The organism is Agrococcus sp. GCM10030265 (assembly GCF_042666675.1).
In the GTDB taxonomy this organism is placed as follows: domain Bacteria; phylum Actinomycetota; class Actinomycetes; order Actinomycetales; family Microbacteriaceae; genus Agrococcus.
In genome coordinates, this window is sequence record NZ_JBHTCZ010000002.1 from 342,811 (window position 1) to 400,481 (window position 57,671).

Consider the following 57,671-nt stretch of genomic DNA (forward strand, 5'->3'; position numbering starts at 1 on the left):
GGCCGCGCCTACGGCGCCACCGGCCGCACCCTCGGCGAGGCAGTCTTCGCCACCGGCATGACCGGCTACCAGGAGACGATCACCGACCCGTCGTACGCCGGCCAGATCGTGGTGCAGACGGCACCGCAGATCGGCAACACCGGCGTCAACGACGAGGACCCGGAGTCGCGTCGCATCTGGGTCGCCGGCTACGCCGTGCGCCAGGCGAGCCGCGTCGTGTCGAGCTGGCGCGCCACCGAGTCGCTCGAGGCGCGCTTCGAGCGCGACGGCGTCGTGGGCATCCAGGGCATCGACACGCGAGCGCTCACGCGACGCCTGCGGGATGCGGGCAGCATGCGCGCAGGCATCTTCTCGGGCGACGCCGTGGCCACCGAGGCCGACATGCTCGACCAGGTGCGGCAGAGCCCGCGCATGGAGGGCCAGCGCCTCGCCGACGTCGTCTCGACGCCCGAGGCGTACGCGCTGCCCGCGACGGGCGAGCGGATCGGCCATCTCGCCGTCCTCGACCTCGGCATCAAGTCCTCGACGCTGCGCTACCTGCAGGAGCAGGGCTTCGACCTCACGGTGCTGCCGCACTCGGCGACCGCCGAGGAGGTGCTCGCGCTCGAGCCCGATGCCGCGTTCTACTCGAACGGCCCCGGCGACCCCGCCGCCTCCGACCAGTACGTCGAGCTGCTGCAGGCGCTGCTCCGCGCGGGCCTGCCGTTCTTCGGCATCTGCTTCGGCAACCAGCTGCTCGGCCGTGCCCTCGGGTTCGGCACGTACAAGCTGCCGTTCGGCCACCGAGGCATCAACCAGCCCGTGCTCGACGTCGCGACCGGCAGGGTCGAGATCACGAGCCAGAACCACGGCTTCGCGGTCGACGCGCCCATCGGCGAGGTCGTCGAGAGCCCTGCGGGCTTCGGCCGCGTCGAGGTGAGCCACTACTCGCTCAACGACCACGTCGTCGAGGGCCTGCGCGCCCTCGACCTGCCCGCCTTCAGCGTGCAGTACCACCCCGAGGCCGCAGCCGGCCCCCACGACTCCATGTACCTCTTCGATCGGTTCGCGGCATTCGTGCGCGAGCGGAAGGACGCCTGATGCCCAAGCGCGACGACATCTCGTCCGTCCTCGTGATCGGCTCCGGGCCGATCGTCATCGGCCAGGCGGCCGAGTTCGACTACTCCGGCACCCAGGCGTGCCGCGTGCTGCGCGAGGACGGCATCCGCGTCATCCTCGTGAACTCCAACCCGGCGACGATCATGACCGATCCGGACTTCGCCGATGCGACGTACATCGAGCCCATCACGCCGGAGGTGCTCGAGACGATCATCGTGAAGGAGCGCCCCGACGCCATCCTGCCGACGCTCGGCGGCCAGACGGCGCTGAACGCGGCCATCGCGCTGCACGACCAGGGCATCCTCGAGCGGCACGGCGTCGAGCTCATCGGCGCGAAGGTCGATGCGATCCACCGTGCCGAGGATCGCCAGCTGTTCAAGCAGCTCGTGCTCGACGCGGGCGCCGACGTCGCCTCGTCGGCGATCGCGAAGACGGTCGACGAGGCGCTCGCGTTCGCCGACGAGTACGGCTACCCCGTGGTCGTGCGCCCGTCGTTCACGATGGGCGGCCTCGGCTCGGGCTTCGCGCACGACGAGGTCGAGCTGCGCCGCTTCGTCGCCGACGGCCTCCACTCGTCGACGATCGGCGAGGTGCTGCTCGAGGAGTCGATCCTCGGGTGGAAGGAGTACGAGCTCGAGCTCATGCGCGACCAGGCCGACAACACGGTCGTGATCTGCTCGATCGAGAACGTCGACCCCGTGGGCGTGCACACGGGCGACTCGATCACCGTCGCACCCGCCCTGACGCTCACCGACCGCGAGTACCAGGTGCTGCGCGACATCGGGATCCGCATCATCCGCGACGTCGGCGTCGACACGGGCGGCTGCAACGTGCAGTTCGCGGTCGACCCTGCGACGGGCCGCGTCATCGTCATCGAGATGAACCCGCGCGTCTCGCGCTCGAGCGCGCTCGCCTCGAAGGCGACGGGATTCCCGATCGCGAAGATCGCTGCGAAGCTGGCGATCGGCTACCGCCTCGACGAGATCCCGAACGACATCACCCGGGTGACGCCCGCCTCGTTCGAGCCGACGCTCGACTACGTCGTCGTGAAGGTGCCGCGCTTCACGTTCGAGAAGTTCCCCGCCGCCGACCCCACGCTCACGACGACCATGAAGTCCGTCGGCGAGGCGATGGCGATGGGACGCACGTACACGCAGGCGCTGCAGAAGGCGCTGCGCTCGATGGAGCGCCGCGGCTCGTCGTTCCACTGGTCGGGCGAGGCGGGCGACAAGGCCGCGCTGCTCGAGGCGTCGCGCACGCCCACCGACGGTCGCCTCGTGACGCTCCAGCAGGCCATCCGCGCCGGCGCGACCGTCGAGGAGGCGTTCGAGGCCACCGCGATCGACCCGTGGTTCATCGACCAGCTCGTGCTCATCGAGGAGGTCGCCGCCGAGATCCGCGAGGCGGACGCCCTCGGCGAGGAGATCCTGCGGCACGCGAAGGAGCACGGCTTCTCGGATGCGCAGATCGCCGAGCTGCGCGGGCTCGACGAGACGAGCGTGCGCGAGGCGCGCTGGGCGCTCGGCCTGCGGCCCGTCTTCAAGACCGTCGACACGTGCGCGGGCGAGTTCCCCGCCGAGACGCCGTACCACTACTCGTCGTACGACCAGGAGACCGAGGTCGCGCCCTCCGACCGCCGCAAGGTCGTCATCCTCGGCTCGGGCCCGAACCGCATCGGCCAGGGCATCGAGTTCGACTACTCGTGCGTGCACGCGTCGTTCGCGCTGCGCGACGCCGGGTTCGAGACGATCATGGTCAACTGCAACCCCGAGACGGTCTCGACCGACTACGACACGAGCGACCGGCTGTACTTCGAGCCGCTGACGCTCGAGGACGTGCTCGAGGTCATCCACGCCGAGTCGCAGTCGGGCGAGCTCGTCGGCGTCATCGTGCAGCTCGGCGGCCAGACGCCGCTCGGTCTCGCGCGCGGTCTCGAGGCGGCGGGCATCCCGATCCTCGGCACGCAGCCCGACGCGATCGACCGCGCCGAGGAGCGCGGGCTGTTCCAGGAGATCCTCGACGCCGCGGGCCTCGTCGCGCCGCGCAACGGCACGGCCACGACGGAGGAGGCGGCGCTCGAGGTCGCCGAGCGCATCGGGTACCCGGTGCTCGTGCGCCCCTCGTTCGTGCTCGGCGGCCGGGGCATGGAGATCGTCTACGACCGCGAGAGCCTGCACGGCTACTTCGAGCGCATGGCTGACACCGCCATCATCGGGCCGGGCAGGCCGCTGCTCGTCGACCACTTCCTCGACGACGCCGTGGAGATCGACGTCGACGCGATCTACGACGGCACCGACCTCTACGTCGGCGGCATCCTCGAGCACATCGAGGAGGCCGGCATCCACTCGGGCGACTCGTCGTGCACGCTGCCGCCCATCGGGCTCGGGCGCTCGCAGATCGACGAGGTGCGCGACGCGACCCTCGCGATCGCCCGCGGCCTCGACGTGCGCGGACCACTCAACGTGCAGTTCGCGATCTCGGCAGGCAGACTCCACGTCATCGAGGCGAATCCGCGCGCGAGCCGCACGGTGCCGTTCGTCGCGAAGGCGCTCGGCTCGCCCATCGCGAAGGCGAACGCCCTCGTCATGGCAGGCCGCACGATCGCGGAGCTGCTCGCCGAGGGCTTCCTGCCCGCGCAGGACGGCTCGCGCCTGCCGCTCGACGCGCCGATCGCCGTGAAGGAGGCCGTGCTGCCCTTCCGCCGCTTCCGCACCCGCGAGGGCGAGCTGGTCGACAGCCTCCTCGGCCCCGAGATGCGCTCGACCGGCGAGGTCATGGGCATCGACCGCGACTTCCCGCGCGCGTTCGCGAAGAGCCAGGTCGCGGCGTACGGCGGGCTGCCGACGTCGGGCACGGTCTTCGTGTCCGTGTCGGATCGCGACAAGCGCCAGGCCGTGCTGCCCATCCATCGCCTGCGCCAGCTGGGCTTCCGGGTGCTCGCGACCGAGGGCACGGCCGAGATCCTCGTGCGCAACGGCATCGAGGTCGAGACGATCGCGAAGCACAACGAGGTCGGCGTCGAGGCGTCGATCGTCGGCGCGATCCACCGCGGCGAGATCGACATCGTCATCAACACGCCCACGGGCCCCGCTGCCCGCCTCGACGGCTACGAGATCCGGGCCGCGACCGTCGGCGCCGACAAGGCGCTGTTCACGACGGTGTCGCAGCTCGGTGCCGCCGTCGCCGCGATCGAGGCCGCGCGGGCGCCCTTCGAGGTCACGAGCCTGCAGGAGTACCACGCGAGGAGGACGGCGTGAGCTTCGGCGCGTCGCTCGCGGCCGCGGTCGCGGCGCGCGGACCCGTGTGCGTGGGCATCGACCCGCATCCGCATCTCCTGGAGGCGTGGGGGCTGCCCGCGTCGGCGGCGGGCGTCGAGGCGTTCGGCCTCGAGTTCGTCGCGGCGTCGGCGGGCCGCGTCGGCGTCGTGAAGCCGCAGGTGGCGTTCTTCGAGCGCCACGGATCCGCGGGTCTCGTCGCGCTCGAGCGCGTCGTCGACGCGGCGCGCGACGCAGGGCTCCTCGTCGTGGCCGATGCGAAGCGCGGCGACCTCGGGTCGACGATGCAGGCGTACGCGGAGGCGTGGCTCACGCCGGGATCGCCGCTCGAGGTCGACGCCGTGACGGCGTCGCCGTACCTGGGCCTCGGTGCGCTCGAGCCGGCGCTCGCGCTCGCACAGCAGCACGGCAAGGGCGTGTTCGTGCTGTGCGCGACGTCGAATCCCGAGGGCGCGGGACTGCAGTCGCGCGTCGACGCGGCGGGGGAGTCGGTCGCCGCGTCGATCGCCCGCGGGGTCGATGCCTGGAACGCCGAGCACGCGCGCGGTGGTTCGGGCTCGATCGGCCTCGTCGTCGGCGCGACGGTCGCCGCCGCCGACCTGGGGGTCACGCTCACGCCCGCGACGCCGATCCTCGCGCCCGGCTTCGGCCACCAGGGCGCGTCGCTCGCCGACCTGCGCTCGCTCTACCCGGAGGGGTCCGTCGTGCTCGCGAACGTCTCGCGCAGCGTGAGCGGCAGCCGCGACGGCGTCGCCGCCGCGATCGCGGCCGCCGTGGAGGAGGCGCGATGACGCTCGACCCCGCGGCGGGGGCCGAGGCGGCGCTGCGCGCCCGTCGAGCCCGCGCAGAGGTCAAGCGGGCGGTGCATGCTCGCGAGCGCACGGCGCTGCAGGTCGCCGAGCACGCGTGGGAGCATCCCGACTCCGTCGAGGCGGGGATCCGCGTGCCCGAGCTGCTCGACGCCATCCCCGGCATCGGCAAGCACCGTGCGGAGCGTGCGCTCGAACGGCTCGAGATCTCGCCGCGCAAGCGCGTCGGCGGGCTCGGCTCGCGGCAGCGCGAGCGGCTGCGGGCGTGGCTCGACGTCGACCCGGCGCCCGCACGTCTCATCGTGCTCGCCGGCCCCACGGCGGTCGGCAAGGGCACGGTGGCGCAGCACGTGCGCGACCACTACCCGTGGATCCGGCACTCGGTGTCGTGGACGACGCGCGCGGCGCGCCCGGGCGAGATCGACGGCGTGCACTACACGTTCGTCTCCGACGCCGAGTTCGACGAGGGCCTCGCCGAGGACGCGTTCCTCGAGTGGGCGAGGGTGCACAACTCGCATCGCTACGGCACGCCGCGCGCGCAGGTGCAGTCGGTGCTCGACACCGGCGACTCCGTGCTGCTCGAGATCGACCTGCAGGGCGCTCGCCAGATCCGGGAGCGCATGCCCGAGGCGCTGCTCGTCTTCCTCGCGCCGCCGTCGTGGGAGGAGCTCGTGCGCAGGCTCGTGGGCCGCGGCACGGAGGACGAGGAGGAGCGCACGCGCCGCCTCGCGACCGCCGAGGTCGAGCTCGCGAGCCAGGACGAGTTCGACGCCGTCGTCATCAACCGCGACGTGGCCGAGGCCGCTGCCGAGGTCGTCGCCCTCATCGGGCGCTAGACTGTTCCACTGCGCCGCCTCCTCGTGAGGCTCGAGCGCGTCCACGCATGTCCTAGAGGAGGACCCATGGCCGACAAGGGCATCATCAACCCGCCGATCGACGACCTGCTGGCGAAGGTCGACTCGAAGTACCAGCTCGTGATCTTCGCGTCGAAGCGCGCGCGTCAGATCAACGACTACTACACGGACCTCCACGAGGGCAGCATGTTCGACAACGTGGGGCCGCTCGTCGACTCGACGCTCGAGGACAAGCCGCTGTCGGTCGCGCTGCACGAGATCCACGAGGACAAGCTCCTCCTGAAGCCCGCGCAGCCCTCGGCGTAGTGCGCGTCGTCGTCGGCGTCGCCGGCGGGATCGCGGCCTACAAGGCCGCGCACGCCATCCGGCGGCTCGTGAAGGACGGGCACGACGTCCACGTCGTGCCCACCGCCTCCGCCGTGCGATTCGTCGGCATCCCGACCTTCGAGGCCCTCAGCCGCAACCCGGTGACGACCGATCTGTTCGACGACGTCGCCGAGGTGCGCCACGTGGCGCTCGGGCAGTCCGCCGACCTCATGATCGTGCTGCCCGCGACGGCGTCGACGCTCGCGCGCATCGCGCACGGCATCTCCGACGACCTGCTCGGCACCACGATCCTCGCCTCGGAGGCCCCGCTCGTCGTCGCACCCGCGATGCACACCGAGATGTGGCGCAACGCGGCGACGCAGGCGAACGTGCGGACGCTGCGCGACCGCGGCGTCACGATCGTCGGCCCCGCCGACGGCCAGCTCACCGGCACCGACTCGGGCCCCGGTCGCATGGTCGAGCCCGACGACGTCGTCGAGGCCGCGTACGCCGTCGTCGCACCTGCGCGCGACCTCGAGGGGATGCGCATCGCGATCTCCGCGGGCGGCACCCGCGAGCCCATCGACCCGGTGCGCTTCCTCGGCAACCGCTCGTCGGGCGCCCACGGCGTCGCCCTCGCGGCACGCGCCGCCGCGCGCGGCGCCGACGTCACCCTCGTCGCGGCCAACCTCCAGGTGCCCGCGCCAGGCGGCGTGCGCCTTGTCGAGGTGTCGACGACGGCCGAGCTGCGCGACGCGATGCTGCTCGCGAGCCGCGACGCGCACGCGACGATCATGGCCGCCGCAGTCGCCGACTACCGCGTCGCCGACGTGAGCGACGCCAAGTTGAAGAAGGACGCCTGGGGCTCGTCGCCGACCCTGCGTCTCACCGAGAACCCCGACGTCCTCGCCGAGCTCTCCGCTCGCGCGCCCCGCGGCGTCGTCGTGGGCTTCGCCGCCGAGACCGAGCCCGATGCCGACGCCCGCCGCGCGATCGCGGCCGCGAAGCTCGCGAGGAAGGGCTGCGACCTCCTCGTGCTGAACCAGGTCGGCGTGGACCTGGGGTTCGGCGACGTCGACACCGTCGTCGAGATCCTCGACGCCTCGGGCGTCGTCGCGACGGCGGCCGGCGCGAAGCCGTCGGTGGCCGATGCCATCCTCGACTCCGTCCGATCCACCTTGCAGGAGCACGCATGACCTCCCGGCTGTTCACGTCCGAGTCCGTCACCGAGGGCCACCCCGACAAGATCTGCGACCAGATCTCCGACCGCATCCTCGACGCGATGCTCGCGCAGGACGCGCAGTCGCGCGTCGCGGTCGAGACGCTCGTGACGACGGGCCTCGTGCACGTCGCGGGCGAGGTGCGCACCGAGGGCTACGTCGAGATCCCGAAGCTCGTGCGAGACACGATCGTCGCGATCGGCTACGACTCGTCGGCGGTGTCGTTCGACGGCAACTCGTGCGGCGTGACGGTGTCGATCGGCGAGCAGTCGATCGAGATCGCGACGGGCGTCGACACGGGCCTCGAGGCGCGCGGAGGCGAGACGGATGCGCTGTCGCAGCTCGGTGCGGGCGACCAGGGCATCATGTTCGGCTACGCCACCGACGAGACGCCGACGCTCATGCCTGCGACGGCCTGGGCCGCGCACCGGCTCGCCGAGCGCCTCACGGCCGTGCGTCGCGACGGCACGATCCCGTACCTGCGGCCCGACGGCAAGACGCAGGTGACGATCGAGTACGTCGACCACGAGCCCGTGCGCGTCGACGCCGTCGTCGTGTCGACGCAGCACGCGGAGGACGTCGACCAGGAGGTGCTGCGCGCCGACGTCGAGCGGCACGTCATCGCCCCCGTGCTCGCGCAGCTGGGCCTGCCGCACGACGACGTCACGACGTTCGTGAACCCCTCGGGGTCGTTCGTCGTCGGCGGTCCGAAGGGCGACGCGGGCCTCACGGGTCGCAAGATCATCGTCGACACCTACGGCGGCGCGGCGCGGCACGGCGGTGGCGCCTTCAGCGGCAAGGACCCGTCGAAGGTCGACCGCTCGGCGGCGTACGCGCTGCGCTGGGTGGCGAAGCACGTCGTCGCCGCGGGCCTCGCGCGGCGCGTCGAGGTGCAGGTCGCCTACGCCATCGGCCGCGCGACGCCCGTCGGCGTGTACGTCGACTCGTTCGGCACGGGGACGGTCGACGACGCGACGCTCACCGAGGCGATCCTCGCGACGTTCGACCTGCGCCCCGAGGCCATCATCCGCGACCTCGACCTGCGTCGGCCGATCTACGCGCAGACGGCCGCGTACGGCCACTTCGGCCGCGAGCTGCCCGACTTCACATGGGAGCAGACGCCCCGCGTCGACGCGCTGCGCGAGGCCGCCGGCGTGGCATGAGGGTCGCCCGCGTCGTCGTCGAGTCGCGACTGCCGCAGCTCGACCGACGCTTCGACTTCCTGAGCGACGACGCCCAGCCGGGCGTTCGCGTCCGCGTGCCCTTCGGGGGCCGCATGCTGCCCGGCTACGTCGTCGACGTGGTCGACGAGAGCGAGTTCGGCGGCGAGCTGCACCGCGTGGAGCGCGTGCTGTCGCAGGTGCCGGTGCTGCAGCCCGAGGTGTGGGAGCTCGTGCGCGCCGTGGCCGACCGCGCCGTCGGCACGGCGGCGGACGTCCTGCGCGTCGCGATCCCCGGCAGGCAGGCGAGGCCGGAGACGGCGTGGCTGAAGGCCGAGCGCGTGCAGCCGACGCCACCGGACGCGGGCGAGAGCGTCCTGCCGCGGCTCGTCGCCGAGCGGGGTCGCGTCGCGCTGCGCTGCGCCCCCGGCGTCGAGGCGGTGGCGACCGCCGCGGGCGAGACGTGGGTCGGGCGCTGGGCCGTCGAGCTCGCGGGCCTCGCTCGCGACGCGCTCGCACGCGGGGAGCAGGCCATCCTCGTCGTGCCGGACCACCGCGAGCAGCGCCAGCTGGTCGCGGCGCTCGAGGCTGCCGTCGGCGACCGCGTCGTCGAGCTCGACGCCCGGCAGTCGAACCCCGAGCGCTACCGCGCGTTCCTGCGCGCGATCGACGGTGGCCCGCTGGCGATCGTCGGGCCGCGCAGCGCCGTCTACGCGCCCGCCTCGAACCTGGGGCTGCTCGCGGTGTGGGAGGACGGCGACCCGCTGCACGACGAGCCGCTCGCTCCGTACGCGACGACGCGCGACGTCGCGCTCGTGCGGCAGCAGCAGTCGGGCTGCGCGCTCGTGCTCGCCGGCCATGCGCGTTCGACCGAGGCGCAGCGGCTCGTCGAGCTCGGGTTCCTCGAGGCGGTGGTGCGCGGGCGTCCGCAGCGCACGCTGCCCGCCGCGCTCGCCGCCGGCGCGGCCGCCGACGGGCAGCCGCAGCGCATCCCGGCGATGGCGTTCCAGGTCGCGAAGGAGGCGATCGCGCACGGTCCCGTGCTCGTGCAGGTCGCGCGGCCGGGTCACGCCCCGGCGCTCGCGTGCGCGCGATGCGGCGAGCGCGCCCGCTGCCGACGCTGCTCGGGACCGCTGCGGCGCGCGCGGGCGGGCGCATCGCCGTCGTGCGCATGGTGCGGCGCCGTGCACGCCGCCTGGACGTGCGCGACGTGCGGGGGTCACGGCATCGCCGAGATCGGGCGGGGCTCGCTGCGTACGGCGGACGAGCTCGGCCGCGCGTTCCCCGGCGTCCCCGTCGTCGTCGCCGACGGCCAGCACGAGCGCCTCGAGGTCGACGAGCGGCCACGGCTCGTCGTCGCGACGCGCGGTGCCGAGCCTGTCGCGGCGGGCGGATACCGGGCCGTGCTGCTGCTCGACGGCGAGCGCCTGCTCGCTCGCGAGAGCCTGCGCGTCGCCGAGGACGCCGTGCGGGCCTGGTCGGGTGCGCGCGCGCTCGCACGCGACGATGCGACGATCGTCGTCACGGGCGCGGTCGGGCGCGTCGCGACGGCGATGACGGCCCGCGATCCCGCGGGCTTCGCGGCGGCGGAGCTCGCCGACCGGCGCGCGCTGCGCTTCCCGCCCGCCGTGCGGGTCGCCTCGATCGTCGGCGGCCCCGACGAGGTGGAGCGCGTCGTCGCCGCCGTGCGGGGGATCGGTGCGACCGACGCGCTCGGACCCGTCGACGTGGGCGAGGGCGCGGTACGGTCGATCGTCCGCTTCGACTACGGAGCGGGCGTCGACGTCGCGCAGGCGCTGCGCGCCGAGGTCGTGCGCGCGGCGACGCAGTCGCGGTCGCGCGTCGCGAAGGGCGCGCCCGTGCGCGTGCACGTCGACGATCACGAGCCGTTCGAGGGGATCTGATGCGCATCGTCTTCGCTGGCAGCCCGGAGGCCGCCGTGCCGAGCCTCGAGGCGCTCGCGCGTCGCCACGAGGTCGCGCTCGTCGTCACGCGCGCCGCCTCGCCGCAGGGGCGCAGGCGCGTGGTGACGCCGACGCCCGTCGCCGCTGCCGCCGAGCGCCTCGGCCTGCCGGTGCTCGAGGCGAACCGCCTCGACGCGGCGGCGACCGAGCGCATCGCGGAGGTCGGCGCCTCCCTCGCCGTGGTCGTGGCGTACGGCGGCCTCGTGCGCGAGCCGCTGCTGTCGATGCCCGAGCACGGGTGGATCAACCTGCACTTCTCGGTGCTGCCCGCCTACCGCGGCGCCGCGCCCGTGCAGCGGGCGCTCGTCGACGGCGTCCACGAGACGGGCGTGAGCGTCTTCCGCCTCGTCCCCGAGCTCGACGCCGGACCCCTCCTCGCGGTCGTCCCGTCGCCCGTGCCGCCGCTCGCGACGGCGGGCGACCTGCTCGCGCAGCTCGCGGCATCCGGCGCGGAGGTGCTCGTCGACGCGGTCGATGCGATCGAGGCCGGCACCGCGACGCTCACGGAGCAGGTGGGCGAGCCGTCGTTCGCGCCGAAGCTCGAGCTCGCCGACGGCAGGCTGCGGCTCGACGAGCCCGCGCCGCGCATCCTCGACCGGTTCCGAGGCGTCACGCCCGAGCCGGGTGCCCACGTGCTGCTGGGCGGCGAGCGCGTGAAGGTGCTGGGCCTCGCGCGCAGCGGCGCCGAGCCGCTGCCCGCGGGCACCGCGAGGCTCGTCGGCAGGGATGCCCTGCTCGGCACGGGCACGTCGGCGCTGGCGCTCGGCGAGGTGCAGCCCGCGGGGAGGAAGCCCATGGCGGCCGCCGACTGGCTGCGCGGTCGTGGGGGAGAGGTCGTGCTCGATGCCTGATCGCAGGCCGGCGCGTGGCGCCCGTCCACCGCAGCGACGCGCAGCATCCGAGCGCCCGTCGGCGCGCCGCGTCGCGCAGGAGGTCGTGCGCGACGTGGCCGTCGACGACGCGTACGCCAACCTGCTGCTGCCCGCGCGCATCCGAGACGCGGGGCTCGACCCGCAGGACGCCGCGTTCGCGACGGAGGTCGCCTATGGCACGCTGCGGTGGCAGGGCCAGCTCGACGTCGTCATCGAGGAGGCGGCGGGCCGGGCGATCGACGACGTCGACCCGACGACGCTGTCGGTGCTGCGCATCGCGACGTACCAGCTCGCGAGGATGCGCGTGCCCGCGCACGCCGCCGTCCACGCGTCGATCGAGCTGCTCGGCGAGCATCGCGGGCGACGCGGCTTCGCCAACGCCGTGCTGCGCCGGATCGCGTCGACGCCCGTCGACGAGCAGGTCGCGGCCATCGCGTCCGGCATGGGCGACGACGACGCGCTCGGCCTGCGCACGGCGCACCCCACCTGGGTCGTGCGGGCGCTGCGGCGCGCGCTCGACGCCGAGGGAGCCGCCGACGAGCTCGAGACGCTGCTCGCCGCCGACAACGACGCACCGCGCGTGCAGCTCGTCGCGCTGCCTGGGCTCGCGGAGCCCGACGAGCTCGGCGCCGAGGCGACGGCGTCGCCCGTCGGCCGGCTCGCTCCCGCGGGCGATCCCATGCGGGTGCCCGCGGTGCGCGAGGGCCGTGCACGCGTGCAGGATGCGGGCAGCCAGCTCGCGGCGCTCGCCCTGACGCGCGCAGCGCCGGTCGCCGCAGGCGAGCGGTGGCTCGACCTCTGCGCGGGCCCGGGCGGCAAGGCCGCGCTCCTCGCCGCGGAGGCACGGGCGGGCGGTGCGCGCCTCGAGGCCAACGAGCTCGTGCCTGCGCGCGCAGGTCTCGTGCGGCAGGCGCTCGCCGCGGTCGACCCCGACGTGCGCGTCGCGGTGGGCGACGGCCGACGCTACGCCGACGTCGACGGCGTGTACGACCGCGTCCTGCTGGACGCGCCCTGCACGGGCCTCGGCGCGCTGCGGCGCCGACCAGAGGCGCGGTGGCGCAAGCAGCCCGCCGACGTGCCCGAGCTGGCGCGTCTGCAGGCCGAGCTGCTGCGCGCGGCGATGCGTGCCGTACGGCCCGGCGGTCTCGTGGCCTACGTCACGTGCTCGCCGCACCTCGCCGAGACCCGTGCGATCGTGCAGGGCGCCGTCGCCGAGGGCGCCGAGCGCGTCGACACGCGTGCGGTGCTCGCGCGCGTCGCCCCGGACGCCGTGCTGGGCGGCTCGGGCGAGGCCGTGCAGCTGTGGCCGCACCGCACGGGCACCGACGCGATGTTCATGCAGCTGCTGCGCCGGCCGCTGCGCGCAGACGCCGCCGCCGAGCCTCGGTAGCCTCGACTCCGTGCGCATCCACCCGAGCATCCTGTCGGCCGACTTCGCGAACCTCGAGCGCGAGCTGCATGCGATCGCGACGGCCGACGCCGTGCACGTCGACGTCATGGATGGCCACTTCGTGCCGAACCTGACGCTCGGGCTGCCGGTCGTCGAGCGCCTGGGCCAGGTGTCGCCCGTGCCGCTCGACGTGCACCTCATGATCGACGACGTCGACCGCTGGGCGCCGCGGTACGCGCTGCCGGGCGTGGCGAGCGTCACGTTCCACGCCGAGGCGAGCGACGACCCGGTCGCGCTCGCGCGCGTGCTGCGGGATGCGGGCGTCGGTGCGGCGGTGGCGATCAAGCCCGGCACCGACGCGGGCCCGATCGCCGAGCGCATCGACGCCTTCGACATGGTGCTCGTCATGACGGTGGAGCCGGGGTTCGGCGGCCAGTCGTTCATGCCGGAGGTGCTGCCGAAGCTCGGCGTGCTGCGCCGGGCCGCAGCCGACGCGGGCGTCGAGGTGCGCCTCCAGGTCGACGGCGGCATCGCGCTCGACACGATCGGCGAGGCCGCGGCCGCCGGAGCCGACACGTTCGTCGCGGGCAGCGCGGTCTACGGCGATGGCGAGCCGGCCGAGCGCATCCGCTCGCTGCGCGACGCGCTCGCGCAGGCGACTACCCTGGGATCGTGAAGACCTTCGACACCCTGTTCGCCGATCTCGAGCAGGCGGTGACCGAGCGCCGCGAGGGCAACACCCTCTCTCGCGTCGAGGGCGGCGTGCACGCCATCGGCAAGAAGATCGTCGAGGAGGCCGCCGAGGTGTGGATGGCCGCCGAGCACGAGGGCGACGAGGCGACCGCGCTCGAGATCTCGCAGCTGCTGTACCACCTGCAGGTGCTCATGCTCGCGAAGGGCCTGAGCCTGCAGGACGTCTACCGACATCTGTAGGCCCCGCGCTCGCATCCTTCGCCCGCAGACCCTCGAGGTCGCAGCACACACCGAGAGAACCCCATGCTGAAGATCGCCGTGCCCAACAAGGGCGCGCTGTCCGAGACCGCCACCGAGATGCTCGCCGAGGCCGGCTACCACGGCCGCCGCGACGGCAAGGAGCTCATCGTCTCCGACCCGTCGAACGACGTCGAGTTCTTCTACCTCCGCCCCCGCGACATCGCGACGTACGTCGGCTCGGGCGTCATCGACGCCGGCATCACGGGCCGCGACCTGCTGCTCGACTCGGGCTCGCCCGCCGTCGAGGTGCACGGGCTCGGCTTCGGTCGCTCCACCTTCCGCTTCGCGGGGCCCGTGGGCGCCTTCTCGTCGGTCGAGCAGCTCGCGGGCGTGCGGATCGCGTCGAGCTACACGGGTCTCGTGCGCTCGTGGCTCGACGCGCGCGGCCTCGACGCGACGCTCGTGCACCTCGACGGCGCCGTCGAGTCGGCCGTGCGCCTCGGCGTCGCGGATGCGATCGCCGACGTCGTCGAGACGGGTGCGACGCTGCGCAAGCAGGGTCTCGAGACGTTCGGCGAGCCCATCCTCTCGTCGGAGGCGGTGCTCATCTCGTCAGGCACCGCGAACGACGGCCTGCACACGCTGCGCCGACGCCTCGAGGGCGTCCTCGTCGCCCGCCGCTACGTCATGGTCGACTACGACGTGCGCCGCGACGACCTCGACGCCGCCGTGCGCGTGTGCCCCGGCAAGGAGTCGGCGACGATCTCGCCGCTGCGCGACGACGACTGGGTCGCCGTGCGGGTCATGACCGAGACGCACGACGTCAACCGCATCATGGACGCCCTCGAGGCGGCCGGCGCGAAGGCGATCATCGTCACGCGCATCCACGCGGCGAGGGTCTGATGCTCACGACGCGCGTCATCCCCTGCCTCGACGTGGCCGGTGGCCGCGTCGTGAAGGGCGTGCGGTTCCAGGACCTCGCCGACCAGGGCGACCCCGTCGAGCTCGCGGCGCGCTACGCGAGCCAGGGCGCCGACGAGCTGACGTTCCTCGACGTCACGGCGACGGTCGAGGGCGCCGACACGATCCTCGAGGTCGTCGAGCGCTGCGCCGAGCAGGTGTTCATCCCGCTCACGGTCGGGGGCGGGGTGCGCACGGTCGCCGACGTCTCGCGGCTGCTGGCGCACGGCGCCGACAAGGTGGGCGTCAACTCCGCGGCGATCGCGCGGCCGGAGGTCGTCGACGAGATCTCGGGCGCGTTCGGCGCGCAGGTGCTCGTCGTGTCGCTCGACGTGCTGCGCTCGGCCGAGACGCCGAGCGGCTTCGAGGTGACGACCCACGGTGGCCGTCGCCGCACGGGCATCGACGCCATCGCGTGGGCGGCCGAGGTCGACCGGCGCGGTGCGGGCGAGCTGCTCGTGAACTCGATCGACGCCGACGGCACGAAGGAGGGCTTCGACCTCGGCCTCATCGCGGCGGTGCGCGAGGCGACGAGCGTGCCCGTGGTCGCGAGCGGGGGAGCGGGCGGCCCCGAGCACTTCGCACCCGCGGTGGGGGCCGGTGCCGACGCCGTGCTCGCCGCGAGCATCTTCCACTCGCAGCAGTCGACGATCGACGACGTGAAGCGCGCGATGCGCGCCGCGGGGGTGACGGTGCGATGATCCCGCAGCTGAAGACCGACGAGCACGGACTCGTGCCCGCGATCATCCAGGACGACGCCACGGGCGACGTGCTCATGCTCGGCTACATGGACGAGGAGGCGCTGCGGCGCACCTCGACGGAGGGCCGCGTGACGTTCTGGTCGCGGTCGCGGCAGGAGTACTGGCGCAAGGGCGACACCTCGGGCAACGTGCAGGTGCCGGTGTCGATCGCGATCGACTGCGACGCCGACACCCTGCTCGTGCGCGTGCAGCAGACGGGCCCCGCATGCCACACGGGCAGCCGCACGTGCTTCTTCACGCCCATCGAGGTGACGTCGTGACGACGACGACGCGCGAGCAGTTCGACGCGCTGCTGCCGACCCATCGCGTCGTGCCCGTCGTGCGCGAGCTCCTCGCCGACACGGAGACGCCCGTGGGCGTCTACCGCAAGCTCGCGGTCGACCGCCCAGGCTCGTTCCTGCTCGAGTCGGCCGAGCAGGGCGTGTGGAACCGGTTCTCGTTCGTGGGCGTCTCGTCGTTCGGCCAGCTGACGGCCGACGAGGGCGCGGTCACGTGGCGCAGCCACGGCCTGAGCCTCGAGCGCCTGCTGGGCGACGACGTCGAGCGCTCGCCGCTCGAGACGGTCGCGCACGTGCTCGAGCGCTGGCGCACGCCACGCGTCCCCGGCCTGCCGCGGCTCACGGGCGGCCTCGTCGGCCACGTCGGCTGGGAGGCCGTGCGCGAGCTCGAGCACCTGCCGAACGCGCCTCGGCGCGAGGTCGACGTGCCCGCGATCGGCCTGTCGTTCGTCTCCGAGCTCGTCGTGCTCGACCACCGCACCGGCACGGCGCTGCTCATCGCGACGGCGCTCGCCGACGGCGTCGACGACGCCGACGACCTCTGGGCGCAGGCGCAGGGCAGGCTCGACGACCTGCAGGCGCTGCTCGCCGAGGATGCGCCCGCCTGGCTCGCCGAGCCGCTCGCCGACGTCGAGCCCTCGCCCACGGCATCCGTGACGCCGGACGGCTTCGCCGCCATGGTCGAGCGCGCGAAGGAGCACATCGTCGACGGCGACGTCTTCCAGGTCGTGCTCTCGAGCCGCTTCGACGTGCCGCTCGATGCCCATCCGCTCGACGTGTACCGCGTGCTGCGGCTGCTGAACCCGTCGCCGTACCTGTACCTGCTGACGCTCGAGGACGCCTCCGGGAAGCCGTACCAGGTGGTCGGCTCGAGCCCGGAGGCGCTCGTGACGGTGCACGAGGGCACGGCGACGATGCATCCCATCGCGGGCTCGCGGCCGCGCGGCTCCGACGCGGCCGCCGACAACGCCCTCGCCGACGAGCTGCTCGCCGACCCGAAGGAGCGCTCTGAGCACGTCATGCTCGTCGATCTCGCGCGCAACGACCTCGCCAAGGTCTGCGCCGCGGGCTCGGTGGCCGTGACGGAGTTCATGGTCGTCGAGCGCTTCAGCCACATCATGCACATCGTCTCGACCGTCGAGGGGCGGATGCGCGACGATGCCTCCGCCGTCGACGCCTTCCGGGCGACGTTCCCAGCCGGCACGCTCTCGGGCGCGCCGAAGCCGCGCGCGCTCGAGATCATCGATGCGCTCGAGCCCGCCCAGCGCGGCGTGTACGGCGGCGTCGTCGGGTACTTCGACTTCGCCGGCGACGCCGACCTCGCGATCGCCATCCGCACCGTGACGATCGTCGACGGCGTCGCGCACGTGCAGGCGGGCGCGGGGCTCGTCGCCGACAGCGTCCCTGCGACCGAGCACGCCGAGGTGCGCAGCAAGGCGGCCGCGCCGCTGCGGGCCACCGTGCGCGCGGATGCGATGCGCAGGATCCAGCGGTGAGGGCGCGCGCGCGCGTCGTGGCGGTGCTCGTGCTGCTCGCGAGCGGCGCGGCGATCCTCGCGGGCTCCGTCGTGACGTGGGCGACGGTGTCGCCGGAGGGCGCGCCCGTCGTCGAGCTCGACGGCACGACGGTCGCTCCGGCGCTCGCGCCCGTCGCGCTGGCGCTCGGCGCCCTGGGGCTCGCGCTGACGCTCGCGTCGCCGATCGTCGCGCGCATCCTCGCGATCGTCGGCCTCGCGATCGTCGGGGTGGGCGGCACGCACCTCGCCCAGCGGGTGTCGACGCTCGACGCGACCATCGCCGACGCGGCGAGCGCCGCGACCGGCGTGACGACGCTCGACGCGCCCGCGACGACCACTGCGGCCCCCGTGCTCGCCGTCGTGGGCCTCGTGCTCGCGACCGCGGCGTGCATCTGGGCGTTCGCGACCGCCGGGTCGTGGAGGCGCAGGCAGGCTGCGCAGCGCTTCGAGCGTGCCGAGTCCGGGCTCGCGTGGGACGCGCTCGACGACGGCGACGACCCGACGGCGCGAGCCGACGCACCCGGCCCGGCTGCCGACGAGCCCGGCGACGACGCGTCGTCGAGCCACGGCGCAGCCGACCGGTAGACTCGACGTACCCATGGATCCGAGGAGCATCGTGACCGAGCAGACCGCCATCGAAGAGCACGTCGAGCCTGGCGAGGGCCACTCGCCGGCCGCCTGGACGGCTGTGATCATCATGCTCGTCGCGATCGCTGCCGGCACGCTGTTCTTCTGGTTCGACATGCCCGTGCTCGTCTGGATCTCGGCGGCGTTCGTGCCGATCGGCGCGCTCGTGGGCTGGGGCCTGTCGAAGGCCGGCTACGGCGTGCAGGGACCGAAGTACACCCCCAAGGAGCACTGATGCTCGACGCCCTCACCGCTGGGGCGCTCGAGGATGCCGAGGCTCGGCGCGGCGACCTGCCGTACGACGAGCTCGAGGCGATCGCGCGCGCATCCCGCCAGCCCATCGACGTCGTCGCGCTGCTGTCGCAGCCGATCGACGGCATCCACGTCATCGCCGAGGTGAAGCGCGCGAGCCCGTCGAAGGGCCGCATCGCCGACATCCCCGAGCCCGCCTCGCTCGCCACCGCCTACGCGGCCGGCGGTGCCTCCGTCATCTCGGTGCTCACCGAGGGCCGTCGGTTCCTCGGCACGCTCGACGATCTGCGCGCCGTGCGCGCCGCCGTCGACGTGGCCGTGCTGCGCAAGGACTTCCTCGCGAGCCGCTACCAGCTGCTCGAGGCGCGCGCCGCCGGCGCCGACCTCGTGCTGCTCATCGTCGCCGCGCTCGACGACGAGACGCTCGCCGACCTCCACGCCTACGCGCTGGAGCTCGGCCTGTCGGTGCTCGTCGAGGTGCACGACGCCGACGAGGTGCGCAGAGCCCTCGCGGTCGGCGCGCGCATCGTGGGCGTCAACACCCGCGACCTGCAGACCTTCGCGATGCACCCCGAGCGCTTCGCGGAGCTCCGACCCCTCATCCCGGATGGCGTCGTCGCCGTCGCCGAGTCCGGCGTGCGGTCGGTCGACGACGTCGCCGCGTTCCGCGCGGCCGGCGCGCACGCGGTGCTCGTCGGCGAGGCGCTCGTGCGCGACGGCGCTCCCGCCGAGCGCGTCGCGGCGTTCCGGAGCGCATCGTGAGCCTGCGCGACGTCCGCGGCCCCGACTTCGGGCCGTTCGGCGGCATCCACATGCCCGAGCCGCTCATGGCCGCGATCGACGAGCTCGCCGCCGCCTACGAGGAGGCCAGAGAGGATCCCGCGTTCGGCGAGGAGCTCGCCCGCCTCGGCCGCGAGTACACGGGTCGACCCTCGTTGCTCACGGAGGCGCCTCGGCTGTCGGCCTCGGTGGGAGGCGCGCGCATCCTGCTGAAGCGCGAGGACCTCAACCACACGGGCAGCCACAAGATCAACAACGTGCTGGGGCAGGCGCTGCTCGCGAAGCGCCTCGGCAAGACGCGCCTCGTCGCCGAGACGGGCGCGGGGCAGCACGGCGTCGCGACCGCGACGGCCGCCGCGCTGTTCGGCATGGAGTGCACGATCTACATGGGCGAGGTCGACACCGAGCGTCAGGCGCTCAACGTCGCCCGCATGCGCCTGCTCGGGGCGACGGTCGTGCCCGTCACGACGGGTGCGCGCACCCTGAAGGACGCCATCAACGAGGGCATGCGCGACTGGGTGCGCACGGTCGACTCGAGCCACTACCTCATGGGCACGGTCGCAGGACCCCACCCCTACCCGGTCATGGTGCGCGACTTCCACGCGCAGATCGGCGAGGAGGCGCGGGCCCAGATGCTCGCGCAGGTCGGCAGGCTCCCGGATGCGGTGCTCGCGTGCGTCGGCGGAGGCTCGAACGCCATGGGCATCTTCCACGCCTTCCTCGACGACGCCGACGTGCGCCTCATCGGGCTCGAGGCCGCTGGCGACGGTGCCGACACCGAGCGTCACGCGGTGACGATCGGCCGCGGCAGCCCGGGCGTGCTGCACGGCTCGCTCTCGTACATGCTGCAGGACGCCGACGGCCAGACGCTCGACTCGCACTCGATCTCGGCCGGCCTCGACTACCCGGGCGTCGGCCCGGAGCACGCGTGGCTGCACGACATCGGTCGCGCCGAGTACCAGCCGGTCACCGACGCCGAGGCGATGCACGCGTTCCGCGAGCTCACGCGGCTCGAGGGCATCATGCCCGCGATCGAGTCGGCGCACGCCATCGCCGGCGCGCTGCGCCTCGCCCCCCAGCTCGGCCCCGACGCCGTGCTGCTCGTCTCGCTCTCCGGGCGCGGCGACAAGGACGTCGCGACCGCTGCGCAGTGGTTCGACGTGCTCGACGAGGGGGCGACGCAGGCATGAGCGCGGTGCAGTCGGCGATCGACGCCTCCGGCGGTCGCGCCGTCATCGGCTACCTGCCCGCGGGCTGGCCGGATCAGGCCTCGTGCGTCGAGGCGTGCGTGACGCTCGCCGACGCCGGCTTCACGGCCATCGAGCTCGGCCTGCCGTACTCGGATCCGAGCCTCGACGGCCCGGCGATCCAGGCGGCGACGCAGGCGACCCTCGATCGCGGCTTTCGCATCGAGGAGGCGTTCGAGACGATCGCCGAGGTCACGAGCCGCACGGGCATCCCCGTCGTCATCATGACGTACTGGAACCCCGTGCTGCGCTGGGGCGTCGACCGCTTCGCCGCACGCCTCGCGGAGTCCGGGGGAGCAGGGCTCATCACGCCCGACCTCGTGCCGCAGAACGGGCGGGACTGGATCGCGGCGGCCGAGCATCATGACCTCGACCGCATCTTCCTCGCGGCCCCGTCGTCGTCGGATGCGCGCATCGACGCCGTGCTGCGCGCATCGCGCGGCTTCGTGTACACCGTCTCCACCATGGGCACGACGGGTGCGCGCGGCTCGATGGACGACGCGGCGCGCACGCTGGCCGCGCGCATCGAGCAGCGGCGCTCGGCGCTCGACCTCGATCTGCCGCGCTGCGTGGGCCTCGGCATCTCGACCGGCGCCCAGGTCGCCGACGTGCTGACCTACGCGGAGGGCGCGATCTCGGGATCCGCCCTCGTCAACGCGCTGCGCGACGGCGGCCTCGAGGGGCTGCGCACGGTCGCGGCCGACCTCGCGTCCGGCACTACACTCGTCCAGTCCCACTGACCACGGAGGATCCGTGCTCCAGAGCATCCCCAGCCCCTCGCCCGACCTGCAGGGCGTGCCCATCGGGCAGTGGCTGACCACGATCCTGCCGTTCCTGGGGAACGACGTCACGATCGGCGGCTTCACCTTCAACGTCGCCGACTTCTCGATCCGCACCTACGCGATCTGCATCCTCGTCGGCATCCTGCTCGCGTCGTGGCTCACGGCCCGTCGCCTGCGCCAGCGCCACGTCGACGGCAGCATGGTCATCGACATCGCGGTGCCCGCCGTGATCCTCGGCATCATCGGCGCTCGGCTGTTCCACGTGCTGACGTACCCGGACGAGTACCTCGGCGATCGCTTCGACCTCTGGAACGTGCTCGCGATCCAGAACGGCGGTGTCGCGATCTTCGGCGCGATCATCGGCGGCGCGATCGGCATCTGGATCGGCTGCCGCGTCACCGGCCTGCGCTTCACGACGTTCGTCGACGCGCTCGCGCCGGGCATGCTCATCGCGCAGGCGGCGGGCCGCATGGGCAACTACTTCAACCACGAGCTGTTCGGCGGTCCGACCGACCTGCCGTGGGGCCTGCAGATCGAGGCGTCGAACCCGGCGTTCCCCGTCGGCCTGCCCGAGGGCACGCTCTTCCACCCGACGTTCCTCTACGAGATCCTCTGGAACCTCCTCGGCGCCGCCGTCATCCTCTGGCTCGACCGTCACCGCGACATCCAGTGGGGCAAGGCCGCCGCGCTGTACTTCATCTGGTACGGCGTGGGTCGCGCGATGTGGGAGACCATCCGCATCAACCCCTCCGAGGTCATCTTCGGCATCCGCGTCAACGTGTGGGCCGCGCTGCTCGCCGTGGCGCTCGGCGTCGTGATCTGGCTCGTCCAGAGCCGCAGGCACCCGGGGCTCGAGCCCTCGCCGTGGCAGCCTGGTCGGGAGCCGGAGGACGAGGCAGTAGACTCCGACGTGTACTCCGAGCTCGATGAGGCCGACACAACGGCCGAGCCGGCGGTGGCCGCGGGAACCGCGAAGCCCACCACCTGATCCGCCACACGGGCCGACGACGCTCCGTGCCGCCCTCTCGAATCGGAGGTCCGACATGGCACCCATGCTCCGCCACCTCGGTGGCCACCCCGAAGCCGGGATGTACGACCCTCGCCTCGACCGCGACTCGTGCGGCCTGGCGATGGTCGCGACGCTGCGCCGCAGCGCCGGCCACGACATCGTCGTCAACGCGCTCGACGCGCTGCGCAACCTCGAGCACCGCGGTGCCGTGGGCTCCGACGCCGGCACCGGCGACGGTGCGGGCATCCTCACGCAGATGCCCGACGAGTTCCTGCGCGCCGTCGTCGACTTCCCGCTGCCGGAGGAGGGCGCGTACGCCGCGGGCCTGACCTTCCTGCCCGTCGACGCCGCGCTCCGCGGCGACGCGAAGCGCGCCATCGAGCGCATCGCGGGCGAGGAGCGGCTCACGGTGCTCGGCTGGCGCGAGGTGCCGGTGCGTCCCGAGGTGCTCGGCGAGCTCGCGCGCGCCGCGATGCCCGCCATCGAGCAGCTGTTCGTCGCGTCCGCGGGGGCGCCGGCGTCCGGCATCCACCTCGACCGCCTCACGTTCCGTCTCCGCAAGCGCATCGAGCGCGAGGTCGGCGACTACCTGCCGTCGCTGTCGGCCCGCACCATCACCTACAAGGGCATGGTCACGACGCTGCAGCTCGAGCCGTTCTACCCCGACCTGTCGGACGAGCGCTTCGCGACGCGGCTCGCGATCGTGCACTCGCGCTACTCGACGAACACCTTCCCGTCGTGGCCGCTCGCGCAGCCGCTGCGCATGATCGCGCACAACGGCGAGATCAACACGGTCGAGGGCAACCGCAACTGGATGCGCGCGCGCCAGTCGCAGCTGCGCAGCGAGCTGCTCGGCGACCTGAAGCCGCTCTTCCCGATCGTGACGCCCGGCATCTCCGACTCCGGCTCGTTCGACGAGGTGCTCGAGCTGCTGACCCTCTCGGGCCGCAGCCTGCCGCACGCGATGATGATGATGGTCCCGGAGGCGTGGGAGAACGCGACCGACCTGCCCGTCGAGCTGCGCGAGTTCTACGAGTACCACTCGCTGCTGCTCGAGCCGTGGGACGGCCCGGCTGCCATCTCGTTCACCGACGGCACGCTCGTCGGCGCGACGCTCGACCGCAACGGCCTGCGACCCGGTCGCTGGCTCGTCACCGACGACGGCCTCGTCGTGGTCGCCTCCGAGACGGGCGTGCTGCCCATCGACCCCGCACGCGTCGTGCAGCGAGGCCGCCTGCAGCCCGGGCGCCTCTTCCTCGTCGACACCGACGAGGGCCGGGTGCTCGACGCCTTCCAGACGAAGATGGAGCTCGCGCGCTCGAAGCCGTGGGGGGAGTGGCTCGAGTCGAGCCGCATCCACCTGTCCGAGCTGCCCGATCGCGAGCACGTCATCCACACGCCCGCGTCGGTCACGCGTCGTCAGCGCACCTTCGGCTACACGGAGGAGGAGGTGCGCATCCTGCTCACCCCCATGGCGGCGACGGGTGCCGAGCCGCTCGGCGCCATGGGCTCGGACACGCCGATCGCGGTGCTGTCCGAGCGCCCGCGCCTGCTCTTCGACTACTTCGCGCAGGCGTTCGCGCAGGTGACGAACCCGCCGCTCGACTCCATCCGCGAGTCGGTCGTGACGTCGATGCGCCTCGGGCTCGGCCCCGTGCGCAACCTGCTCACGGCGTCGGCTGCGCACGCGAGCCAGGTCATCCTCGACTTCCCGGTCATCGACAACGACGAGCTCGCGAAGATCCGCCACATCGATCGCACGCCCGGCTCGCGCCGCACCGTGACGATCTCGGCGCTCTACCCCGTCGAGGGTGGGGAGGCCGCGATGGTCGCGCGCCTCGACGCCATGTGCGCCGAGGTCGACGAGGCGATCGCCGAGGGTGCGCAGTACGTCGTCATCTCCGACCGCGACTCGAACGAGCAGCTGGCGCCCATCCCGAGCCTCCTCGCGGTCTCGGCCGTGCACCACCACCTCATCGACGCCGAGACGCGCATGCGGGTCGGCCTCGTCGCCGAGACGGGCGACGTCCGCGAGGTGCACCACGTCGCGCTCCTCATCGGCTACGGCGCCTCGGCGATCAACCCGTACCTCGCGATGGAGACGGCCGAGCAGCTCGCGATCACCGGTCGCATCCCGGGCATCAGCCCCGAGGACGCCGTGCACAACGTGATCAAGGCGCTCGGCAAGGGCGTGACGAAGATCATGTCGAAGATGGGCATCTCGACGGTCGGGTCGTACGCGGGCGCGCAGGCGTTCGAGGCGGTCGGCCTCTCCGAGCAGCTCGTCGAGCGCTACTTCGAGGGCACCCCGACGCGGCTCGGCGGCGTCGGCGTCGGCGTGCTCGCATCCGAGTCGGCGCAGCGCCACGCGCTGGCGTACCCGCCCGAGAAGGCGCCCTTCGCCCATGAGGGCCTGCCCTCGGGCGGCGAGTACCAGTGGCGTCGCGACGGCTCGCCGCACCTGTTCAACCCCGAGACGGTCTTCCGGCTGCAGCACTCCACCCGCACGCGGCAGTACGACGTGTTCCGCGAGTACTCGTCGGCGGTCGACGAGCAGGCACGCGAGCTGAAGACCCTGCGCGGCATGTTCCGGCTGCGCACCGAGGACGTCACGCCCATCCCGATCGACGAGGTCGAGCCGATCTCCGAGATCGTGAAGCGCTTCTCCACCGGTGCCATGTCGTACGGCTCGATCTCGCGCGAGGCCCACGAGACCCTCGCGATCGCGATGAACCGCCTCGGCGCGAAGTCGAACACGGGCGAGGGCGGGGAGGACGTCGACCGACTGCTCGACCCCGAGCGCCGCTCGTCGATCAAGCAGGTGGCCTCCGGCCGCTTCGGCGTCACGTCGATGTACCTGACGCACGCCGACGACATCCAGATCAAGATGGCGCAGGGCGCGAAGCCCGGCGAGGGCGGCCAGCTGCCTCCCGCGAAGGTGTACCCGTGGGTCGCTCGCACGCGGCACGCGACGAGCGGCGTGGGCCTCATCTCGCCGCCCCCGCACCACGACATCTACTCGATCGAGGATCTCAAGCAGCTGATCTTCGACCTCAAGCGCGCGAACCGCGAGGCGCGCATCCACGTGAAGCTCGTCTCGCAGTCCGGCATCGGCGCGGTCGCGGCGGGCGTCGCGAAGGCGAAGGCCGACGTCGTGCTCGTCTCGGGCCACGACGGCGGCACGGGCGCGAGCCCGCTCAACTCGCTGAAGCACGCGGGCACGCCGTGGGAGATCGGCCTCGCCGAGGCGCAGCACACCCTCATGGTCAACGGCCTGCGCGAGCGCGTGGTCGTGCAGGTCGACGGGCAGCTGAAGACGGGCCGCGACGTGCTCGTCGGCGCGCTGCTCGGCGCCGAGGAGTACGGCTTCGCGACGGCGCCGCTCGTCGTGTCCGGCTGCATCATGATGCGCGTCTGCCACCTCGACACGTGCCCCGTGGGCGTCGCGACGCAGAACCCGACGCTGCGCGAGCGCTTCACCGGCAAGCCCGAGTTCGTCGTGACGTTCTTCGAGTACGTCGCCCAGGAGGTGCGCGAGCTGCTCGCCTCGCTCGGGCTGCGCTCGATCGACGAGGCGATCGGCCGCTCCGAGCTGCTCGACGTCGACGACGCGATCACCCACTGGAAGGCCGACGGCCTCGATCTGCGCAAGGTGCTCGACGTGCCGGTCGCGGCGGGCGAGCGGCGCAACATGACGACGCAGGATCACGAGCTCGACGAGCAGCTCGACATGCGCCTGCTCGACGAGGTGCTGCGTGCGCACGAGTCCGGCGAGACCGTGCGACTCGACATCCCCGTCGCGAACACCGACCGCGCCGTGGGCACGATGCTCGGCAACGAGGTCACGAAGCGCCACGGCGAGGCGGGCATGCCGCCCGACTCGATCGACATCACGCTGCGCGGCTCCGCAGGCCAGTCGTTCGGCGCCTTCATCCCGCGCGGCATCACGTTGCGGCTCGTGGGCGACGCCAACGACTACGTCGGCAAGGGCCTCTCCGGCGGTCTCATCACCGTGCAGCCCGATCCGTCGGCTCCGTTCGTCGCCGAGCGCAACGTCATCGCGGGCAACGTCATCGGCTACGGCGCGACCTCCGGCTCGCTGCACGTGCGCGGCATCGTGGGCGAGCGGTTCCTGGTGCGCAACTCGGGTGCGACCGCCGTGTGCGAGGGCACGGGCGACCACGCGCTCGAGTACATGACGGGCGGCATCGCCGTCGTGCTCGGGCAGACGGGCCGCAACCTCGGCGCCGGCATGTCGGGAGGCGTCGCCTACGTGCTCGACCTCGATGCGGCTCGCATCAACCGCGAGGCGCTCCACGCGGGCGAGCTGCTGCTCGAGCGCCTGCGCGAGGAGGACGAGATCGAGCTGCGTGCGATCCTCGAGCGCCACGTCGAGCTCACGGGCTCGTCGGTCGCGGCGCGCCTGCTCGACGGCCGTGGCGGGCTCGCGGGGTTCACGAAGATCGTGCCTCGCGACTGGGCCGCCGTGCGGGACATCCGCAAGCAGGCGGAGGACGCGGGGATCGACCCCGACTCCGACCAGATCTGGACGCGCATCCTGGAGGTGACCGGTGGCTGATCCCCGCGGATTCCTGAAGACGACGCAGCGCGAGCTCGCGCCGAAGCGGCCCGTGGCGGTGCGCATCATGGACTGGAAGGAGATCGGCGAGCTCGGCGACAAGGCCGTGCTGCGCCGGCAGGCCGGGCGGTGCATGGACTGCGGCGTGCCGTTCTGCCACCAGGGCTGCCCGCTCGGCAACCTGATCCCCGAGTTCAACGACCTCACCTGGCGCGGCGAGGGTCGCGCCGCGAGCGACCGGCTGCACGCGACGAACAACTTCCCGGAGCTCACGGGCCGCCTGTGCCCTGCGCCGTGCGAGTCGTCGTGCGTGCTCGGCATCAACCAGCCCGCCGTCACGATCAAGCAGGTCGAGCAGGCGATCGCCGCCGACGCGTTCCAGCACGGCTGGATCGAGCCGCACCCGCCGGCACGTCTCACGGGCAAGACCGTCGCGGTCGTCGGCTCGGGGCCCGCGGGGCTCGCGGCGGCGCAGCAGCTGACCCGCGCCGGCCACACCGTCGCGGTGTACGAGCGCGACGACCGCATCGGCGGCCTCCTGCGCTACGGCATCCCCGACTTCAAGCTCGAGAAGCGCACGATCGACCAGCGTCTCGCGCAGATGCAGGCCGAGGGCACCCGCTTCCGGGCGGGCGTCGACATCGGGCGCGACATCACGTGGGATGCGCTGCGACAGCGCTTCGACGCCATCGTGGTCGCGACGGGCGCGATGGTGCCCCGCGACCTGGCGATCCCGGGTCGCGACCTCGCGGGCGTCCACCACGCCATGGAGTACCTGACCCAGCAGAACCGCACGGTCGCCGGCACGGCGGTCTCGAGCCAGATCACGGCCGAGGGCAAGCACGTCGTCGTCCTCGGCGGCGGCGACACCGGCGCCGACTGCATCGGCACGGCGCACCGGCAGGGTGCGCTCTCGGTCACGAACCTCGCGATCGGCGTGCAGCCTCCCTCCGAGCGGCCCGACCACCAGCCGTGGCCGACGCATCCGGCGATCTTCGAGGTGCAGTCGAGCCACGAGGAGGGCGGCGAGCGCACGTTCCTCGCCTCGACGATCGAGTTCGTCGCGAACGAGGTCGGCGAGGTCCGCGCCCTGAAGGTGGCCGAGACCGAGATCGTCGACGGCGTGCGTCGCGCGAAGGCCGGCACGGAGCGCGAGATCCCCGCGGACCTCGTGCTGCTGGCGCTCGGCTTCACCGGTGCGGAGCAGGAGACCCTCGCAGGGCAGCTCGGCACGGAGTTCACCCGCGGCGCGGTCACGCGCGACGCGGACTACGCGACCTCGACGGAAGGCGTCTTCGTGGCTGGCGACGCCGGTCGAGGTGCATCGCTCATCGTGTGGGCGATCGCAGAGGGACGCGCTGCGGCGGCGGCGGTGGACCGGTACCTGGAGGGGTCGACGACCCTGCCGGCTCCGGTGCGCGCGACCGACCTCCCCATCCGCGTCTAGAGGGTGCAAGACTCGTCGGCGGCGCAGGATGCCGCCGGCGAGACCGATGTGAGAGAGAGCACATGAGACGAGCGAAGATCGTCGCGACCTTCGGGCCGGCGCTGTCGGGCTACGAGCAGACGAAGGCCGCCATCGCGGCCGGCGTCAACGTGGCCCGCCTGAACCTGAGCCATGGCGCATACCCCGTGCACGAGGCCGTGTACGAGGACATCCGCCGGGCATCCGACGAGCTGGGGATGCCCGTGGGCATCCTCGTCGACCTGCAGGGGCCGAAGATCCGCCTCGGCAAGATCGCAGCGGGCCCGCAGGTGCTCGCCGACGGCGACACCTTCACGATCACGATCGAGGACGTCCCCGGCGACAAGGACCTCGTGTCCACGACGTTCAAGGGCCTGCCCGCCGACGTGAAGCCCGGCGACCCGCTGCTCATCGACGACGGTCGCATCGCGCTCGAGGTCGTCTCGACCGACGGCGTGCGCGTCGTGACGAAGGTCGTCGTCGGCGGCAAGGTCAGCGACAACAAGGGCATCAACCTGCCGGGCGTCGCGGTCAACGTGCCCGCGCTGTCCGAGAAGGACGAGGCCGACCTGCGCTGGGCGCTGCAGCTCGGCGCCGACATCATCGCGCTGTCGTTCGTGCGCGACGCCTCCGACATCCAGCGCGTGCACGAGATCATGGACGAGGAGGGCCGTCGCCTGCCCGTCGTCGCCAAGGTCGAGAAGCCGCAGGCCGTCGACAACCTCGCCGAGATCATCGACGCGTTCGACGCCATCATGGTCGCCCGCGGCGACCTCGGCGTCGAGCTGCCGCTCGAGCAGGTGCCGCTCGTGCAGAAGCGCGCCGTCGAGCTGTCGCGACGCTGGGCGAAGCCCGTCATCGTCGCGACGCAGGTGCTCGAGTCGATGATCGAGGCGCCGCGTCCGACGCGAGCCGAGGCGAGCGACTGCGCGAACGCGATCCTCGACGGTGCCGACGCCGTCATGCTCTCCGGCGAGACGAGCGTGGGCGCGTACCCGATCGTCACGATCGAGACGATGGCCCGCATCATCGAGTCGACCGAGGCGCACGGCATCACGCGCATCCCGCCGCTCGGCACGAAGCCGCGCACGCAGGGTGGTGCGATCACGCTCGCCGCACGCGAGGTCGCCGAGTTCGTCGGCGCGAAGGCCATCGTGGTCTTCACGGAGTCCGGCGACTCCGCACGTCGCATGTCGCGGCTGCGCTCGTCGATCCCGACGCTCGCGCTGACGCCCGACCCTGAGATCGAGTCGCGCATGCAGCTCATCTGGGGCATGCAGACGTTCCTCGTCGACCGCGTGACCCACACCGACGAGATGATGGGCCTCGCCGACGACATCCTCATCGGCCGCGGCCTCGTGCCGATGGGCGAGAAGGTCGTCGTGATCTCCGGCTCGCCTCCCGGCATCTCGGGCTCGACGAACGACCTCCGCGTCCACGTCGTCGGCGACGTGCACAACGAGGCGGCGCAGGCCTACCACGGCATCAGCCGCATCGAGGTGCCGACCGTCGCGCAGGAGCGCGCGCGCGCCGCGTCGACGCCCGCGGCGTCCTGACGAGCCGCACCGCGTCGTGACGGACGCCCCCATCCGGATCGGATGGGGGCGTTCGTGCGTGTGCTCGCCGACGACGAGTGCCGGCACAGGGACTCGAACCCTGACTCCGTGAGGAAGCGCAGTTTGAGTGCGCCGCGTCTGCCAATTCCGCCATGCCGGCGCGGGCGGGGTGCCGCACGCGCATCCCATAGGCTAGTCGCATGACCGATGCCACGTTCCTCGAGCCGGAGCTCCCCGAGCCGGAGGCGGCCACGAGCAGCACCCGGCGCCGCGTCGTCGTCGCGGAGGACGAGTCGCTCATCCGTCTCGACATCGTCGAGACCCTGCAGGACAACGGCTTCGAGGTCGTGGGCGAGGCCGGCGACGGCGAGCGTGCCGTCGAGCTCGCCACCGAGCTGCGGCCCGACCTCGTGGTCATGGACGTGAAGATGCCGAAGATGGACGGCATCTCGGCGGCCGAGCGGCTGTCGGAGGGCAAGATCGCCCCCGTGGTGCTGCTCACGGCCTTCTCGCAGAAGGAGCTCGTCGAGCGCGCGTCGGAGGCGGGTGCGCTCGCCTACGTCGTGAAGCCGTTCACCCCGAACGACCTGCTGCCCGCGATCGAGATCGCGCTCGCGCGCTACGAGCAGATCCAGGCGCTCGAGTCGGAGGTCGCCGACTTCGCGGAGCGCTTCGAGACGCGCAAGCTCGTCGATCGCGCGAAGGGCCTGCTGGGACAGCGCATGGGCCTGTCGGAGCCCGAGGCCTTCCGCTGGGTGCAGAAGGCGTCGATGGATCGTCGTCTCACGATGGGCGAGGTCGCGCGAGCCGTCATCGAGCAGCTCGGCGAGGGCAAGAAGGGCTGACGCCCCGCCGAGGCCCGTGCGGCGACCGGTCGACCCGTGCGGCGACCCATGGTCTCGTGCGGTGGTCGGTCGTCCCGTGCGAAGCCCCCGTTCGCGCCTCAGCGCTGGTCGCGGAGCAGGTTCGTGATGCGTGCCGTCGAGATGCGGGCACCCGACTCGTCGGTGACGACGATCTCGTGCACCGTCATCGTCGAGCCGAGGTGCACCGCGGTGCACGTGCCCGTCACGGTGCCGGATCGCACCGAGCGCGTGTGCGTCGCGTTGATGTCGATGCCCACGGCGTAGCGGCCGAGGGTGATGGCGTGCGCGTTCGCCGACATCGACCCGAGCGACTCGGCGAGGACGCAGTAGGCGCCGCCGTGGATGAGCCCGATCGGCTGCCGATTGCCCTCCGCGGGCATCGTCGCCACGGAGCGCTCGGCCGAGAGCTCGGTGAACTCGATGCCCATGCGCTCCGCGAGCTCGCCGCGGCCGCGTTCGCCCAGCAGGTGCGACGCGCCCGGGCTCGCGGCGACCGAGGCGGCGATCGGATGCGGGGGAGTCGCAGGCGCGGACGCGTCGGGCAAGGGTCCTCCAGAGGCGGTGTCGCAGGTCCTGGCTAGGCTTGCTGCCGTGCCGGACACGAAGCCTACCCTCATGGTCATCGACGGCCACTCGCTGGCGTTCCGCGCGTTCTTCGCGCTGCCGCTCGACAACTTCGTCAACAGCGAGGGGCAGCATACGAACGCCATCCACGGGTTCATCTCGATGCTGCTGCTCATCCTCAAGAACGAGCGGCCGACCCATCTCGCCGTCGCCTTCGACATCTCGCGGTTCTCCTTCCGCACGCGGGAGTACGCCGAGTACAAGGGCACGCGTGCCGAGACCCCGCCCGAGTTCAAGGGGCAGATCCCCCTCCTCGAGGAGGCGCTGCACGCCATGGGCATCCGCACCATCTCGAAGGAGGACTTCGAGGCCGACGACATCCTCGCGACGATGGCGAGGAAGGGCGTCGCCGAGGGCATGCAGGTGCTCGTCGTCTCGGGCGACCGCGACACGATCCAACTCGTCAACGACGACGTGACGCTGCTCTACCCCTCGGCTCGCGGCGTGTCCGAGCTGAAGCGCTACACGCCCGAGACCGTGCGCGAGCGGTACGGCATCGAGCCGCACCAGTACCCCGAGATCGCGGCGCTCGTCGGCGAGACGAGCGACAACCTGCAGGGCATCGACAAGGTCGGCGAGAAGACGGCCGTCAAGTGGGTGCAGCAGTGGGGCACCGTCGACGAGATCCTGCGGCACGCGGACGAGATCAAGGGCGTCGTCGGCAACAACCTTCGCGAGCAGCAGGAGCGCGCGGTGCGCAACCGCAGGCTCAACCGCCTGATCGACGACGTCGAGTTGCCGATCGGCCCCACCGACGTCGCGCGCCAGCCGATCGACGAGGGCAAGGTGCGCGAGATGTTCTCGCAGCGCCTGCAGTTCCGCACGCTGCTCGACCGCGTGCTGACGCAGGAGGGCGGCGGTGCGAGCGGCGAGGCGGCTCCGAGCGCCAACGGTCCCGACGCACCCGCGGTGCACACCATGGTCGACGAGGAGCTCGCGACGTGGCTCGAGCGTCAGACCGGCGAGGTCGCCGTGCATCTCGACCGCACGGGCGACGCGCTCACGGGCATCGGGCTGTCGACCGAGTCCTCGAGCGTCCACGTGCCCTACCAGGCGGGCACGGGCGACTACGTCGCGCTCGCCGAGTGGCTCGCGAGCGACCACCCGAAGGTGCTGCACGACGCGAAGCTGCAGCGGCGCTGGCTCTGGGCCGAGGGCCTCGACCTCGGCGGCGTCGCGCTCGACACGCGCATCACGGCGTGGCTCGCAGCACCGACGGCGCTCGCCAAGACCTACGAGCTCGACCACCAGGTCTTCACGATCCTCGGCGAGACGATGCCGAAGCCCGATCCGCGGCAGCTCGTGCCCGACGTCGAGCCGAGCGCGATCGGCACCGTCGCCTGGTACGTCAGCCGCATCGCCGGCCCGCTCCGCGCGAGCATCGACGAGGGCACGCAGGGCGTCGAGGCCGACATCGAGCTGCCGCTGCAGCCCGTGCTCACGCGCATGGAGAACGCGGGCGTCACGATCGACGCCTCCGTGCTCGAGCGCATCCACTCGACGATGCGCGAGAAGGCCGACGGCCATGCGCAGGATGCCTTCGCCGAGATCGGGCACGAGGTGAACCTCGGCAGCCCGAAGCAGCTGCAGACGGTCCTGTTCGACGAGCTGGGCATGCCGAGGACTCGAGCGACGAAGACGGGCTACTCGACCGACGCGCAGTCGCTCGCCGACCTGCAGGAGTCGAGCCCGCACCCGTTCCTCGGGCTGCTGCTGCAGCATCGCGAGGCGACGAAGCTCATGCAGATCATCGAGACGCTGCAGAAGGGCATCCGGTCCGACACCCGCATCCACACGACGTACGACCAGACGGGGTCGAACACGGGGCGCCTGTCGTCGAACGACCCGAACCTGCAGAACATCCCCATCCGCACCGACGTGAGCCGCGAGATCCGCACGGCGTTCGTGCACGGCGAGGGCTTCGAGACGCTGCTCACGGCCGACTACTCGCAGATCGAGATGCGCATCATGGCGCACCTGTCGGAGGACGCGGGTCTCATCGAGGCGTTCCACTCGGGCGAGGATCTCCACCGCTTCGTCGGCTCGCGGGTCTTCGGCGTCGACCCCGCCGACGTCACGCCGCTCATGCGCACGAAGGTCAAGGCGATGTCGTACGGCCTCGCGTACGGCCTCAGCGCCTTCGGCCTCTCGAAGCAGCTGCGCATCCCGCAGTCCGAGGCGAAGCAGCTCATGCTCGAGTACTTCTCGCGCTTCGGCGGCGTGCGCGACTACCTGCGCGGCGTCGTGATGCAGGCGAAGGACGACGGCTACACGACGACGATCTTCGGCCGCCGCCGCCCGTTCCCCGACCTGCACTCGGCGAACCGCGTGCTGCGCGAGAACGCCGAGCGCCAGGCGCTCAACTCGCCGATCCAGGGCTCCGCCGCCGACATCATCAAGCGCGCGATGCTCGCGATCGACGCGAGGATCCTCGACGAGGGCCTGGGGTCGCGCATGCTGCTGCAGGTGCACGACGAGCTCGTCTTCGAGGTCGCGCCGGGCGAGCTCGAGCGCATGACCGAGATCGTGCGCGAGGGCATGGGCGGCGCCGCCGACCTGTCGGTGCCGCTCGACGTCGCGGTCGGCGTCGGTCGGGACTGGGATGCCGCGGGCCACTGACCACCGCGCCATGGCGTCGCTAGGCTGCCGGGCATGACGCTCCGCACCGGACTCTTCATCCCGCAGGGCTGGCGCCTCGACCTCGTCGGCGTCGAGCCGGCCGACCAGTGGCGCACGATGCTCGACGTCGCGCGGCGCGCGGACGCCGGCTCCTGGGAGTCGGTGTGGGTGTACGACCACTTCCACACGACGCCGCATCCCACGCACGAGGCGACGCACGAGGCCTGGACGCTCATGGCGGCGCTCGCCGCGGCGACCGAGCGGGTACGCCTCGGCCAGATGTGCACGTGCATCGGCTATCGCGAGCCCGCGTACCTCGCGAAGGTCGCGGCGACGGTCGACGCGATCTCCGGCGGTCGCGTCGAGATGGGCATCGGCGCGGGGTGGTACGAGCACGAATGGCGTGCCTACGGCTACGGGTTCCCCGGCACGGGCGAGCGCATCGGCAGGCTCCGCGACGGCGTGCAGATCATGCAGCGGCTCTGGCACGACGGCGAGGCGACGCTCGAGGGCGAGTGGTACTCGGTCGACGGCGCCATCTGCCGCCCGCAGCCGCTGCAGCGGCGAGCAGACGGCACGCCGCACATCCCGACCTGGATCGCGGGCGGCGGCGAGCAGCGCACGCTGCGGTACGCGGCGAAGTGGGGCGACGCGTCGAACTTCGGCGGCACGCCGGAGCAGTTCGCGCGCAAGCGCGACATCCTCCACCGGCACTGCGACGACGCCGGGCGCGACCCGGGCACCATCGTCAACTCGACGAACCTGAACGTCGTCGTGCGGGCGACGGAGGCCGAGGCCCGCCGCGTGGTCGACGAGGTGCACGCGCGCACCGACGCCGTGCTCCCCGCCGACCAGGCCGGCGCCGCGTTCAACGTCGACTCGGCCGTCGTCGGCACGCCCGAGCAGGTCGCCGAGCGCATCCGCGCGATGCAGGCGGCGGGCTGCGACTACCTCGTGGTCTACATGCCCGACGTGGCCTACGGGCTCGAGGGCGTGGACGCCTTCGACGAGGCGGTCAGGCCCCTGCTGGCCTGAGTCGCCGCGAGTAGGGTCGGAGCATGACGGAGACCCCGCAGGAACGCACCCCCACGCCCATCGACGCGATCGCCGAGGCGGTCGTGCAGAAGGAGATCGAGCTCGAGCCCCGCACGCGCGTGTGGCTCGGTGCCGACGGAGACCAGACCCAGTACGGCGACCTGTCCCGCGAGGGGGTGCAGCCCCGCATCGACGCGGCGCGCGGCACGCTCGCGGCCCTCGCCGCCGAGGAGCCCGTCGACGACGTCGACTGGGTCACGAAGACCGACCTGACGCGGGAGCTCGAGCTCGAGGTCGAGACGCTCGAGTCCGGCTGGTGGCAGCGCGACCTCAACAACATCGCATCCGAGGCGCAGGGCATCCGCGACGTCTTCGACATGATGCCCACGGCCACCGAGGAGCACTGGAGCGACATCTCGGGCCGCATGCGCACGGTGCGCGGGGCGATCGACGGCTACGTCGACTCGCTGCGGGCCGGCATCGAGGCGGGCAACACGCCTGCGCGTCGACAGGTCGAGCAGGTGATCGAGCAGCTCGACGACCTGCGCGACGGCTCGGGGTTCTTCCACGACCTCGCGAACGAGGCGAAGGCCGACGACGCCGACCTGAGCCAGGGTCTCCGCAGCGACCTGCAGGGCGGCGCGCAGTCGGCGACGCTCGCGTACGGGGTGCTGCGCGACTTCCTGCGCGACGAGCTGTTGCCGGCCGCGCGCGAGGAGGATGCGGTGGGCCGCGAGTTCTACCAGCTCATGTCGCGCCGCTTCCTCGGTGCGAGCGTCGATCTCGACGAGACGTACGAGTGGGGCATCGAGGAGCTCGCCCGCATGCGCGACGAGCAGGAGCGCATCGCGAACGAGATCCTCCCCGGCGCGTCCGTGCAGGAGGCGATCGCGCACCTCGACGGCGACGCGTCGCGCAAGCTGCACGGCACCGACGCGCTGAAGGCGTGGATGCAGGAGACGAGCGACGCGGCGATCGCCGAGCTCGGGAGGACGCACTTCGACATCGCGGAGCCCATCACGGCGCTCGAGTGCATGATCGCGCCGACGCAGACGGGCGGCATCTACTACACGGGGCCCGCCGACGACTTCTCGCGTCCCGGCCGCATGTGGTGGTCGGTGCCGAAGGGCGTCACCGAGTTCGACACCTGGCGCGAGCTGACGACCGTGTACCACGAGGGCGTGCCGGGCCATCACCTGCAGATCGCGCAGGCGACGTACAACCGTGCGCAGCTGAACACGTGGCGCAGGCTCGCAGGCACGTCTGGCCACGCCGAGGGCTGGGCGCTCTACGCGGAGCGCCTCATGGAGTCGCTCGGCTACCTCGACGACCCGGCCGACCGGCTCGGCATGCTCGACGGTCAGCGCATGCGCGCGGCGCGCGTCGTGCTCGACATCGGCGTGCACCTCGGCAAGCCGCGTCTCGACGGCACGGGCACGTGGGACTTCGACTACGCGTTCGACTTCCTGCGGCAGAACGTCAACATGAACGAGCCGTTCGTGCGCTTCGAGGTCAACCGGTACTTCGGGTGGCCGGGCCAGGCGCCGTCGTACAAGATCGGCCAGCGCATCTTCGAGCAGATCCGCGACGAGGCGAAGGCCGCCGAGGGCGACGCGTTCGATCTGAAGGACTTCCACATGCGCGTGCTGAACATCGGCGGCGTCGGACTCGACACGCTGAAGGGTGCCGTGCTGCGGGGGCGTTGAGGCTGCGCGCAGGGCGCACGACGACGGCCGCGGCGATGGGGGAGCACCCCGTCGCCGCGGCCGTCGCCGTTCCCGGGGTCTGCTGCTTCGTCGGGAGTGAACTTTCCTCGCCCGCATCTGTACCCCGACGGCATGTCGCACTTGTTGACGAATGCTCGGATCTGTAGCGTCGTGCGTCGAGGGTCCGCGCGTTCGCGACGGTCCGGTCCGCCGCAGCGACCGACCGGCCCTCCACCTCACCCCCTCAGAGCACGGAGCCTCGCCATGTCCACGACCACGCCCACGCGCCGCCTGCCCCGCAAGAAGCTGATCGCCGGCGTCGCCGCGCTCTTCATGCTCGTCGGTGCCGGCGCTGCCGTCGCCTACTGGACCACGACGGGCTCGGGCACCGGCTCGGCCGCGACGGGCTCGTCGCAGCCGGTCGTCGTCGTGCAGACCTCGAACGTCACGAACCTGCGCCCCGGCGCCGCCGCGCAGACGCTCTCGGGCACGTTCAACAACCCCTCGGGTGGCTCGCAGTACGTGCGCACGGTCACGGCGTCCATCTCGAGCGTCACGGTCGCAGCCGGCGTCACCGGCACCTGCACGGCTGCCGACTACACGCTCGCCGGCGCGACGATGACCGTGAACCAGAACGTGGCCGCCGGCACCGGGCAGGGCACGTGGACGGGTGCGACGATCGCCTTCGCGAACGACAACGCGCGCAACCAGGACGCCTGCCAGGGCGCGACGGTCAACCTGAGCTACACGTCGAACTGACCCGGATCCGGGAGGCTCCGCGAGAGCCTCCCGGCCCCGCCGACACGACGCACGAGCCCTGGAGCACCCCATGACGACCGACGCCCGCACCGGACGCCGCCGAGCCTTCCTGCTGGGCGCCGCCGTCATGCTCGTGCTCTGGACGGGCACGGTCGTGGCATGGGCCGCGATCGACGCGAACCGGTCGGACGTGCTCGTCGTCGGGGGCGGCTCCAACCAGCATTCGATGCTCGACGACGCCGGCGGGCTCGAGATCTCCGGCTCCCTCGCCGTGCCCCTCGTGCCCGGCTCGGGGGAGCGCCTGGACCTCGTGCTCGACAACGCGACGCGCGATCGGCTCGCGATCACGGGGCTCACCGTCCGGATCGCGGAGGTCGTCGCGCCCAACGCGACCGCCGAGCTCGCCTGCGGCGTCGACGACTTCGCCATCGAGCAGACGCGCTTCGCGCTCGAGCTCGACGCGTCGAGCGCGTCGTCGCTGACGGACGCGGGCGCGGACGTCGACCAGCTGCCGCTCGTGACGATGCGAGACACCGCCGTCGACCAGGCCGGATGCATGGGTGCGACGCTCGCGCTCGAGTACGCGGCGCTCGGCACGCCGGCATGACCCCCGCGAAGCGCGCCTGGCTCGTCGCGACCGTCGCCATGGTCGCGATCCTCGGCATCGGCGGCACGGCGCACGCCGTCTGGACCACGAGCGGCGCGGGTGCCGGCGCGTCCGGCACGGGCTCCGCCGCCTCCGCCGTCACGCTCGCGGCGGGCACGGCGACCGACGCCCTGCGCCCGGGCGGCACCGCGGAGGTGCGCACGACGGCCACGAACCCGAACGCCGCGCCCGTGCGCCTCGGCGCGCTCGCGCTCGACACCACGCGCGGCACGAGCGGCATCCTCGTCGCCGGCGCCTCGGGCACGTGCCCGGCGTCGGCCTTCTCGTTCACGCCCAGCGCGGCCGGGTGGACGGTGCCTGCGAACGGCTCGTCCGCCATCGTGCTGCCGGGCGCCGTCGGCATGGCGGCCAACGCGCCCACCGGCTGCCAGGGTGCGACCGTCACCGTGTACCTGCGAGCGGGCGCATGAGCCGCGCGAGCGTGCGCGCACCGTTCGTGGTGGCGGCGCTGGTCGTCGCGCTCGTCGTCGCCGTCGGCATGCCCGCGCCCGGCACCTGGGCCTTCTGGACCGCGCCCGTGCAGGGCGAGCGGTCGAGCGCCGCGCAGGCGTCGACGGTGCCGCGCGTCGGCACGCCGACCGCCTCGGTCGCCGCGCAGCACGACGTCACGGTCGACTGGCCGGACGCCACGCTCTCCGACGGCACCCCCGTCTCCGGCTACGTCGTGACGCGGACGAGCACGACGGGTGCGACCGCGTCGGCGACAGGCGGGTGCGCGGGCGTCGTCACGGCGTCGGCCTGCGTCGAGAACGACGTGCCGGACGGCCGATGGACGTACTCCGTCGTCGCACGGTACGCGGAGGCCTGGGTGGGCCCCGCGAGCGCGGCGAGCGCCGCCGTCGTCGCCGACACGGTCGCGCCGACCAATGCGCTGTCCGTGACCGCGACGAGCGGCAGCGCCGCGCTCGTCGGCACGACCGTGTTCTACCGCGGCGCCGCCGCGGGCTCCATCACGATCGCGAACGCCGTCTCCGACGGGCTCTCGGGGCCGGGTGGCAGCGCCACCGGCCAGATCTCCGGCGGCGGGACGCGCTTCACGCACGTCGCGTCGCGCGTCAACGCTCCCGCAGGCGGCCCGTACGTCTCGAACCCCATCTCCTGGAGCGCGGGCACGACCTCGAGCCCCGTCCTCGGCATCGACGGATTCGACGTCGCAGGCAACAACGCCGCCGCGACCCTGACGTTCGTCGACGACAGCACGGCGCCCACGGGCGGCTCGATCGGGTACGCGACGACGACGCGACGCGCGGCCGGCACCACGAGCGTCGCGATCGCCGTGAGCCTCGGCACCGCGACGGACGGCGCGACGGGCTCGGGCATCCCCGCAGCGGGACGCGTGCTCGAGCGGGCAGTCGCGACCCTCGTCGGCGACGCCTGCGGCGCCTACGGCGCCTGGGCTCCCGTGCAGGCCTTCGCACAGGATCCCGGCTCCGCGACCGTCGGCGCAGCCGTCGGCACCTGCGTGCAGCTGCGCTACGTCGTGACGGATGCGGTCGGCAACGCCGCGATCGCGACGGGCGGCACCGTCAAGGTGAAGCCGCCGTACGCATCCGTGGTCGGCACGAACGGGCTCGTCGACCAGTTCCGGTTCGAGGGCAACGTGCTCGCCAACTCGCGGGGCACCACCGGCACCACCGCGTCGGCGGCGACGACCCCCACGACGACGACGGGTGCCATCGCCGGCGACGGAGGCACTGCCGCGTCGTTCGACGGCAGCAACGACTACATCCGCATGAACCGGTCGATCGGCGGCGACTTCTCGATCGAGCTGTGGTTCCGCTCGACGCAGGGGATCGGCACCGGCACCCAGTGGTACAACGGCGCGGGGCTCGTCGACGCCGAGGTCTCCGGGGCGACGAGCGACTTCGGCATCTCGCTCGCGAGCGACGGCAGGGTCATGGCGGGCGTGGGAAGCCCCGACGTCACGATCTCCTCGCGCTCCGGCCTCAACGACGGCGCGTGGCACCACGTCGTCATGACGCGCACCCAGTCGAGCGGCATCGTCGAGCTGTGGATCGACGGGGTGAGCGCGGGCACCGTGCGGGGAGGCACGCAGGCGCTCACCGCTCCCGCGAGCATCGACATCGGTCGCCTGCAGACCGGGATCCAGTACTTCCGCGGCAGCATCGACGAGGTCGCGATCTTCTCCCGCGTGCTCACGGGCGACGAGATCCGCGCCCACCACGCCAACGCGCTCTGAGCGACGGCATCGTCGGCGCCGCGCCGCGCGGTGCCGCGTGTCGTGCGACGACACGCCGGATGCGATAGCCTGGACCGTCGCTTCTGCGACCTCACTTCCGCATGCTCGCGGCTGCATCCGACACCAGGATCCCTCCGCGGGCCCGACTCTGTCCGAACCGAAGGCAACCAACACCACATGACCACTGCAACGACCAAGGCTCCGAAGCAGGTCGCCGTGAACGACATCGGCAGCGCCGAGGACTTCATGGCCGCCGTCGAGAAGACCCTGAAGTTCTTCAACGATGGCGACCTGATCGAGGGCACCGTCGTCAAGATCGACCGCGACGAGGTCCTTCTCGACGTGGGCTACAAGACCGAGGGCGTCATCCCCTCGCGAGAGCTCTCCATCAAGCACGACGTCGACCCCACCGAGGTCGTCGAGGTCGGCGACGCCGTCGAGGCGCTCGTCCTCCAGAAGGAGGACAAGGAGGGTCGACTGATCCTCTCCAAGAAGCGCGCCCAGTACGAGCGTGCATGGGGCGACGTCGAGAAGATCAAGGAGACCGACGGCGTCGTCACCGGCTCCGTCATCGAGGTCGTCAAGGGCGGCCTCATCGTCGACATCGGCCTCCGCGGCTTCCTCCCGGCATCGCTCATCGAGCTGCGCCGCGTCCGCGATCTCACGCCGTACCTCGGCCAGGAGATCGAGGCGAAGATCCTCGAGCTCGACAAGAACCGCAACAACGTGGTGCTCTCGCGCCGCGCGCTGCTCGAGCAGACGCAGTCGGAGTCGCGCACGCAGTTCCTCGACGGCCTGCAGAAGGGCCAGATCCGCAAGGGCGTCGTCTCGTCGATCGTCAACTTCGGCGCATTCGTCGACCTCGGCGGCGTCGACGGCCTCGTGCACGTCTCGGAGCTCTCGTGGAAGCACATCGAGCACGCATCCGAGGTCGTCGAGGTCGGCCAGGAGGTCACCGTCGAGGTCCTCACCGTCGAGCGCGACCGCGAGCGCGTCTCGCTGTCGCTCAAGGCGACGCAGGAGGACCCGTGGCAGGTCTTCGCCCGCACCCACGCGATCGGTCAGCTCGCGCCGGGCAAGGTCACGAAGCTCGTCACGTTCGGTGCGTTCGTCCGCGTGGCAGACGGCATCGAGGGTCTCGTGCACATCTCGGAGCTCTCCGAGAAGCACGTCGAGACGGCCGACCAGGTCGTGTCGGTCAACGACGAGGTCTTCGTGAAGATCATCGACATCGACCTCGAGCGTCGCCGCATCTCGCTGTCGCTCAAGCAGGCGAACTTCGACGTCGACCCCGAGGCGACCGAGTTCGACCCGGCGCTCTACGGCATGCTCGCCGAGTACGACGACCAGGGCAACTACAAGTTCCCCGAGGGCTTCGACGCCGAGACGAACGAGTGGCGCGAGGGCTTCGACGCCCAGCGCGAGGCATGGGAGGCCGAGTACGCGGCTGCCCAGGCTCGTTGGGAGTCGCACAAGGAGCAGGTCAAGAACGCTCGCGAGGTCGAGGCCGCAGACGTGGCCGCCGGCGCGTCGACGGGCTCGAGCTACTCCTCCGAGTCGAACGGCGGCGGCACGCTCGCCGACGACGAGGCGCTCGCAGCGCTCCGCGAGAAGCTCACGGGCCGCGCCGACTGAGTCGACGCATCCCGCGAGCATCCGCTCACGCACGAGGGCCGCATCCCCGATGGGGGTGCGGCCCTCGTCGCGTGCGCGGGGTGGCTAGGGGGCGCTCGAGCCGGCAGGCACGCCCGGACCGCGCCTCCCGCGGCGCACGATCGCGATCACGATCCACACGAGCACGGCGAAGCCGACGACGACGAGCACCGGCATGACGAAGGCGAGCACGGTCATGCCGACGGCGCCGACGTCCTCGAACGTCGAGATCACGGGCGCCGCGGCGCCCCCGGTGGCGACGTTCGCGACGGGGCGCACCGCCATCTTCGTGCCGTGCACGGCGAGGGCGATCACGGCCCCCACGGCGATGGGCACCCACTGGTTCGAGGAGAAGAAGGCTGCCGGGTCGGTGACGGCGAGCGTCGACGCCGTCGACGACGAGCCGAAGACGAGGCCGCCGGCCGTCGGCCGCACGACGGTCTGCAGCACGTCGTTCACCGTGTCGACGGCGGGGATCTTGTCGGCGACGACCTCCACGACGAGCAGCACGGCCACGATGCCGAGCACCCACTCGTTCGACAGCCACTGCCAGCCCTCCGGCAGCTGCATGAGCTGAGGCAGGAAGCGGTTGGCGACGCCCACGGCGAGCAGGGGGACGTAGGCGTTCATCCCGGCGGCCGCGGCGAGACCGGATCCGGTCAGGAGCTCGAGCATGCTGCCTCCAGCGCGGGGGCGCGTCCCCCTCGGCGCCGATGGTAGCCCCGCGTCCCCGCGCCGACCTGGGATGATGGGTCGATGCGTCTCATCGGCCTCACCGGCGGCATCGCAGCCGGCAAGTCCACCGTCGCCGCGCGCCTCGCGGAGCGCGGCGCCGTCGTGCTCGACGCCGACCGCGTCGCGAGGGAGGTCGTCGAGCCCGGCGAGCCCGCCCTCGACGCGATCGTCGAGCGCTTCGGTGCCCACGTCGTCGTCGACGGCGCGCTCGATCGGCCCGCACTCGGGGCCATCGTCTTCGCCGACCCCGAGGCGAGACGCGATCTCGAGCGCATCACGCATCCGGCGATCCAGGCGCGCGTCGCCGAGCGGATCGCGGTGCACGCCGACGACGCCGATGCGGTCGTCGTCTACGACGTGCCGTTGCTCGTGGAGGCTCGCGTGCCGCACGACTTCGACGCGGTGGTCGTCGCGCACGCCCCAGCCGAGCTGCGCATCCGACGGCTCGTCGAGCTGCGCGGCGTCGCGCAGGAGGAGGCCGAGCGGCGCGTGCGCTCGCAGGCAACCGACGAGGAGCGGCTCGCGGTCGCGGACGTCGTGGTCGACACCTCGGGGACGATGGAGCACACGATCGCGCAGACCGACGCGCTCTGGTCGGCGATCGAGGAGGGGACGGCATGGTGAAGGAGTCCGACGCGTCGGTCGCGGCGCGCAGCGCGCTCGACTACCTCGTGAGCTGGATCGAGTACCGCGTCTGGCGCAGCAGGGTGCCCGGGGCGCAGGTCGCGGTCTGGTTCGGCGGCGGCCTGCGCATGTCGAAGGCGTTCGGCGTCGCCGACGTCACGACGGGGGAGCGGCTGACGGCGACGCATCAGTTCCGCGTCGCGAGCCACTCCAAGATGCTCGCCGCGACCGTCGTGCTGCAGCTCGTCGAGCAGGGCAGGCTGCGGCTCGACGACCTGGCGAGCGAGCACGTGCCGCAGCTGGTCGGCACGGGTGCCGAGCACGTGACGGTGCGCGAGCTGCTCAGCCACGGCTCCGGCATCACGCGCGACTCCGCCGACACCACGTTCTGGTCGCTGCAGCGGCCGTTCCCCGACGCGGCCGAGCTCGACGCGATCCTCGCCGAGCCGCTCGACGTGCTGCCGAGCGCGACGACGTTCAAGTACTCGAACATCGGCTTCGGCATCCTCGGCCTCGTCGTCGAGGCGGTGACGGGGCATCGCTACGAGGATGCGCTGCGCGAGTCGGTCGTGAAGCCCCTCGGGCTCTCGCGCACGGTGCCGGACGTCGACGCGCGCAAGAGCGCGCGACTCGTCGCCTCGCACTCGGGCATCCACACGTCGATGCAGCGCACGGTCCTCGAGAGCCCGACGTCCGGCTCGCTCGCCGCCGCGACGGGCCTGACGTCGACGGCGGCCGAGCTCGTGCGATTCGCCGCCGCCCACTTCCTCGGCTCGGGCGAGCTCCTCGACGATCGGTCGAAGCGGCGCATGGCGCAGCAGCAGTGGTCGACGGTCGAGCGCGACGGGGTCCCGGCCGGCTACGGGCTCGGCATGCAGCTGCGCGAGATCGCCGGGCGCACGTGGCTCGGCCACGGCGGCGGGTGGCCGGGGCAGATCACGCGCACCCTCTTCGAGCCGCGGCTCGGCATCGCGGTGAGCGTGCTGACGAACGCGATCGACGGGCCTGCCGCCGAGATCGCGGAGGGCATCGTCGAGATCCTGATGGCGACGCAGCGGCGCGACACCGGCGGGCTGGCCATGTCGTCGGGGCACGAGGTCGCCGAGCACGGGTCGGCGTCGATGGAGCCGGTGCGCGGAGCGCGTCGCGTCGACCTCATGCGCTTCACGGGGAGGTTCCAGAGCCCGTGGCAGCTGCTCGACGTCGTGCGCCTGGGCGACGCCCTCTACGCGATCCCGCCAGGGGCGCCTGCACCCATGGCGGCTGCCCAGCGGCTCACGGTGCTCGACGAGGCCACGCTGCGCGCGGACGACGCGGGGGGCTACGGGTCGGTGGGCGAGCCCATCCGCTACGAGTTCGACGCCCGAGGATCCGTGCGGCGCATCACGGGCGGCTGGCGCCTCGAGCCGGCACGATCGCTCGAGGCGTACCGCCAGGATGCGGGCGGCGTCGGAGGTCGCTCGTAGGCTCGAGGGCATGGAACCCACACGCGCCGTCCGGCCGTTCGAGGTCATCTCCGAGTACCAGCCCTCCGGCGACCAGCCGAAGGCGATCGCCGAGCTCGCGGCGGCGGTGAACCGAGGCGAGACCGACATCGTGCTGCTCGGCGCGACCGGCACGGGCAAGTCCGCGACGACCGCGTGGCTCGTCGAGCAGGTGCAGCGGCCCACCCTCGTGCTCGCGCACAACAAGACGCTCGCCGCGCAGCTCGCGAACGAGTTCCGCGAGCTGCTGCCGAACAACGCCGTCGAGTACTTCGTCTCGTACTACGACTACTACCAGCCCGAGGCCTACGTGCCGCAGACCGACACCTTCATCGAGAAGGACTCGTCGCTGAACGCCGAGGTCGAGCGCCTGCGCCACTCGGCCACGAACGCCCTGCTGTCCCGCCGCGACGTCGTCGTGGTGTCGACGGTCTCGTGCATCTACGGCCTCGGCTCGCCCGCCGAGTACCTCGAGGCGATGATCGCGCTGCAGGTGGGCATGCGCATCGATCGGCAGGAGCTGCTGCGCCGGTTCGTGAGCATGCAGTACCAGCGCAACGACGTCGCGTTCCAGCGCGGCACGTTCCGAGTGCGCGGCGACACGATCGAGATCATCCCGATGTACGAGGAGCACGCGATCCGCATCGAGCTCTTCGGCGACGAGATCGAGTCGCTCTCGACGCTGCACCCGCTCACGGGCGAGGTCATCCGCAGGCTCGACGCCGTCTCGGTCTTCCCGGGCAGCCACTACGTCTCGGGCACCGAGCGCATGCACCGCGCCATGGAGCGCATCCGTGCCGAGCTCGACGACCGGCTCGCCGAGCTCGAGCGGCAGGGCAGGCTGCTCGAGGCGCAGCGCCTGCGCATGCGCACGACGTTCGACCTCGAGATGATGGAGCAGATCGGCTTCTGCTCGGGCATCGAGAACTACTCCCGGCACATCGACGGGCGCGAGGCGGGCGAGGCGCCGGACTGCCTGCTCGACTACTTCCCGGAGGACTTCCTCGTCGTCATCGACGAGAGCCACGTCACCGTGCCGCAGATCGGCGCGATGTACGAGGGCGACGCGAGCCGCAAGCGCACCCTCGTCGAGCACGGCTTCCGCCTGCCGTCGGCGCTCGACAACCGACCGCTGAAGTTCGACGAGTTCCTCGATCGCGTCGGCCAGACCGTGTACCTGTCCGCGACGCCGGCGCGCTACGAGCGCGAGCGCGCCGACACGATCGTCGAGCAGATCATCCGTCCCACGGGCCTCGTCGATCCCAAGCTCGTCGTCAAGCCCGTCGAGGGCCAGATCGACGATCTCCTCGAGGAGATCCGGGTCCGCGCCGAGCGCGACGAGCGCGTGCTCGTCACGACGCTCACGAAGCGCATGGCCGAGGAGCTCACCGAGTACCTCACCGACGCGGGGGTGCGCGTGCGCTACCTCCACTCCGACGTCGACACCCTCAGGCGCGTCGAGCTGCTCACGCAGCTGCGCGCCGGCGTGTTCGACGTGCTCGTCGGCATCAACCTGCTGCGCGAGGGCCTCGACCTGCCGGAGGTGTCGCTCGTGGCGATCCTCGACGCCGACAAGGAGGGCTTCCTGCGCTCGTCGACGTCGCTCATCCAGACGATCGGTCGCGCGGCGCGCAACGTCTCCGGCGAGGTGCACATGTACGCCTCGACCATCACCGACTCCATGCGCATGGCGATGGACGAGACCGAGCGTCGCCGAGAGATCCAGCAGGCGTACAACGCCGAGCGCGGCATCGACCCGCAGCCGTTGCGCAAGCGCATCGGCGACATCACGGCGATGCTCGCTCGCGAGGAGGCCGACACGGCCGAGCTGCTCTCCGGCACGAGGCGCGGCGCCCCGACGCCGCGGCTCGCGAACGACCGCTCGGCGCTCGACGGCCCCGCGCAGCTCGAGCAGATCATCGCCGATCTCTCGGCGCAGATGTCGGAGGCGGCGGGCGAGCTCAAGTTCGAGCTCGCGGCACGCATCCGCGACGAGCTGCACGACCTGAAGCGCGACCTGCGCCAGCTGCGCGAGGCCAGCTGAGGCGAGTGCCGGGCGACGCCGTTCGTCAAGGCCGCGCGGAAGAGGGCGCCCTCTGGTTGCGTTGGATGCGACGAGAGAGAAGGAGCACATCCATGACGAAGGTCACCAGCTCGAAGCTCGACGAGGCCGCCTACACGGTCCCCGGGCTCTCGCTCAGCGAGGGTCACGAGGCCGCTCGCATCCTGCAGGAGCGGCTGCACGCCCTCAACGACCTGCAGCTCACGCTGAAGCACGCCCATTGGAACGTCGTGGGTCCGCAGTTCATCGCGGTGCACGAGATGCTCGACCCGCAGATCGAGCTCGTGCGCGGCTGGGTCGACGACCTGGCCGAGCGCATCGCGACGCTCGGGCTCGCCCCGAACGGCCTGCCCGGCGCCATCGTGGCCGAGCGCACGTGGGATGACTACTCGGTGCACCGCGCGCCGACGCAGGCGCACATCGCGGCGCTCAACCTCGTGTACGACGGCATCATCGGCGACTACCGCACCGCGCAGGCACGGCTCTCCGAGATCGACGCGATGTCCGAGGACATCGCCGTCGAGCAGATCCGTGGTCTCGAGCAGTTCCAGTGGTTCCTGCGGGCGCACCTCGAGGACGCCTCGGGCACGATCGCAGCCGAGTCCGGCACCACCGAGATCGAGGCGGCGGAGGCGGCCGAGGCCGCGTCCTGACGCGTCGCACTCCATCGCACGACGAGACCCGGCTGCCGCGAGGCAGCCGGGTCTCGTCGTGGTCCGCGGCGTGGGCTCAGCCGAGGCGGCGACGACCGAGCAGCCAGGCGCCGAGCACGGTCAGCAGCGTCGCGACCGCGATGCCGATGGCGCCGAGCGCGGGCGTGCCGGTCTCCGGCAGTCGCGACGGCAGGAGCGAGGATGCGTCGCCGGGCCCGGCACCGTCGTTCCCGCCGGCCGTCGGTCCCTGCTCCACGGTCACGGCGATGACCGCCGCGCCGGGCTGCCCGCCCGCGGTCACGATGTGGTAGGTCATGAGCGCTCGTCCGACGAAGCCCTCGCTGGGCGTGAAGCGCACCTGCCCGTCGACGATCTCGGCGGTGCCCTGGGCGTCGTCCGCCTGGACCGACACGATGCTCGGCGTCCCGCCCGACGGGTCCTCGTCGTTCGCGAGCGCGTCGACGGTGACGGCCGTGCCGTACGGGGTCGACACGTGGTCGTCGCGCATGGTCGGGGAGGGGGAGTAGACCTCGATGGCACCGAATCCGACGAAGCGCCCGCCCTGCGGGGTCGCTGCGACGTAGCGGAAGCCCAGCACCCCCACGAAGCCGGGGGCGGGGGTGAAGACGAGCACGTCGTCCGCCGCGTCGGCCGGGGTGCCGCCGTCGTCGAGGTCGAGTCGGCCGTACGTGAGCTCGTCGACGCCGAACGAGTCGTAGGAGAGCGTCCGCCCGAGCGGATCGACGTCGTTGCCGAGCGCGTCGACGACGACCGGCACGCCGATGGGCGTGCGGACGACGTCGTACTCGAGCACGGGGTCGGGGCCGCCGACCGTGACCGCGACGACGGCCGTGGCGGTGGTGCCTCGAGCGTCGGTCACCTCGTACGTCACGGACGCGAGGCCGACGAACGTCGTGGCCGGCGAGAAGACCACCACGTCGTCGGAGGGGTCCGCGGTGCCGGCGTCGTCGACCACGACCCGCCCCTGCTCGGGCGCGACCGAGGTCGCGGTGATGGCGAGCGCGTCGCCGTTCGGGTCGGCGTCGTTCGCGAGCACGTCGATCGCGATGGGCTCCGTCGCGGTCACGGCCTCGTCGTCGCCGAGCACGGGCGCGGCGTTCGTGATCGTGACGCGCACGGTCGCGTCCGCGGTCCCGCCCTCGGCATCGGTCGCGGTGTACGCGAAGACGGCGTCGCCGTAGAACGTCGAGGGGTAGGTGAGCTCGAGCGTCGACCCGACGATCGCGACGCTGCCGACGGCGGGCTGCGTCACCGCGGCGACGGCGACGGCGTCGAGGTCGTTCTCGAGCACCGCGATCGCGACGACGCCGCTCGGGTCGGCAGCCTGCGTGAGGGCGTCGTCGGCGACGGTCGCGGCATGCGCGACGGTCGCGCCACCGGCGACGAGCGCGACGCTCGCGGTCGCGGTCGCGAGCGATGCGGCGAGCAGGCGGGTCGCGCGCCGGCGGTGCGGATGGATCATCGGGTGTCCTCTCGAGCACGGGGAGTCGTCCACGCGGTCCTCCGCGCGAGCATTGAGCACATCGTCCCGCGGCACGACGTCGCAAGCCTGGACGCCGGTCGTGCATGTGCTGCGAGGCCGTCGGCGCGGGCACGGCTCGCGCGCGTGCGCTCGGCGCGAACCCGGCGATCCGTGTCGGTGGTCGGTCGTAGGCTCGTCAGGTGACCCTCGACATCGCCTCCCACCGCGCCGTCGCGTCCTCGCTCGACCCGGACGCGCCGCAGCTGAGCGTCAAGGGCGCACGCGTCCACAACCTCAAGGACGTCGACCTCGCGATCCCGCGCGACGCGCTCGTGGTGTTCACCGGGCTCTCGGGATCCGGCAAGTCGTCGCTCGCGTTCGACACGATCTTCGCCGAGGGGCAGCGGCGCTACGTCGAGTCCCTCTCCGCGTACGCGCGTCAGTTCCTCGGGCAGGTCGATCGCCCCGACGTCGACTTCATCGAGGGTCTCAGCCCCGCCGTCTCGATCGACCAGAAGTCGACGAACCGCAACCCGCGCTCCACCGTCGGCACCATCACCGAGGTGTACGACTACATGCGCCTGCTCTGGGCGCGCATCGGCATCCCCCACTGCGCGGTCTGCGGCGAGCGCATCCAACGGCAGACGGTGCAGCAGATCGCCGACGAGCTCATGGAGCTCCCCGAGCGCACCCGCTACCAGCTGCTCGCGCCCGTGGTGCAGCAGAAGAAGGGCGAGTTCGCCGACCTCATCCGCAACCTCGTCGCCACCGGCTACTCGCGCGCCGTCATCGACGGCGAGGTCGTGCAGCTCGCCGAGGCGCCCGCGCTGAAGAAGCAGGTCAAGCACGACATCGCGGTCGTCGTCGACCGCCTCGTGTCGGGCCCCGACATCCTCACGCGCCTCACCGATTCGCTCGAGACGGCGCTGCGCCTCGCCGACGGCCTCGTGACCATCGACTTCGTCGACGACGACTCCGACGCCGGCACTCGGACGTTCAGCGAGCGGCTCTCCTGCCCGAACCGCCACCCCGTCACGCTCACCGAGATCGAGCCGCGCACGTTCTCCTTCAACGCGCCCTTCGGCTCCTGCAAGACCTGCGACGGCCTCGGCACGAAGATGGCCGTCGACGAGGAGCTCGTGCTCGGCGACCCCGCGCTGTCGATCGCCGAGGGCGTGCTGCTGCCGTGGACGCAGACGGGCAAGGGGCTCTACACCTACTTCGAGCGGCTGATGAAGGGCCTCGCGAAGGAGCTCGACTTCTCGCTCGACACCCCGTGGGGCGAGCTCGGCGACGACGTGCGCGAGGTGGTGCTGCGCGGCACCGAGGGCAACGTCACCGTCAAGTGGCGCAACCGATACGGCCGCACGCTCTCGTACAACTCGGGCTACGAGGGTCTGATGCCCTACGTGCACCGCAAGTTCATGGAGGCCGACAGCGACTGGTCGCGCTCGAAGCACGGCGAGTACCTGCGTGAGGTGCCATGCCCCGACTGCGGTGGCGCCCGCCTCATGCCCGAGGTGCTCTCGGTGCTCGTGCACGGCCACTCGATCTCGTCGGTGACCGACATGAGCCTCGCCGATGCGTCAGAGTTCATGGACACGCTCGACCTCACGCAGCGCGAGGCGAAGATCGCCGCGGCGGTGCTGCGCGAGATCCGAGCGCGCCTGTCGTTCCTCATCCAGGTCGGCCTGCAGTACCTGTCGCTCGCGCGCGCCGCGGGCACCCTCTCCGGTGGCGAGGCCCAGCGCATCCGACTCGCGACGCAGATCGGCTCCGGGCTCACGGGCGTGCTGTACGTGCTCGACGAGCCCTCCATCGGCCTGCACCAGCGCGACAACCGTCGGCTCATCGAGTCGCTCGTCAACCTTCGCGACCTCGGCAACACCCTCATCGTCGTCGAGCACGACGAGGACACGATCCGCACCGCCGACTGGATCGTCGACGTCGGTCCGCGCGCCGGCGAGCACGGCGGCGAGATCGTGCACTCGGGCACCTACGACGAGCTGCTCGCGAACCCCGCATCCATCACGGGCGACTTCCTCGCGGGCCGCGAGGCGATCGCCGTGCCCGCGAGGCGTCGGCCCGTCGACCCCGATCGCATGCTGCGCATCGAGGGAGCCCGCGCCAACAACCTGCAGGGCATCGACGTCGACGTGCCGCTCGGCCTCTTCGTCGCCGTCACGGGCGTCTCGGGATCCGGCAAGTCGTCGCTCATCAACGACATCCTCTACAAGGTGCTCGCCAACGGCCTCAACGGGGCGAAGCAGGTCCCGGCGCGGCACCGCCGCGTCACCGGGCTGCACCACCTCGACAAGGTCGTGCACGTCGACCAGGCTCCCATCGGCCGCACGCCGCGCTCCAACCCCGCCACGTACACGGGCGTCTTCGACAAGATCCGCGTGCTGTTCTCCGAGACGACCGAGGCGAAGACGCGCGGCTACCTGCCCGGGCGCTTCTCGTTCAACGTCAAGGGCGGCCGCTGCGAGCACTGCCAGGGCGACGGCACCATCAAGATCGAGATGAACTTCCTGCCCGACGTCTACGTCGCGTGCGAGGTCTGCGAGGGCGCGCGCTACAACCGCGACACGCTGTCGGTGCACTACAAGGGAAAGTCGATCGCCGAGGTGCTCGACATGCCCATCGAGGAGGCCGCCGACTTCTTCGAGGCGATCTCGTCGATCCACCGGTACCTCAAGACGCTCGTCGACGTCGGCCTGGGCTACGTGCGCCTCGGGCAGTCGGCGACGACCCTCTCGGGTGGCGAGGCGCAGCGCGTCAAGCTCGCCACCGAGCTGCAGAAGCGCTCGAACGGGCGCTCGATCTACGTGCTCGACGAGCCGACGACGGGTCTGCACTTCGAGGACGTCCGCAAGCTGCTCGCCGTGCTCGAGAGCCTCGTCGAGAAGGGCAACACCGTGCTGACGATCGAGCACTCGCTCGACGTCATCAAGTCGGCCGACTGGCTCATCGACCTCGGCCCGGAGGGCGGCTCGGGCGGTGGCACGCTCGTCGGCCAGGGCACGCCCGAGCACCTCGCGACGATCGAGGCGAGCCACACGGGCAGGTTCCTGGCAGAGATCCTCTAGATGGCAGACACCGTCCCGTACAAGCCGCGGCCGGGCGAGATCCCCACCCGGCCCGGCGTGTACCGGTTCCGCGACGAGCACGAGCGCGTGCTGTACGTCGGCAAGGCGAAGAACCTCCGGCAGCGCCTGTCGAACTACTTCCAGCCGCTGCGGTCGCTGCACGAGCGCACGAGGCGCATGGTGCTGTCGGCTGCGCGCGTCGAGTGGACGATCGTGGGCTCCGAGCTCGAGGCGCTCGAGCTCGAGTACACCTGGATCAAGGAGTACGAGCCTCCCTTCAACGTCCAGTTCCGCGACGACAAGTCGTACCCGTACCTCGCGGTCACGTTCGGCGACGAGGTGCCGCGCGCGATGGTCACCCGCAACCACGACATCCGCGGCGCCCGCTACTTCGGGCCGTACGCGAAGACGTGGGCGATCCGCGAGACGCTCGACGTGCTGCTGAAGGCCTTCCCGATGCGCACGTGCTCGCAGGCCGTGTACCGCAAGGCCGAGCGCTCGAACCGGCCGTGCCTGCTCGGCGACATCGGCAAGTGCTCGGCACCGTGCGTCGCACGGGTCTCGAAGCCCGAGCACCGCGAGATCGCCGAGTCGCTCGCCGACTTCATGGGCGGTGGCGACCAGCGCGTCGTCGATGACGTGCGGCAGCGGATGCAGCGGGCGAGCGCCCGCGAGGAGTTCGAGCGGGCCGCGAGCCTCCGCGACCAGATGCTCGCCCTCGAGAACGTGCTGTCGAAGACGTCGGTCGTGCTCTCCGACGGCATCGACGCCGACGTGTTCGGCTACGTGCAGGACGAGCTCTCGGCTGCGGTGCACCTCTTCGCGGTGCGCGGCGGCCGCATCCGCGGCACGCGCTCGTGGGTCGTCGACACCGAGCTCGACATGACGCCAGCCGAGCTGTCGAGCCAGATGCTCCGCGTCGCGTACCAGTCCGACGACCCGCCGCCGCGCGACGTGCTCGTGCCGACCCTGCCCGAGAGCGCCGTCGAGGTCGAGGCGTGGCTCGCCGAGCGGCGCGAGGCGCACGGCCTTCGCGGCGCCGTGCACCTGCGCGTGCCGCAGCGCGGCGATCGCAAGCAGCTCGCCGACTCGGCGACGGCGAACGCCGCGCACGCGCTGCAGGTCGCGAAGACCCGCCGCACGAGCGACTACGGCGCGCGGTCGTCGGCGCTCGCCGACCTGCAGGAGGCGATCGGCACCGACGAGGCGCCGCTGCGCATCGAGTGCTTCGACGTCTCGCACCTCGGCGGCACGGGCATCGTCGCGTCGATGGTCGTCTTCGAGGACGGCCTGCCGCGCAAGGACCAGTACCGCAAGTTCAAGATCGCCCAGGCGGCCGACGACACCGACGCCATGCACCAGGTGCTCACGCGCAGGCTGCGCTACCTCGTCGATGGCGACCCCGAGGAGGGCGAGGGGCGCAGCCGCTTCGCGTACCCGCCGCAGCTCCTGCTCGTCGACGGCGGTCAGCCGCAGGTCGCCGCCGCCGCCCGCGCCGTGCGCGAGGCCGGCCTGTCGATCGCGATCGCCGGCATCGCGAAGCGCCTCGAGGAGCTCTGGCTGCCCGGCGACGACCATCCGGTGATCCTGCCGCGCACGAGCGAGGCCCTGTACCTCGTGCAGCGCCTCCGCGACGAGGCGCACCGGTTCGCGATCACGTTCCAGCGCCAGCAGCGCTCGAGCGCGATCCAGAGCGAGCTGTCGGCGATCCCAGGGCTCGGCGAGGAGCGGGTGCGCAGGCTGCTCAAGCACTTCGGCTCCGCCAAGCGCGTGCGAGCGGCGACGCCCGAGCAGATCGCGGAGGTCAAGGGCATCGGCCCGAGGCTCGCGGAGCACGTCTTCGCCTCGCTGAGAACCGATACGGTTGACGACGAAGGACGAGGGGGATCGTGACTGCGCGCGAGGTGCTCATCATCACCGGGATGTCCGGTGCTGGTCGCTCCACCGTCGCGAACGCACTCGAGGATCTCGGCTACTACGTCGTCGACAACCTGCCCCCGGCCATGCTGCGTCAGCTCGTCGACCTCGTGCCCGCGGCGTCCGAGCAGCTGCAGCGGCTCGCGATCGTCGTCGACGTGCGCGGAGGCGTGCTGTTCGACGACGCGATGCGCCTCATCGAGACGCTGCGCACCGAGACCCCGATCGCGGTCGTGTACCTCGAGGCGAGCGACCAGACGCTCGTGCGCCGCTTCGAGGCCGTGCGTCGGCCGCACCCGCTGCAGGGCGACGGCACGATCCTCGACGGCATCCGCACCGAGCGCGTTCGCCTGTCGGGCATCCGCGACGTCGCCGACGTGCTGCTCGACACGAGCGACATCAACGTGCACGAGCTCACGAACCGCGTCCGCGATCGCTTCTCCGGCGAGCGCGAGGACGAGGTGCGGCTGACGGTGCTCTCCTTCGGGTTCAAGTACGGCACCCCGCCGGACGCCGATCTCATCGCCGACATGCGCTTCCTGCCGAATCCGTTCTGGCAGCCGGAGCTCAAGGCGCACACGGGCCTCGACGAGGCGGTCCGCGACTACGTGCTCGCGCAGCAGGGGGCGGCGGAGTTCGCCGACGCCTACCTCGCCATGCTCGAGCCGGTGCTCGCGGGGTATGCCCGCGAGAACAAGCGATACGCCGTGCTCGGCATCGGCTGCACGGGCGGCAAGCACCGCTCCGTCGCGATGTCCGAGCATCTGGCCGCACGGCTCGCCCAGCAGGGCGTGTCCGTGACGGTCCAGCACCGAGACCTGGGAAGGGAGTGACGTGACCCTGACGCACGACGTCAAGGAGGAGCTCGCGCGCGTGCGCGTGCAGCGACCGCAGGCGCGGGCAGCGGAGGTGGCCTCGCTGCTGCGGTTCTCGGGCGGGCTCCACGTCATCTCCGGCCGCGTCGCGGTCGAGAGCGAGGTCGAGTCCGCGGCGATCGCACGCCGACTGGGTCGCGACCTGCTCGACCTCTACGGGGTGCGCGCCGAGATCGCGGTGATCTCCGGAGGCTCGCGGCAGCGCGCGTACCTCGTCCGCGTGGTCGCGCAGGGCGAGACGCTCGCGCGGCAGACGGGCCTCCTCGACGCGCGCCGGCGACCGGTGCGCGGCCTGCCGAACCGGCTCACGACGGGCTCGCTCGAGGACCTCGCGGCCATCTGGCGCGGGGCGTTCCTCGCCACCGGCTCGCTGACCGATCCCGGCCGCTCCGCCGCGCTCGAGATCGCATCCCCTGGCAACGAGGCGGCGATGGCGATCGTCGGCGCCGCGCAACGCCTCGGCGTGCCCGCGAAGTCGCGCGAGGTGCGCGGCGTGCACCGGGTGGTCGTGCGCGACACCGAGCCGATCTCGCGACTCCTCGGCGCGATGGGAGCGACCGAGACGGTCGAGTCGTGGATGCAGCTGCGGCAGCAGCGCGAGGTGCGTGCGAACGCGAACCGGCTCGTGAACTTCGACGACGCGAACCTGCGGCGCAGCGCCCAGGCAGCCGTCGCCGCATGCGCGCGCGTCGAGCGCGCGCTCGAGATCCTCGGCGACGAGGTGCCGGAGCACCTCGCGTACGCGGGTCGCCTGCGCCTCGACCACCGCGACGCGTCGCTCGACGACCTCGGCCGTCGAGCCGATCCGCCGATGACGAAGGATGCCGTCGCAGGCCGCATCCGCCGTCTGCTCGCGCTGGCCGACAAGACCGCGGAGGATCAGGGCATCCCGGACACCGAGGCGAGCGTCCCCGAGCTCGACTGAGAGGCCTGCAACCCCGTGGGTGGGAACATCCCGCCGACTAGGATCGCTGTACGAGACGTACGCGAAGCCATCGTTCGATCGAAGGAGACACGCATGACCGTCTACACCCTGCCCGAGCTGCCGTACGACTACGCAGCGCTCGAGCCGCACATCAGCGCCAAGATCATGGAGCTGCACCACGACAAGCACCACAAGACGTACGTCGACGGTGCCAACACGGCGCTCGAGCAGCTCGCCGCAGCGCGCGACGCCGGCGAGTTCGGTGCGATCACGAAGCTCGAGAAGGACCTCGCGTTCCACCTCGGCGGCCACACGAACCACACCATCTTCTGGAACAACCTGTCGGGCGACGGCGGCGGCGAGCCCGAGGGCGAGCTGGCGGCGGCGATCGCCGAGTTCTTCGGCGACCACGCCAAGTTCCAGTCGCACTTCTCGGCGAACGCCACGGCCATCCAGGGCTCCGGCTGGTCGGTGCTCGCGTGGGACTCGATCGCCGAGCGACTCAACATCTTCCAGCTGTTCGACCAGCAGGGCAACGTCCCGGTCGGCACGCAGCCCATCCTCATGCTCGACATGTGGGAGCACGCGTTCTACCTCGACTACCTCAACGTGAAGGCCGACTACGTCAAGGCGTTCTGGAACATCGTGAACTGGCAGGACGCGCAGGCGCGCTTCGAGGCCGCCCGCACGAAGACCCAGGGCCTCATCACCCTCTGAACCACCCCCGCGGGAGGCTCGAGAACGAGAGAGCCCGAGCCTCCCGCATCACCCCACCCCACCACCAGGGAGCAGGAATGACCACGAAGGTTGGCATCAACGGCTTCGGCCGCATCGGTCGCAACTTCCTCCGCGCGGCGCTCGAGCAGGGCGCCGACATCGAGATCGTCGGCGTGAACGACCTCACCGACAACGCCACGCTCGCCCACCTCCTCAAGTACGACTCCGTCGGCGGCGTCCTCGACGTCCCCGTCCACAGCGACGGCTCGTCGATCACGGTCGGCGACCAGACGTTCCGCGCGCTCGCCGAGCGCGACCCGAAGGCCCTGCCGTGGGGCGACCTCGGCGCCGACGTCGTCATCGAGTCGACGGGCATCTTCACGAAGACCGCCGCCGCGGCCCAGCACATCGAGGCCGGCGCGAAGAAGGTCATCATCTCGGCGCCCGCCTCGGACCCGGCTCCCACGTTCGTCATGGGCATCAACGAGGGCGACTACGACCCCGAGAACGACCACGTCATCTCGAACGCGTCGTGCACGACGAACTGCCTCGCGCCGCTCGCCGGCGTGTTCCACCAGGCGTTCGGCATCGAGCGCGGCTTCATGATGACGGCCCACGCGTACACGGCCGACCAGAACCTGCAGGACGGCCCGCACAAGGATCTCCGTCGTGCGCGCGGCGCCGCGATCAACATCGTGCCCACGTCGACGGGTGCCGCGAAGGCCATCGGCCTCGTGCTGCCCGAGCTGAACGGTCGCCTCGACGGCTCGTCGTACCGCGTGCCCGTGCCGACGGGCTCGATCGTCGATCTGACGCTCGTGACGCGCGACGGCCTCACGGTCGACGAGATCAACGACGCCTACCGCGCAGCCGCCGAGTCGGGCCCGCTCTCGTCGGTCCTGCAGTACTCGGACGAGCCGCTCGTCTCGAGCGACATCCAGGGCAACCCGCACTCGTCGATCTTCGACTCGGGCCTGACGTCGGTCATCGGCAACCTCGTGAAGGTCTCGGCCTGGTACGACAACGAGTGGGGCTACTCGAACCGTCTCGTCGACCTGACGAGCTACGTGGGCGCGAAGCTCTGATGCCGGTCCGGACGCTCGAGTCCCTCGGCGACCTCGCGGGCCGCACCGTCCTGGTGCGGTGCGATCTCAACGTGCCGCTGAAGGATGGCGTCATCGGCGACGAGGGCCGCATCGCCGCCTCCGTCCCGACGCTGCGCCACCTGCTGGAGGCGGGTGCGAAGGTCGTGGCGATGTCGCACCTCGGGCGTCCGGACGGCGCA

At 72.0% G+C, this 57,671-nt stretch carries 48 protein-coding genes and 1 tRNA gene (2 of these 49 only partly in view); 45 read left to right on the plus strand and 4 right to left on the minus strand.

The features are described 5' to 3' along the window. From carA to pyk, 25 genes are all read left to right on the plus strand, one after another. Positions 1-1,080: the 3' portion of a glutamine-hydrolyzing carbamoyl-phosphate synthase small subunit gene (gene carA, locus ACFQPP_RS05800; protein WP_376915602.1), read on the plus strand. The gene continues 45 nt to the left of window position 1, outside the view; only the last 1,080 of its 1,125 coding nucleotides appear in the window; its start codon lies off the left edge, out of view; its stop codon occupies positions 1,078-1,080. Then, on the plus strand, positions 1,080-4,355 hold the full coding sequence (carB, locus tag ACFQPP_RS05805) for a carbamoyl-phosphate synthase large subunit (RefSeq protein ID WP_376915603.1): 3,276 nt from the start codon (positions 1,080-1,082) through the stop codon (positions 4,353-4,355). Before carA ends, carB begins: the two co-directional genes overlap by 1 nt. Continuing rightward, on the plus strand, positions 4,352-5,164 hold the full coding sequence (gene pyrF / locus ACFQPP_RS05810; protein WP_376915604.1) for an orotidine-5'-phosphate decarboxylase: 813 nt from the start codon (positions 4,352-4,354) through the stop codon (positions 5,162-5,164). Before carB ends, pyrF begins: the two co-directional genes overlap by 4 nt. Continuing rightward, positions 5,161-6,018, plus strand: a complete 858-nt coding sequence (gene gmk, locus ACFQPP_RS05815; protein ID WP_376915605.1) for a guanylate kinase — start codon at positions 5,161-5,163, stop codon at positions 6,016-6,018. The genes pyrF and gmk overlap by 4 nt, the downstream gene beginning before the upstream one ends. A 66-nt stretch (positions 6,019-6,084) precedes the next feature. Continuing rightward, positions 6,085-6,342 carry a DNA-directed RNA polymerase subunit omega gene (gene rpoZ, locus ACFQPP_RS05820; RefSeq protein ID WP_376915606.1) on the plus strand — a complete coding sequence of 86 codons (258 nt, stop codon included), beginning with the start codon at positions 6,085-6,087 and terminating at the stop codon, positions 6,340-6,342. Then, on the plus strand, positions 6,342-7,538 hold the full coding sequence (gene coaBC, locus ACFQPP_RS05825) for a bifunctional phosphopantothenoylcysteine decarboxylase/phosphopantothenate--cysteine ligase CoaBC (RefSeq protein WP_376915607.1): 1,197 nt from the start codon (positions 6,342-6,344) through the stop codon (positions 7,536-7,538). The genes rpoZ and coaBC overlap by 1 nt, the downstream gene beginning before the upstream one ends. Then, positions 7,535-8,725, plus strand: a complete 1,191-nt coding sequence (gene metK / locus ACFQPP_RS05830) for a methionine adenosyltransferase (RefSeq protein ID WP_376915608.1) — start codon at positions 7,535-7,537, stop codon at positions 8,723-8,725. The genes coaBC and metK overlap by 4 nt, the downstream gene beginning before the upstream one ends. Then, complete coding sequence (locus ACFQPP_RS05835) at positions 8,722-10,626, plus strand: primosomal protein N' (RefSeq protein WP_376915609.1); 1,905 nt, start codon at positions 8,722-8,724, stop codon at positions 10,624-10,626. Before metK ends, ACFQPP_RS05835 begins: the two co-directional genes overlap by 4 nt. After that, positions 10,626-11,537: a methionyl-tRNA formyltransferase gene (locus tag ACFQPP_RS05840; RefSeq protein WP_376915610.1), complete on the plus strand. Its 912-nt coding sequence runs from the start codon at positions 10,626-10,628 to the stop codon at positions 11,535-11,537. Before ACFQPP_RS05835 ends, ACFQPP_RS05840 begins: the two co-directional genes overlap by 1 nt. Next, positions 11,530-12,948, plus strand: coding sequence for an RsmB/NOP family class I SAM-dependent RNA methyltransferase (locus tag ACFQPP_RS05845; RefSeq protein ID WP_376915611.1), 1,419 nt, complete (start codon positions 11,530-11,532; stop codon positions 12,946-12,948). The genes ACFQPP_RS05840 and ACFQPP_RS05845 overlap by 8 nt, the downstream gene beginning before the upstream one ends. A gap of 10 nt (positions 12,949-12,958) precedes the next feature. Further along, positions 12,959-13,624 carry a ribulose-phosphate 3-epimerase gene (gene rpe / locus ACFQPP_RS05850; protein WP_376915612.1) on the plus strand — a complete coding sequence of 222 codons (666 nt, stop codon included), beginning with the start codon at positions 12,959-12,961 and terminating at the stop codon, positions 13,622-13,624. Continuing rightward, positions 13,621-13,881 (plus strand): phosphoribosyl-ATP diphosphatase, encoded by a 261-nt coding sequence (locus ACFQPP_RS05855; RefSeq protein WP_376915613.1) that lies wholly within the window; start codon positions 13,621-13,623, stop codon positions 13,879-13,881. Before rpe ends, ACFQPP_RS05855 begins: the two co-directional genes overlap by 4 nt. 63 nt (positions 13,882-13,944) lie before the next feature. Next, entirely contained in the window at positions 13,945-14,784 is an 840-nt protein-coding gene (gene hisG / locus ACFQPP_RS05860; RefSeq protein WP_376915614.1) for an ATP phosphoribosyltransferase, read from the plus strand. After that, positions 14,781-15,542 (plus strand): imidazole glycerol phosphate synthase subunit HisF, encoded by a 762-nt coding sequence (gene hisF / locus ACFQPP_RS05865; RefSeq protein ID WP_376916761.1) that lies wholly within the window; start codon positions 14,781-14,783, stop codon positions 15,540-15,542. Before hisG ends, hisF begins: the two co-directional genes overlap by 4 nt. After that, entirely contained in the window at positions 15,539-15,862 is a 324-nt protein-coding gene (gene hisI / locus ACFQPP_RS05870) for a phosphoribosyl-AMP cyclohydrolase (RefSeq protein ID WP_376915615.1), read from the plus strand. The genes hisF and hisI overlap by 4 nt, the downstream gene beginning before the upstream one ends. Beyond that, positions 15,808-17,376 carry an anthranilate synthase component I gene (locus tag ACFQPP_RS05875; protein WP_376915616.1) on the plus strand — a complete coding sequence of 523 codons (1,569 nt, stop codon included), beginning with the start codon at positions 15,808-15,810 and terminating at the stop codon, positions 17,374-17,376. Before hisI ends, ACFQPP_RS05875 begins: the two co-directional genes overlap by 55 nt. Continuing rightward, positions 17,373-17,981, plus strand: a complete 609-nt coding sequence (locus ACFQPP_RS05880; protein WP_376915617.1) for a Trp biosynthesis-associated membrane protein — start codon at positions 17,373-17,375, stop codon at positions 17,979-17,981. The genes ACFQPP_RS05875 and ACFQPP_RS05880 overlap by 4 nt, the downstream gene beginning before the upstream one ends. 31 nt (positions 17,982-18,012) lie before the next feature. Next, on the plus strand, positions 18,013-18,258 hold the full coding sequence (locus ACFQPP_RS05885) for a DUF6704 family protein (protein WP_376915618.1): 246 nt from the start codon (positions 18,013-18,015) through the stop codon (positions 18,256-18,258). Further along, the gene (gene trpC, locus ACFQPP_RS05890; RefSeq protein WP_376915619.1) at positions 18,258-19,037 is read left to right on the plus strand and encodes an indole-3-glycerol phosphate synthase TrpC; all 780 of its coding nucleotides are present in this window, start codon (positions 18,258-18,260) and stop codon (positions 19,035-19,037) included. Before ACFQPP_RS05885 ends, trpC begins: the two co-directional genes overlap by 1 nt. Next, positions 19,034-20,245 (plus strand): tryptophan synthase subunit beta, encoded by a 1,212-nt coding sequence (gene trpB, locus ACFQPP_RS05895; protein ID WP_376915620.1) that lies wholly within the window; start codon positions 19,034-19,036, stop codon positions 20,243-20,245. Before trpC ends, trpB begins: the two co-directional genes overlap by 4 nt. Then, positions 20,242-21,042, plus strand: coding sequence for a tryptophan synthase subunit alpha (gene trpA, locus ACFQPP_RS05900; protein ID WP_376915621.1), 801 nt, complete (start codon positions 20,242-20,244; stop codon positions 21,040-21,042). Before trpB ends, trpA begins: the two co-directional genes overlap by 4 nt. A 13-nt stretch (positions 21,043-21,055) precedes the next feature. Then, positions 21,056-22,072 carry a prolipoprotein diacylglyceryl transferase gene (lgt, locus tag ACFQPP_RS05905; protein WP_376915622.1) on the plus strand — a complete coding sequence of 339 codons (1,017 nt, stop codon included), beginning with the start codon at positions 21,056-21,058 and terminating at the stop codon, positions 22,070-22,072. Positions 22,073-22,127: 55 nt separating this feature from the next. After that, positions 22,128-26,672 (plus strand): glutamate synthase large subunit, encoded by a 4,545-nt coding sequence (gene gltB, locus ACFQPP_RS05910; RefSeq protein ID WP_376915623.1) that lies wholly within the window; start codon positions 22,128-22,130, stop codon positions 26,670-26,672. Further along, positions 26,665-28,119 carry a glutamate synthase subunit beta gene (locus ACFQPP_RS05915; RefSeq protein ID WP_376915624.1) on the plus strand — a complete coding sequence of 485 codons (1,455 nt, stop codon included), beginning with the start codon at positions 26,665-26,667 and terminating at the stop codon, positions 28,117-28,119. Before gltB ends, ACFQPP_RS05915 begins: the two co-directional genes overlap by 8 nt. Positions 28,120-28,181: 62 nt before the next feature. Then, positions 28,182-29,693: a pyruvate kinase gene (gene pyk, locus ACFQPP_RS05920; protein WP_376915625.1), complete on the plus strand. Its 1,512-nt coding sequence runs from the start codon at positions 28,182-28,184 to the stop codon at positions 29,691-29,693. A 78-nt stretch (positions 29,694-29,771) separates the two neighbouring features. Here pyk and ACFQPP_RS05925 read toward each other — a convergent pair. Then, positions 29,772-29,853, minus strand: a tRNA-Leu gene (locus ACFQPP_RS05925). Positions 29,854-29,893: 40 nt separating this feature from the next. On the opposite strand from ACFQPP_RS05925, the gene ACFQPP_RS05930 reads away from it, so the two are divergent. Next, the gene (locus tag ACFQPP_RS05930; protein WP_376915626.1) at positions 29,894-30,538 is read left to right on the plus strand and encodes an ANTAR domain-containing response regulator; all 645 of its coding nucleotides are present in this window, start codon (positions 29,894-29,896) and stop codon (positions 30,536-30,538) included. A gap of 98 nt (positions 30,539-30,636) precedes the next feature. Here ACFQPP_RS05930 and ACFQPP_RS05935 read toward each other — a convergent pair whose 3' ends face one another. Beyond that, positions 30,637-31,065, minus strand: coding sequence for a PaaI family thioesterase (locus ACFQPP_RS05935; RefSeq protein WP_376916762.1), 429 nt, complete (start codon positions 31,063-31,065; stop codon positions 30,637-30,639). Between the two features lie 109 nt (positions 31,066-31,174). On the opposite strand from ACFQPP_RS05935, the gene polA reads away from it, so the two are divergent. The 8 genes from polA (at position 31,175) to rpsA (ending at position 41,804) form a co-directional block, all read left to right on the plus strand. Beyond that, positions 31,175-33,802 carry a DNA polymerase I gene (gene polA, locus ACFQPP_RS05940; RefSeq protein ID WP_376916763.1) on the plus strand — a complete coding sequence of 876 codons (2,628 nt, stop codon included), beginning with the start codon at positions 31,175-31,177 and terminating at the stop codon, positions 33,800-33,802. A gap of 33 nt (positions 33,803-33,835) precedes the next feature. Beyond that, the gene (locus tag ACFQPP_RS05945) at positions 33,836-34,837 is read left to right on the plus strand and encodes a TIGR03560 family F420-dependent LLM class oxidoreductase (RefSeq protein WP_376915627.1); all 1,002 of its coding nucleotides are present in this window, start codon (positions 33,836-33,838) and stop codon (positions 34,835-34,837) included. A 23-nt stretch (positions 34,838-34,860) separates the two neighbouring features. Continuing rightward, a complete protein-coding gene (locus tag ACFQPP_RS05950) occupies positions 34,861-36,543 on the plus strand; it encodes a DUF885 domain-containing protein (RefSeq protein ID WP_376915628.1) in 1,683 nt (560 codons plus the stop codon). Between the two features lie 264 nt (positions 36,544-36,807). After that, a complete protein-coding gene (locus ACFQPP_RS05955; RefSeq protein WP_376915629.1) occupies positions 36,808-37,302 on the plus strand; it encodes a hypothetical protein in 495 nt (164 codons plus the stop codon). 70 nt (positions 37,303-37,372) lie between these two features. Beyond that, complete coding sequence (locus tag ACFQPP_RS05960; protein ID WP_376915630.1) at positions 37,373-37,909, plus strand: hypothetical protein; 537 nt, start codon at positions 37,373-37,375, stop codon at positions 37,907-37,909. Further along, entirely contained in the window at positions 37,906-38,379 is a 474-nt protein-coding gene (locus ACFQPP_RS05965) for a hypothetical protein (RefSeq protein WP_376915631.1), read from the plus strand. Before ACFQPP_RS05960 ends, ACFQPP_RS05965 begins: the two co-directional genes overlap by 4 nt. Then, positions 38,376-40,169 carry a LamG-like jellyroll fold domain-containing protein gene (locus ACFQPP_RS05970; protein ID WP_376915632.1) on the plus strand — a complete coding sequence of 598 codons (1,794 nt, stop codon included), beginning with the start codon at positions 38,376-38,378 and terminating at the stop codon, positions 40,167-40,169. Before ACFQPP_RS05965 ends, ACFQPP_RS05970 begins: the two co-directional genes overlap by 4 nt. A 177-nt stretch (positions 40,170-40,346) precedes the next feature. Then, on the plus strand, positions 40,347-41,804 hold the full coding sequence (gene rpsA, locus ACFQPP_RS05975; RefSeq protein WP_376915633.1) for a 30S ribosomal protein S1: 1,458 nt from the start codon (positions 40,347-40,349) through the stop codon (positions 41,802-41,804). Positions 41,805-41,888: 84 nt separating this feature from the next. Here the strand turns inward: rpsA and ACFQPP_RS05980 are convergent, their stop codons facing one another. Then, on the minus strand, positions 41,889-42,497 hold the full coding sequence (locus ACFQPP_RS05980; RefSeq protein ID WP_376915634.1) for a DUF4126 domain-containing protein: 609 nt from the start codon (positions 42,495-42,497) through the stop codon (positions 41,889-41,891). Positions 42,498-42,578: 81 nt separating this feature from the next. Here ACFQPP_RS05980 and coaE point away from each other — a divergent pair, with 81 nt between their 5' ends. The 4 genes from coaE to ACFQPP_RS06000 all read left to right on the plus strand — a co-directional run bounded on the left by coaE (position 42,579) and on the right by ACFQPP_RS06000 (position 47,380). Next, positions 42,579-43,181, plus strand: coding sequence for a dephospho-CoA kinase (coaE, locus tag ACFQPP_RS05985; RefSeq protein ID WP_376915635.1), 603 nt, complete (start codon positions 42,579-42,581; stop codon positions 43,179-43,181). Then, complete coding sequence (locus tag ACFQPP_RS05990; RefSeq protein ID WP_376915636.1) at positions 43,175-44,647, plus strand: serine hydrolase domain-containing protein; 1,473 nt, start codon at positions 43,175-43,177, stop codon at positions 44,645-44,647. The genes coaE and ACFQPP_RS05990 overlap by 7 nt, the downstream gene beginning before the upstream one ends. 10 nt (positions 44,648-44,657) lie before the next feature. Then, positions 44,658-46,709 (plus strand): excinuclease ABC subunit UvrB, encoded by a 2,052-nt coding sequence (gene uvrB / locus ACFQPP_RS05995; RefSeq protein ID WP_376915637.1) that lies wholly within the window; start codon positions 44,658-44,660, stop codon positions 46,707-46,709. 92 nt (positions 46,710-46,801) lie between these two features. Beyond that, positions 46,802-47,380, plus strand: coding sequence for a Dps family protein (locus tag ACFQPP_RS06000; RefSeq protein WP_376915638.1), 579 nt, complete (start codon positions 46,802-46,804; stop codon positions 47,378-47,380). Positions 47,381-47,456: 76 nt separating this feature from the next. Here the strand turns inward: ACFQPP_RS06000 and ACFQPP_RS06005 are convergent, their stop codons facing one another. Beyond that, positions 47,457-48,863, minus strand: coding sequence for an Ig-like domain-containing protein (locus tag ACFQPP_RS06005; protein WP_376915640.1), 1,407 nt, complete (start codon positions 48,861-48,863; stop codon positions 47,457-47,459). A 212-nt stretch (positions 48,864-49,075) separates the two neighbouring features. Between ACFQPP_RS06005 and uvrA the strand changes: the two genes are divergently transcribed. The 7 genes from uvrA to ACFQPP_RS06040 form a co-directional block, all read left to right on the plus strand. Then, positions 49,076-51,952, plus strand: coding sequence for an excinuclease ABC subunit UvrA (gene uvrA, locus ACFQPP_RS06010; RefSeq protein WP_376916764.1), 2,877 nt, complete (start codon positions 49,076-49,078; stop codon positions 51,950-51,952). Beyond that, entirely contained in the window at positions 51,953-53,845 is a 1,893-nt protein-coding gene (gene uvrC, locus ACFQPP_RS06015; protein ID WP_376915642.1) for an excinuclease ABC subunit UvrC, read from the plus strand. It abuts the gene before it with no gap. Next, positions 53,842-54,702, plus strand: coding sequence for an RNase adapter RapZ (gene rapZ / locus ACFQPP_RS06020; protein ID WP_376915643.1), 861 nt, complete (start codon positions 53,842-53,844; stop codon positions 54,700-54,702). The genes uvrC and rapZ overlap by 4 nt, the downstream gene beginning before the upstream one ends. Position 54,703: 1 nt before the next feature. Next, positions 54,704-55,669 carry a DNA-binding protein WhiA gene (whiA, locus tag ACFQPP_RS06025; protein ID WP_376915644.1) on the plus strand — a complete coding sequence of 322 codons (966 nt, stop codon included), beginning with the start codon at positions 54,704-54,706 and terminating at the stop codon, positions 55,667-55,669. A 93-nt stretch (positions 55,670-55,762) separates the two neighbouring features. Continuing rightward, positions 55,763-56,386: a superoxide dismutase gene (locus ACFQPP_RS06030; protein ID WP_376915645.1), complete on the plus strand. Its 624-nt coding sequence runs from the start codon at positions 55,763-55,765 to the stop codon at positions 56,384-56,386. 77 nt (positions 56,387-56,463) lie between these two features. Beyond that, entirely contained in the window at positions 56,464-57,471 is a 1,008-nt protein-coding gene (gene gap / locus ACFQPP_RS06035; protein ID WP_376915646.1) for a type I glyceraldehyde-3-phosphate dehydrogenase, read from the plus strand. Then, on the plus strand, positions 57,471-57,671 hold the start of the coding sequence (locus ACFQPP_RS06040) for a phosphoglycerate kinase (RefSeq protein ID WP_376915647.1). 1,011 nt of this gene lie beyond the right edge of the window; 201 of the gene's 1,212 nt are visible here — the first part of the coding sequence; it begins with the start codon at positions 57,471-57,473; its stop codon lies off the right edge, out of view. The genes gap and ACFQPP_RS06040 overlap by 1 nt, the downstream gene beginning before the upstream one ends.

Excerpts from the sequence above, each read along its gene's own strand:
- ACFQPP_RS05990 (WP_376915636.1), top strand. The coding sequence starts at position 43,175 with ATGGTGAAGGAGTCCGACGCGTCGGTCGCGGCGCGCAGCGCGCTCGAC.
- gltB (WP_376915623.1), top strand. The coding sequence starts at position 22,128 with ATGGCACCCATGCTCCGCCACCTCGGTGGCCACCCCGAAGCCGGGATG.
- ACFQPP_RS05840 (WP_376915610.1), top strand. The coding sequence starts at position 10,626 with ATGCGCATCGTCTTCGCTGGCAGCCCGGAGGCCGCCGTGCCGAGCCTC.
- ACFQPP_RS05845 (WP_376915611.1), top strand. The coding sequence starts at position 11,530 with ATGCCTGATCGCAGGCCGGCGCGTGGCGCCCGTCCACCGCAGCGACGC.
- ACFQPP_RS05980 (WP_376915634.1), bottom strand. The coding sequence starts at position 42,497 with ATGCTCGAGCTCCTGACCGGATCCGGTCTCGCCGCGGCCGCCGGGATG.
- uvrC (WP_376915642.1), top strand. The coding sequence starts at position 51,953 with ATGGCAGACACCGTCCCGTACAAGCCGCGGCCGGGCGAGATCCCCACC.
- ACFQPP_RS05960 (WP_376915630.1), top strand. The coding sequence starts at position 37,373 with ATGACGACCGACGCCCGCACCGGACGCCGCCGAGCCTTCCTGCTGGGC.
- ACFQPP_RS05875 (WP_376915616.1), top strand. The coding sequence starts at position 15,808 with ATGCCACACGGGCAGCCGCACGTGCTTCTTCACGCCCATCGAGGTGAC.
- ACFQPP_RS06030 (WP_376915645.1), top strand. The coding sequence starts at position 55,763 with ATGACCGTCTACACCCTGCCCGAGCTGCCGTACGACTACGCAGCGCTC.
- polA (WP_376916763.1), top strand. The coding sequence starts at position 31,175 with ATGGTCATCGACGGCCACTCGCTGGCGTTCCGCGCGTTCTTCGCGCTG.
- gap (WP_376915646.1), top strand. The coding sequence starts at position 56,464 with ATGACCACGAAGGTTGGCATCAACGGCTTCGGCCGCATCGGTCGCAAC.
- hisI (WP_376915615.1), top strand. The coding sequence starts at position 15,539 with ATGATCCCGCAGCTGAAGACCGACGAGCACGGACTCGTGCCCGCGATC.
- metK (WP_376915608.1), top strand. The coding sequence starts at position 7,535 with ATGACCTCCCGGCTGTTCACGTCCGAGTCCGTCACCGAGGGCCACCCC.
- ACFQPP_RS05950 (WP_376915628.1), top strand. The coding sequence starts at position 34,861 with ATGACGGAGACCCCGCAGGAACGCACCCCCACGCCCATCGACGCGATC.
- uvrB (WP_376915637.1), top strand. The coding sequence starts at position 44,658 with ATGGAACCCACACGCGCCGTCCGGCCGTTCGAGGTCATCTCCGAGTAC.
- ACFQPP_RS05945 (WP_376915627.1), top strand. The coding sequence starts at position 33,836 with ATGACGCTCCGCACCGGACTCTTCATCCCGCAGGGCTGGCGCCTCGAC.
- rpoZ (WP_376915606.1), top strand. The coding sequence starts at position 6,085 with ATGGCCGACAAGGGCATCATCAACCCGCCGATCGACGACCTGCTGGCG.
- carB (WP_376915603.1), top strand. The coding sequence starts at position 1,080 with ATGCCCAAGCGCGACGACATCTCGTCCGTCCTCGTGATCGGCTCCGGG.
- rpsA (WP_376915633.1), top strand. The coding sequence starts at position 40,347 with ATGACCACTGCAACGACCAAGGCTCCGAAGCAGGTCGCCGTGAACGAC.
- ACFQPP_RS05930 (WP_376915626.1), top strand. The coding sequence starts at position 29,894 with ATGACCGATGCCACGTTCCTCGAGCCGGAGCTCCCCGAGCCGGAGGCG.
- gmk (WP_376915605.1), top strand. The coding sequence starts at position 5,161 with ATGACGCTCGACCCCGCGGCGGGGGCCGAGGCGGCGCTGCGCGCCCGT.
- trpA (WP_376915621.1), top strand. The coding sequence starts at position 20,242 with ATGAGCGCGGTGCAGTCGGCGATCGACGCCTCCGGCGGTCGCGCCGTC.
- ACFQPP_RS06000 (WP_376915638.1), top strand. The coding sequence starts at position 46,802 with ATGACGAAGGTCACCAGCTCGAAGCTCGACGAGGCCGCCTACACGGTC.
- ACFQPP_RS05965 (WP_376915631.1), top strand. The coding sequence starts at position 37,906 with ATGACCCCCGCGAAGCGCGCCTGGCTCGTCGCGACCGTCGCCATGGTC.
- ACFQPP_RS06005 (WP_376915640.1), bottom strand. The coding sequence starts at position 48,863 with ATGATCCATCCGCACCGCCGGCGCGCGACCCGCCTGCTCGCCGCATCG.
- ACFQPP_RS05970 (WP_376915632.1), top strand. The coding sequence starts at position 38,376 with ATGAGCCGCGCGAGCGTGCGCGCACCGTTCGTGGTGGCGGCGCTGGTC.
- trpC (WP_376915619.1), top strand. The coding sequence starts at position 18,258 with ATGCTCGACGCCCTCACCGCTGGGGCGCTCGAGGATGCCGAGGCTCGG.
- pyk (WP_376915625.1), top strand. The coding sequence starts at position 28,182 with ATGAGACGAGCGAAGATCGTCGCGACCTTCGGGCCGGCGCTGTCGGGC.
- ACFQPP_RS05835 (WP_376915609.1), top strand. The coding sequence starts at position 8,722 with ATGAGGGTCGCCCGCGTCGTCGTCGAGTCGCGACTGCCGCAGCTCGAC.
- coaE (WP_376915635.1), top strand. The coding sequence starts at position 42,579 with ATGCGTCTCATCGGCCTCACCGGCGGCATCGCAGCCGGCAAGTCCACC.
- ACFQPP_RS05955 (WP_376915629.1), top strand. The coding sequence starts at position 36,808 with ATGTCCACGACCACGCCCACGCGCCGCCTGCCCCGCAAGAAGCTGATC.
- hisG (WP_376915614.1), top strand. The coding sequence starts at position 13,945 with ATGCTGAAGATCGCCGTGCCCAACAAGGGCGCGCTGTCCGAGACCGCC.